The 57,671-nt window shown below is 69.4% G+C and carries 45 protein-coding genes and 1 riboswitch (2 of these 46 running past the window's edge); of the genes, 22 read left to right on the top strand and 23 right to left on the bottom strand.

Features of this window, described 5'->3' with window-relative positions:
- The 5 genes from NOCYR_RS20270 to ctaD form a co-directional block, all read right to left on the bottom strand.
- Positions 1–503, bottom strand: the 5' portion of a protein-coding gene (locus NOCYR_RS20270; protein WP_014352266.1) for an NUDIX hydrolase. The gene continues 307 nt to the left of window position 1, outside the view; only the first 503 of its 810 coding nucleotides appear in the window; it begins with the start codon at positions 501–503; its stop codon lies off the left edge, out of view.
- Positions 504–552: 49 nt separating this feature from the next.
- Positions 553–1,386: an ABC transporter ATP-binding protein gene (locus NOCYR_RS20275; RefSeq protein ID WP_014352267.1), complete on the bottom strand. Its 834-nt coding sequence runs from the start codon at positions 1,384–1,386 to the stop codon at positions 553–555.
- A 66-nt stretch (positions 1,387–1,452) separates the two neighbouring features.
- On the bottom strand, positions 1,453–2,253 hold the full coding sequence (locus NOCYR_RS20280; protein ID WP_014352268.1) for a peptidyl-tRNA hydrolase: 801 nt from the start codon (positions 2,251–2,253) through the stop codon (positions 1,453–1,455).
- A gap of 7 nt (positions 2,254–2,260) precedes the next feature.
- Entirely contained in the window at positions 2,261–3,478 is a 1,218-nt protein-coding gene (gene serB / locus NOCYR_RS20285) for a phosphoserine phosphatase SerB (RefSeq protein WP_014352269.1), read from the bottom strand.
- Between the two features lie 112 nt (positions 3,479–3,590).
- Complete coding sequence (gene ctaD, locus NOCYR_RS20290) at positions 3,591–5,333, bottom strand: cytochrome c oxidase subunit I (RefSeq protein ID WP_081505462.1); 1,743 nt, start codon at positions 5,331–5,333, stop codon at positions 3,591–3,593.
- A gap of 298 nt (positions 5,334–5,631) precedes the next feature.
- Between ctaD and NOCYR_RS20295 the strand changes: the two genes are divergently transcribed.
- The 10 genes from NOCYR_RS20295 to NOCYR_RS20340 all read left to right on the top strand — a co-directional run bounded on the left by NOCYR_RS20295 (position 5,632) and on the right by NOCYR_RS20340 (position 27,453).
- On the top strand, positions 5,632–6,435 hold the full coding sequence (locus NOCYR_RS20295) for a VOC family protein (RefSeq protein ID WP_014352271.1): 804 nt from the start codon (positions 5,632–5,634) through the stop codon (positions 6,433–6,435).
- Between the two features lie 54 nt (positions 6,436–6,489).
- Positions 6,490–7,551 carry an ABC transporter substrate-binding protein gene (locus NOCYR_RS20300; RefSeq protein ID WP_048833563.1) on the top strand — a complete coding sequence of 354 codons (1,062 nt, stop codon included), beginning with the start codon at positions 6,490–6,492 and terminating at the stop codon, positions 7,549–7,551.
- Positions 7,552–7,700: 149 nt separating this feature from the next.
- Complete coding sequence (locus NOCYR_RS20305; protein ID WP_014352273.1) at positions 7,701–8,159, top strand: AMP-binding protein; 459 nt, start codon at positions 7,701–7,703, stop codon at positions 8,157–8,159.
- Positions 8,160–8,365: 206 nt separating this feature from the next.
- Positions 8,366–21,505, top strand: coding sequence for a non-ribosomal peptide synthetase (locus tag NOCYR_RS20310; RefSeq protein WP_014352274.1), 13,140 nt, complete (start codon positions 8,366–8,368; stop codon positions 21,503–21,505).
- On the top strand, positions 21,502–22,503 hold the full coding sequence (locus NOCYR_RS20315) for a daunorubicin/doxorubicin resistance ABC transporter ATP-binding protein DrrA (protein WP_014352275.1): 1,002 nt from the start codon (positions 21,502–21,504) through the stop codon (positions 22,501–22,503). The genes NOCYR_RS20310 and NOCYR_RS20315 overlap by 4 nt, the downstream gene beginning before the upstream one ends.
- Positions 22,500–23,318, top strand: coding sequence for an ABC transporter permease (locus NOCYR_RS20320; RefSeq protein ID WP_014352276.1), 819 nt, complete (start codon positions 22,500–22,502; stop codon positions 23,316–23,318). Before NOCYR_RS20315 ends, NOCYR_RS20320 begins: the two co-directional genes overlap by 4 nt.
- Complete coding sequence (locus NOCYR_RS20325; protein ID WP_014352277.1) at positions 23,315–24,136, top strand: ABC transporter permease; 822 nt, start codon at positions 23,315–23,317, stop codon at positions 24,134–24,136. Before NOCYR_RS20320 ends, NOCYR_RS20325 begins: the two co-directional genes overlap by 4 nt.
- 151 nt (positions 24,137–24,287) lie before the next feature.
- Entirely contained in the window at positions 24,288–25,169 is an 882-nt protein-coding gene (locus NOCYR_RS20330) for a dioxygenase (protein ID WP_231856129.1), read from the top strand.
- A 285-nt stretch (positions 25,170–25,454) separates the two neighbouring features.
- On the top strand, positions 25,455–26,417 hold the full coding sequence (nrdF, locus tag NOCYR_RS20335) for a class 1b ribonucleoside-diphosphate reductase subunit beta (RefSeq protein WP_014352279.1): 963 nt from the start codon (positions 25,455–25,457) through the stop codon (positions 26,415–26,417).
- Positions 26,418–26,532: 115 nt separating this feature from the next.
- The gene (locus tag NOCYR_RS20340; protein WP_014352280.1) at positions 26,533–27,453 is read left to right on the top strand and encodes a hypothetical protein; all 921 of its coding nucleotides are present in this window, start codon (positions 26,533–26,535) and stop codon (positions 27,451–27,453) included.
- Positions 27,454–27,469: 16 nt separating this feature from the next.
- On the opposite strand, the gene mgtE is transcribed toward NOCYR_RS20340, so the two are convergent.
- From mgtE to NOCYR_RS20375, 7 genes are all read right to left on the bottom strand, one after another.
- Positions 27,470–28,834, bottom strand: coding sequence for a magnesium transporter (gene mgtE, locus NOCYR_RS20345; RefSeq protein ID WP_014352281.1), 1,365 nt, complete (start codon positions 28,832–28,834; stop codon positions 27,470–27,472).
- Between the two features lie 519 nt (positions 28,835–29,353).
- Complete coding sequence (gene eccCb, locus NOCYR_RS20350) at positions 29,354–33,676, bottom strand: type VII secretion protein EccCb (RefSeq protein ID WP_014352282.1); 4,323 nt, start codon at positions 33,674–33,676, stop codon at positions 29,354–29,356.
- Positions 33,669–34,025, bottom strand: coding sequence for a hypothetical protein (locus NOCYR_RS29770; RefSeq protein WP_014352283.1), 357 nt, complete (start codon positions 34,023–34,025; stop codon positions 33,669–33,671). Before NOCYR_RS29770 ends, eccCb begins: the two co-directional genes overlap by 8 nt.
- Positions 34,026–34,156: 131 nt before the next feature.
- Entirely contained in the window at positions 34,157–36,238 is a 2,082-nt protein-coding gene (nrdE, locus tag NOCYR_RS20360) for a class 1b ribonucleoside-diphosphate reductase subunit alpha (protein ID WP_231856130.1), read from the bottom strand.
- Between the two features lie 62 nt (positions 36,239–36,300).
- A complete protein-coding gene (gene nrdI / locus NOCYR_RS20365) occupies positions 36,301–36,777 on the bottom strand; it encodes a class Ib ribonucleoside-diphosphate reductase assembly flavoprotein NrdI (RefSeq protein WP_014352285.1) in 477 nt (158 codons plus the stop codon).
- 40 nt (positions 36,778–36,817) lie between these two features.
- Positions 36,818–37,048 (bottom strand): redoxin NrdH, encoded by a 231-nt coding sequence (locus NOCYR_RS20370; RefSeq protein WP_014352286.1) that lies wholly within the window; start codon positions 37,046–37,048, stop codon positions 36,818–36,820.
- A 490-nt stretch (positions 37,049–37,538) separates the two neighbouring features.
- On the bottom strand, positions 37,539–38,108 hold the full coding sequence (locus NOCYR_RS20375; protein WP_014352287.1) for an NAD(P)H-dependent oxidoreductase: 570 nt from the start codon (positions 38,106–38,108) through the stop codon (positions 37,539–37,541).
- A 199-nt stretch (positions 38,109–38,307) separates the two neighbouring features.
- Here NOCYR_RS20375 and NOCYR_RS20380 point away from each other — a divergent pair, with 199 nt between their 5' ends.
- Positions 38,308–38,928, top strand: coding sequence for a TetR/AcrR family transcriptional regulator (locus tag NOCYR_RS20380; RefSeq protein ID WP_048834336.1), 621 nt, complete (start codon positions 38,308–38,310; stop codon positions 38,926–38,928).
- A gap of 6 nt (positions 38,929–38,934) precedes the next feature.
- Positions 38,935–39,759 (top strand): ammonia-dependent NAD(+) synthetase, encoded by an 825-nt coding sequence (gene nadE / locus NOCYR_RS20385; protein ID WP_014352289.1) that lies wholly within the window; start codon positions 38,935–38,937, stop codon positions 39,757–39,759.
- Positions 39,760–39,798: 39 nt separating this feature from the next.
- On the opposite strand, the gene NOCYR_RS20390 is transcribed toward nadE, so the two are convergent.
- The 4 genes from NOCYR_RS20390 to moaA form a co-directional block, all read right to left on the bottom strand.
- Positions 39,799–41,196, bottom strand: a complete 1,398-nt coding sequence (locus NOCYR_RS20390; protein ID WP_014352290.1) for an RNA polymerase sigma factor — start codon at positions 41,194–41,196, stop codon at positions 39,799–39,801.
- A gap of 9 nt (positions 41,197–41,205) precedes the next feature.
- Positions 41,206–41,919 carry a YciI family protein gene (locus tag NOCYR_RS20395; RefSeq protein WP_014352291.1) on the bottom strand — a complete coding sequence of 238 codons (714 nt, stop codon included), beginning with the start codon at positions 41,917–41,919 and terminating at the stop codon, positions 41,206–41,208.
- A gap of 129 nt (positions 41,920–42,048) precedes the next feature.
- Complete coding sequence (locus NOCYR_RS20400) at positions 42,049–42,291, bottom strand: MoaD/ThiS family protein (RefSeq protein WP_014352292.1); 243 nt, start codon at positions 42,289–42,291, stop codon at positions 42,049–42,051.
- Positions 42,284–43,342 carry a GTP 3',8-cyclase MoaA gene (gene moaA, locus NOCYR_RS20405; RefSeq protein WP_014352293.1) on the bottom strand — a complete coding sequence of 353 codons (1,059 nt, stop codon included), beginning with the start codon at positions 43,340–43,342 and terminating at the stop codon, positions 42,284–42,286. The genes NOCYR_RS20400 and moaA overlap by 8 nt, the downstream gene beginning before the upstream one ends.
- Positions 43,343–43,472: 130 nt before the next feature.
- On the opposite strand from moaA, the gene glp reads away from it, so the two are divergent.
- The 4 genes from glp to NOCYR_RS20425 all read left to right on the top strand — a co-directional run bounded on the left by glp (position 43,473) and on the right by NOCYR_RS20425 (position 47,367).
- Positions 43,473–44,693 carry a gephyrin-like molybdotransferase Glp gene (gene glp, locus NOCYR_RS20410; RefSeq protein ID WP_014352294.1) on the top strand — a complete coding sequence of 407 codons (1,221 nt, stop codon included), beginning with the start codon at positions 43,473–43,475 and terminating at the stop codon, positions 44,691–44,693.
- A gap of 38 nt (positions 44,694–44,731) precedes the next feature.
- Positions 44,732–45,724, top strand: a complete 993-nt coding sequence (gene moaCB, locus NOCYR_RS20415) for a bifunctional molybdenum cofactor biosynthesis protein MoaC/MoaB (protein WP_228792824.1) — start codon at positions 44,732–44,734, stop codon at positions 45,722–45,724.
- Positions 45,711–46,142, top strand: a complete 432-nt coding sequence (locus tag NOCYR_RS20420; RefSeq protein WP_014352296.1) for a molybdenum cofactor biosynthesis protein MoaE — start codon at positions 45,711–45,713, stop codon at positions 46,140–46,142. Before moaCB ends, NOCYR_RS20420 begins: the two co-directional genes overlap by 14 nt.
- Positions 46,143–46,359: 217 nt before the next feature.
- On the top strand, positions 46,360–47,367 hold the full coding sequence (locus NOCYR_RS20425; RefSeq protein ID WP_014352297.1) for an AraC family transcriptional regulator ligand-binding domain-containing protein: 1,008 nt from the start codon (positions 46,360–46,362) through the stop codon (positions 47,365–47,367).
- A 49-nt stretch (positions 47,368–47,416) separates the two neighbouring features.
- On the opposite strand, the gene NOCYR_RS20430 is transcribed toward NOCYR_RS20425, so the two are convergent.
- The 4 genes from NOCYR_RS20430 to NOCYR_RS20445 form a co-directional block, all read right to left on the bottom strand.
- Positions 47,417–47,605 (bottom strand): hypothetical protein, encoded by a 189-nt coding sequence (locus NOCYR_RS20430; RefSeq protein WP_014352298.1) that lies wholly within the window; start codon positions 47,603–47,605, stop codon positions 47,417–47,419.
- A gap of 188 nt (positions 47,606–47,793) precedes the next feature.
- Positions 47,794–48,828 carry a CobW family GTP-binding protein gene (locus NOCYR_RS20435; RefSeq protein WP_014352299.1) on the bottom strand — a complete coding sequence of 345 codons (1,035 nt, stop codon included), beginning with the start codon at positions 48,826–48,828 and terminating at the stop codon, positions 47,794–47,796.
- Positions 48,829–48,885: 57 nt separating this feature from the next.
- Complete coding sequence (locus NOCYR_RS20440; RefSeq protein WP_014352300.1) at positions 48,886–50,184, bottom strand: N-acetylmuramoyl-L-alanine amidase; 1,299 nt, start codon at positions 50,182–50,184, stop codon at positions 48,886–48,888.
- Positions 50,185–50,364: 180 nt separating this feature from the next.
- Positions 50,365–50,871 (bottom strand): sigma-70 family RNA polymerase sigma factor, encoded by a 507-nt coding sequence (locus tag NOCYR_RS20445; RefSeq protein ID WP_014352301.1) that lies wholly within the window; start codon positions 50,869–50,871, stop codon positions 50,365–50,367.
- A 250-nt stretch (positions 50,872–51,121) separates the two neighbouring features.
- Here NOCYR_RS20445 and NOCYR_RS20450 point away from each other — a divergent pair, with 250 nt between their 5' ends.
- The 4 genes from NOCYR_RS20450 (at position 51,122) to NOCYR_RS20465 (ending at position 53,949) form a co-directional block, all read left to right on the top strand.
- Positions 51,122–51,508: a hypothetical protein gene (locus tag NOCYR_RS20450; protein WP_014352302.1), complete on the top strand. Its 387-nt coding sequence runs from the start codon at positions 51,122–51,124 to the stop codon at positions 51,506–51,508.
- 58 nt (positions 51,509–51,566) lie between these two features.
- Positions 51,567–52,316, top strand: a complete 750-nt coding sequence (locus tag NOCYR_RS20455; RefSeq protein ID WP_014352303.1) for an SDR family oxidoreductase — start codon at positions 51,567–51,569, stop codon at positions 52,314–52,316.
- A gap of 24 nt (positions 52,317–52,340) precedes the next feature.
- Complete coding sequence (locus NOCYR_RS20460; RefSeq protein WP_048834339.1) at positions 52,341–52,742, top strand: PaaI family thioesterase; 402 nt, start codon at positions 52,341–52,343, stop codon at positions 52,740–52,742.
- Between the two features lie 247 nt (positions 52,743–52,989).
- Positions 52,990–53,949, top strand: coding sequence for an SMP-30/gluconolactonase/LRE family protein (locus NOCYR_RS20465; protein ID WP_014352305.1), 960 nt, complete (start codon positions 52,990–52,992; stop codon positions 53,947–53,949).
- Positions 53,950–54,006: 57 nt separating this feature from the next.
- On the opposite strand, the gene NOCYR_RS20470 is transcribed toward NOCYR_RS20465, so the two are convergent.
- On the bottom strand, positions 54,007–54,471 hold the full coding sequence (locus NOCYR_RS20470; RefSeq protein ID WP_014352306.1) for a PaaI family thioesterase: 465 nt from the start codon (positions 54,469–54,471) through the stop codon (positions 54,007–54,009).
- A 139-nt stretch (positions 54,472–54,610) separates the two neighbouring features.
- Positions 54,611–54,680: riboswitch (guanidine-III (ykkC-III) riboswitch) on the top strand.
- Positions 54,681–54,696: 16 nt separating this feature from the next.
- On the opposite strand from NOCYR_RS20470, the gene NOCYR_RS20475 reads away from it, so the two are divergent.
- The gene (locus NOCYR_RS20475) at positions 54,697–55,011 is read left to right on the top strand and encodes a DMT family transporter (protein WP_014352307.1); all 315 of its coding nucleotides are present in this window, start codon (positions 54,697–54,699) and stop codon (positions 55,009–55,011) included.
- A gap of 6 nt (positions 55,012–55,017) precedes the next feature.
- On the opposite strand, the gene NOCYR_RS20480 is transcribed toward NOCYR_RS20475, so the two are convergent.
- On the bottom strand, positions 55,018–56,292 hold the full coding sequence (locus NOCYR_RS20480; protein ID WP_014352308.1) for an MFS transporter: 1,275 nt from the start codon (positions 56,290–56,292) through the stop codon (positions 55,018–55,020).
- Between the two features lie 379 nt (positions 56,293–56,671).
- Between NOCYR_RS20480 and NOCYR_RS20485 the strand changes: the two genes are divergently transcribed.
- On the top strand, positions 56,672–57,559 hold the full coding sequence (locus NOCYR_RS20485; RefSeq protein WP_014352309.1) for a bile acid:sodium symporter family protein: 888 nt from the start codon (positions 56,672–56,674) through the stop codon (positions 57,557–57,559).
- Here the strand turns inward: NOCYR_RS20485 and NOCYR_RS20490 are convergent.
- Positions 57,526–57,671 carry the final stretch of a non-ribosomal peptide synthetase gene (locus NOCYR_RS20490; RefSeq protein ID WP_014352310.1) on the bottom strand. Its footprint extends 5,824 nt past the window's final position, so 146 of the gene's 5,970 nt are visible here — the last part of the coding sequence; its start codon lies off the right edge, out of view; it ends in the stop codon at positions 57,526–57,528. The two genes, NOCYR_RS20485 and NOCYR_RS20490, sit on opposite strands and share 34 nt — an antisense overlap.

A 57,671-nucleotide genomic window follows, 5' to 3' on the forward strand; every position in this document is an offset into this window, starting at 1 on the left:
GGGAGCACGGCGACGAAGAAGCGGGTGTCGTAGCGGCGCTTCTCCACCTCGGGGGTGATCCAGTTGGCCCAGGGGCGCAGCAGGTCGGCGCGCAGCACCAGGTTCTCCCGCACCAGGAACTGCGCCAGCGACAGCTCACGACGCTCCAGCTCACCCCTGGCCTCGCGGTAGCCGGCGGTATCGGCGACGACTTGATCGGCGGCGGGTCCGGCCAGCAGCACCCCGCACTCTTCGAAGGTTTCCCGCACGGCCGCGCAGACCAGGGCCTGCGCACGCGGTTCGGTGGTGCGGAAGCGCTCGGCCCACCACGCCGGTTCCGGCCCGGCCCAAGCGATGTCGGCGGTCGCGTCGGAAGCGTCGACTCCGCCGCCGGGGAACACGGTCATCCCGGCGGCGAACGCCATGGCCCCGACCCGGCGCTGGAGGAACACCTCGGGCCCGGTGGCCCCGTCGCGCACCAGCATCACCGTCGAAGCGTCCTTGGGCAGCACCACGTCACTCATTCCTGCACCCTAACGCCCGCTTGGGGAGCGGCAGTCCGATGGCGTCGGATCAGCGCGAGCGGTGTTTCCCGAAGCGGCGCGCCCGGCGGGCGAAGTAGCGTCCGTCGACACGGTCGAGGGCAATGGATTGGCTGAAGGCTTCGCTGAGGTTCTCGGCGGTGAGGACGTCGCTGAGCAGGCCCTGGGCGACCACCGAGCCTTCGTTGAGCAACAGGCCGTGCGTGAATCCCGGCGGAATCTCCTCGACGTGGTGGGTGACCAGCACGATCGCGGGGGCGTCCGGGTCGGCGGCCAGATCGCCCAGGCGTTCCACCAGTTCCTCGCGGCCGCCGAGGTCGAGTCCGGCGGCGGGTTCGTCGAGTAGGAGTAGTTCGGGGTCGGTCATCAGCGCGCGGGCGATGAGGACGCGCTTGCGTTCGCCCTCGGACAGGGTGCCGTAGGTGCGGTCGGCGAGGTGTTCGGCGCCGAGGCTTTCCAGCATGTCGATCGCGCGGTCGGTGTCGACGTCGTCGTAGCGTTCGCGCCAGCGGCCCAGCACCGCGTAGCCGGCCGAGACCACCAGATCGCTGACCTTCTCCTCGCGCGGCACGCGGCCCGCTACCGCGGCCGAGGACAGGCCGATGCGCGGCCGCAGTTCGCTGACGTCGACCTTGCCGAGCACCTCGCCGAGCAGATGCGCGATGCCGGAGGTGGGATGGACTTCGGCGGCGGCCATCCGCAGCAGTGAGGTCTTGCCCGCGCCGTTGGGGCCGAGCACGACCCAGCGTTCGTCGAGCTCCACCTGCCAGGTGACCGGGCCGACGAGGGTGTGGCCCGAGCGGCGGATGGTGACGTCGGTGAAATCGATGAGCAGATCGGGATCCGGTTGCGGCACGCGCTCCATCTTGGCCCAAAACCCGGGCGCGCGTACGACCGGCCCGCGTACCGGCGGTGACAGATACCGGCGGATTCAGCGAGTGAGCAGGCCGGGCGTGGCGATCACCGTCATCGAACCCGGTGCCACCTCGGTGAACCCGGCGTCACGCACCGCGACGGCCGTGCCACCGGCCACCGCGCGGCTCAACTCGGCCCAGTGTTCGGGGTCCGATTCACGCACCGCACAGGCGAACTCACGCTCGGCCCAGGCGCGCGCGGCCGATTCCGGTAGCGCACCGGCGAGCAGCATGCTCGCGTGCCCCACCTGCGCCGCGGCCTTGCCGAGGGTCATCCCGAGCGCCGAATTGACCCACAGCACGGGCAGTTCGGGGTCCGGCGGTCCCGGATCGTCGTGCTCGAGGTCGGTGCCGCCGATCTGCAACTTCCGGATCCGCGGATCGATCTGCCCGACCGGCCCTGGTACCAAGGCGCGGGCCTGAGCGCCGCCCAACTCCACGGTGACGCCGTCGACCTCGTTCGCCGCGGCCCACTGCGCACCGCGCGCCCGCCGGGCGACCTTGCGGATCCGCGACCGTTTCCACGCCAGATACCGGTCCGCCCATTCCCCGCCCGGTCCGACGCGCGGGTCCAGGCACAAGGCCACCGCCGAGGCCGCCGCGGCCGCCAGCAGCGCGCTGCGCGCCGGCGGATCGGCCTTGGGCAGGTAGAGCACCATCTGCATGGCCTGCACCATGGCCGGATCGTCGGGGTCGCCTGCGCCGCCGTATCCGGTGGCGAGTTCGGCATGCCTGGCGGCGAAATCGCCGTCGGTCGGCCGGGGTTCGGCGGGTGCGGGATCCTCGATCGCCTCGACCGATTCCGGAGTGTTGGTCATGGCCGGCTCAGCCCAGCGGGACCCGGCGCAGCAGCCCGTCCTTGGCGTCGGCCGCCTCGACCTCGTCGCGGGTGACGCCCAGGATGAACAGCACCGCGTCCAGGTAGGGATGCGAGAGGGCGGCATCGGCGATCTCGCGCAGCGCGGGCTTGGCATTGAAGGCGACGCCGAGGCCCGCGGCATTGAGCATGTCGATGTCGTTGGCGCCGTCACCCACCGCGACGGTCTGCTCCATCGGCACCCCCGCCTCCGCGGCGAACTTACGCAGCGCGGTGGCCTTGGCTGCCCGGTCGACGATATCGCCGACGACCCGGCCGGTGAGCTTGCCGTCGACGATCTCGAGGGTGTTGGCCTGCACGAAGTCCAGTTCCAGATCGTGGGCCAGCGGCTCGATCACCTGACGGAAACCACCGGAGACCACACCGCAGCGGAAGCCGAGCCTGCGCAGTGTGCGGATGGTGGTGCGCGCGCCCGGGGTGAGTTCGATGCGCTCGGCGACCTCCTCGATCACCGATTCGTCGAGCCCCTCCAGTGTCGCCACCCGCTGCCGCAGCGATTCGCCGAAGTCGATCTCGCCGCGCATCGCCGATTCGGTGACCCGGCGCACCTCGTCCTCGACACCGGCGTGCGCGGCCAGCATCTCGATGACCTCGCCCTGGATCAGGGTGGAGTCGACGTCGAAGACGATGAGCCGCTTGGCCCGGCGCGCGAGTCCCGCCCGCTCCACCGCGACGTCGACCTCCTCGGCCACCGCCACGTCGGCCAGGGCGGTGCGCAGCCGGGAATCGGTGTCGTCGCCGGTGTCGGTGGCCGAGACCATCAGTTCCATGCCCGTCACCGGGTAGTCGGCGACTCCGCGAATGGCGTCGATATTGGCACCCAGCGCGGCAAGTTGACGGGAGACGGCGCTGAAGGCGCGCGCGGTCACCGGGGCGCCGAGGATCACCACGGCGTGGGTGGGCACCGGCGCGCGGGCGGGCTCGGCATCGATGTCGACGTCGACGTGCATGCCGACGGTGTTCATCGCCTCTTCGAGCTCGTCCTGCAGTTCTTCGGGATCGTTCGGGCAGGTCACCAGCACGCCCAGGGTCAGCCGGCCCCGGATGACGACCTGCTCCACGTCCAGCAGGCTGACCTGATGTCGCGACATCGCCGCGAGTAGCACCGAGGTCACACCGGGCCGGTCGGGCCCGGTGACGGTGACGAGAACTGTGGTGTCTGCCAACCCTGCGCTCCAGTCTGTGTGCGATGGGGCGGGGACCGCCCTCACCAAACGAGTGTGCACCCGCTGGTCACCCCAGCAGGTGCACACTCATCCGGAATGGTGTCTTCCGCCGTTACTTGGTCAGGGCCGCGCCTTCATGCACCTCGGTGGCATGCTTGCCCGAACCCCAGCCGACGTGGGCCTCGGCCCGCATCCGCTCGACCATGTGCGGGTAGTGCAGCTCGAAGGCCGGACGCTCGGACCGGATGCGCGGCAGCTCGTAGAAGTTGTGCCGCGGCGGCGGGCAGGTGGTGGCCCACTCCAGCGAGTTGCCGTAGCCCCACGGATCGTCCACGGTGACGACCTCGCCGTAACGGTAGCTCTTGAACACGTTCCACAGGAACGGCAGCATCGAGGCGCCGAGCACGAACGCGCCGATGGTGGAGACCGTGTTCAGCGTGGTGAAGCCGTCGCTGGGCAGGTAGTCGGCGTAACGACGCGGCATACCTTCCGCACCCAGCCAGTGCTGCACCAGGAAGGTGGTGTGGAAGCCGATGAAGGTGGTCCAGAAGTGCCACTTGGCCAGGCGCTCGTCCATCATCCGGCCGGTCATCTTCGGGAACCAGAAGTAGATGCCGGCGTAGGTGGCGAACACGATGGTGCCGAAGAGCACGTAGTGGAAGTGCGCGACCACGAAGTAGGAGTCGGTGACGTGGAAGTCCAGCGGCGGGCTGGCGAGGATGACACCGGACAGACCACCGAAGAGGAAGGTCACGATGAAGCCGATGGAGAACAACATCGGTGATTCGAAGGTCAGCTGGCCCTTCCACATGGTGCCGATCCAGTTGAAGAACTTCACACCGGTCGGGACCGCGATCAGGAAGGTCATGAACGAGAAGTAGGGCAGCAGCACCGCGCCGGTGGCGTACATGTGGTGCGCCCACACCGCGATGGACAGCGCGGCGATACCGAGGGTCGCGTAGACCAGGGTGGTGTAACCGAAGATCGGCTTACGGCTGAAGACCGGGAAGATCTCGGAGACGATGCCGAAGAACGGCAGCGCGATGATGTACACCTCGGGGTGGCCGAAGAACCAGAACAGGTGCTGGTAGAGCAGGATACCGCCGGTGGCCGGGTCGTAGATGTGGCCACCCAGGTGGCGGTCGTAGGCCAGGCCGAACAGGGCGGCGGTCAGCAGCGGGAAGGCCAGCAGCACCAGCACGCTGGTGACGGCGATGTTCCAGGTGAAGATCGGCATCCGGAACATGGTCATACCGGGCGCGCGCAGGCAGACGACGGTGGTCAGCATGTTGACACCACCGAGGATGGTGCCCAGACCGGAGACCGCGAGGCCCAGGATCCACAGGTCGGTGCCGACGCCCGGCGAGTGCAGGATGTCGGTCAGCGGGACGTAGGCCGTCCAGCCGAAGTCGGCGGCACCACCGGGGGTGATGAAGCCCGCGGTCGCCATGGTCGCGCCGAACGCATACAGCCAGTAGCTGAAGGCGTTCAAGCGCGGGAAGGCGACGTCGGGGGCGCCGATCTGCAGCGGCAGGATGATGTTGGCGAAGCCGAACACGATCGCCGTCGCGTAGAACAGCAGCATGATCGTGCCGTGCATGGTGAACAGCTGGTTGAACTGCTCGGGCGAGAGGAACTGCAGACCCGGGCGCGCCAGCTCACCACGCATCATCAGCGCCATCAGGCCACCGATGAGGAAGAAGACCATCGAGGTCGTCAGGTACATGACGCCGAGGACCTTCGGGTCGGTCGTGGTGACCATCTTGTAGATGAACGACCCCTTGGGACCGGTCCGCGCCGGAAAAGGCCGAGTCGCTTCTAATTGAGGGACTGGCTGGGGCTCTACGGCAGTCACTGATCCTCCTGAAGGTGCCTTTAGGTCGCTCCGCAGGCTCCACTGTCAGCATGTGTCCGGGGGCGCCCGGGCACACGACGGTTAGCTTGCGCTCTTCGAATCGTAAACCGTGCTGCCGCAGCGGACCGAGCGGGTCCTACTCTGTGTCGTATTCGCGGCCCGTCGCGGCACGTTTTCGCTGCCCCGGCCGGGTGTGGCGGTCCCGGCGGGACCGATGAGTTCCGCTGCCCGGCACCGTCTGTATCGGTGACACCGCCCTCGATCCGCCGAGGGCGGTGCAGTACCGAGGAGAGCGCAGATGGCACAGAACGCAGCGCACCGGACCGGCGATCCCTGCTGGGTCGACGTCTACAGTTCCGACCCCGACCGCACGATCGCCTTCTACGGAGAACTGTTCGGCTGGACCGCCGAACGCGACGACGCCTTCGGTGGCTACATCACCTTCCGCAAGGACGGCAAGGCCGTCGGCGGCGGGATGGGCCGCATGCCCGACGATCCCGACAGCCCGGACCAGTGGACGGTCTACCTGGCCGTCGACGACGCGGAGGCCACGGCGAAGGCGGCCACCGAGCACGGCGGGCAGATCGTCGTGCCGCCGATGCAGGTGGGCGACCTGGGTTCGATGGCGATTCTCGGTGATCCCGCGGGCGCGGGTGTCGGGGTCTGGCAGACCGGCACCTTCGCCGGGTTCGAGGCCGTCGGGCTGGTCGAGGGCGGAATGTGGCGCGAGCACCACGGCACACCGTCCTGGTTCGAATTGACCACTCGCGACTTCGCGGGCGCGATTGCCTTCTACAGCGCGGTGTTCGGCTGGGACGACCTGTTCCCGATCTCCGAATCACCGGAGTTCCGCTACAGCACGCTGCACTCCACCGAACCGATGCGCGGTGGTGTCATGGACGGGTCGAGTTTCCTGCCGGAAGGCTCGCCGGGCGGCTGGTCGGTGTACTTCGGCGCCGATGACGTGGACGCGACGATCGCGAAGGCGGTGCAACTGGGCGCCACGGTGACCGCACCCGCCGAGGACACCGCCTACGGCCGGCTGGCCACCATCGTCGACCCCAACGGCGCCCGCTTCAGCATCGGCGGCGACAAGGGCTGAGTACCGGCCGACCTCACCGGCGGATCGCGGGTGCGCGCCTGTACCCTCACCCGCATGCCGGTGAGCGCGATGGGCCTTGCACGCACCCGAATCCGCACGATCATGGGCGCCGTCGTCGTCGGCTGCGCCGCGCTGGCCGGCGCGGGTTGCGCGACGCCGGCCGATGATTCGGCCTCGATCATCCGCACCACGACCAATATCGCCGGTGCGGGCGTGGTGGGGCTGGAACGCGATACCGCGCACGCGTGCAGCCTGCCCACCGCGCCCGATCCGGCCGCCGGCGCCACCCGCACCATCACCCACCCGTTCGGCGTCACCGAGGTGCCCGCCGATCCGCAGCGCATCGTGGTGCTCAGCACCGCCGCGCTGGACGCGGTGTGCGCGGTGGGCCTGTGGGAGCGGGTGGTCGGCGCGGCCACGGTCGAGGGGCCGAGCCCGCAGCCCGGCTATCTGGGCACCGGCATCGCCGAGATTCCCGGTGTCGGCACGGTGGCGCACCCCGATCCGGCGTTGATCGCCGCGCTGAACCCCGATCTCATCATCGGTGACATGCCTACGCCGGGCGCCGATTTCGGTGCGCTGTCGGGGATCGCGCCGACGGTGCTGGTGGGCGTGACGGGTGGCTGGCAGGACCAGTTCACCACCATCGCCGCGAGCCTGGGTCGTTCCGGGGCGGCCGAGACGGCGCTGGCGAACTTCCGCACCGAGGCCGCCGACGCCGGAAACGCGGTGGCCGCCAACCTGACTCAGGCCTCCATCGTCCGCTTCACCGCCGACGGCACCCGGGTGCTCGGCAACGAGACCATGCCCGCGCAGGTGCTGGCCCTCACCGGCGCGCATCGCCCGACCGCCCAGCGCGGCGGCTCGTTCGACGTCGACGAATCCGATCTGCAGCCGGTGGAGGGCGATCTGATCTATGTCATGTTCGCCGGTCCGGAGGGCCGCGAGCACGGCGAAGCGGTGCTGCGCTCGGACGAGTGGAAGGCCCTCGGCGCGGCCACCGATCGGCGGGTGTTCGCCGTGGACGACGCCCTGTGGCACACCCAGGGCCTGACCGCTGCCCGCGCCGTGCTCACCGATCTGCGCAATACCCTCAACGCCTACGTCACCGACTGACCCCTCCGGGTGCACCCTGGGTGGGTAAACCGCCACCCTGAGAGGGTGCGGGCCCGCGCCTTGGGGTGCTGCCGCGCGGGGCTCGCGGCGGCGAGAGTGGAAGACACCGAACATCGCCTTCCATTTCGCCACCGAGGGGACTTCGCACCATGCACACTTCAGTCGAATCGCACACCGGCACCGTCACCGCGCTGCCGACGATCCGGCCCGCCGCGGTCGATCCGCAGGCGGTCGTGCTCTCCGCCGCGGATGTCTCCCTGTCCTATGCCGAGCTGGACAGCTGGTCGAATCGGCTGGCCCGGCTGCTGCTCGAGATCGGCGCCGGTCCGGGCATCCGGGTCGCGATCGCCGTGGACGAGCCGGTGGAGGCCGTGGTCGCCGAACGCGCCGTGGTCAAGATCGGTGCCATCCCGATGACGATGCGGACCGGCGAATCCACCGCCTTCGGCACCGGCATCGGCGTCACTACCAAGGACGAGCGCGCCCATCTCGACGACCGGATCACCTGGCTGGTGCTCGACGACCGGTCGACCCTGCGCCGCTACCTGGCCGGCTCCGATGAGCCGCTGACCGAGGCCGATTTCGCGGTCACCGCGCGCTCGGCCTGAGCTGCGCTTTCCCGCTCGCCGCGCGGCGCGGCCGGAGCCGGAAATTTCCGGCCGCGCAGTGTGGCCGATCCGCCCACGGCGCACCCCGCACCGGTTCACACTGGACTTGCCGTGTTGTTGCTGCGCGGCGAGTACTACCTACCACCGGGATAGCTCGGGGGCGACTGCCTCGGTCGGCTACAGCGCGGTCGGAACGTAGGACTTCCATGACACAGCTATCCTCCGCACCCACCGACTCCGCACCCGCACTTCCGGCGGGCGCGTTCCCGCTCTCGGCCGCGCAGCGCGGCATCTGGTTCGCCCAGCACGTCGCGGGCGATACCCCGATCTCGATCGCCCAGTACATCGAGCTGGCGGGGCCCATCGATCCGACGGCGCTCGCGGATGCCGCCCGCCGGGCCGGACGCGAATTCGGCACCGGCTACCTGCGGCTGATCGAGGTCGACGGACATCCGTTCCAACTCGTCGATCCCACGTTGGACGACAGCATCCTGGAGTTGGACCTGCGCGGCGAGCCGGACCCGGAGGCCGCCGCCCACACCTGGATGCGCGCCGAATACGCCACGCCGCTCGAGCTCACCCGGGACCGGCTGGTGCGGATGGCGCTGCTACGGCTCGGCACCGACCGCTGGTTCTGGTACTCGCGGATCCATCACATCGTGCTCGACGGCATGGGCGCGCTGGCCATGGTGCAGCGCACCGCCGAGCTGTACAACGCCGCCGTCGAGGGCAGGCAGGCACCGCCGGGTAAGGCCGAGGATCTGCGCCGCATCGTCGACGCCGATCTGGCCTACCGCAGCTCGGACCGGTTCGCCGCCGACCGGGACTACTGGCGCGACCATCTGGCCGGGATGGCCGATCCGGTGAATCTGGCCAGCCGCACCGCCGAGGTGGAGGCGCATCCGGCGCGGGTGGCGGGTGCCCTGCCGGAGGAGGCGGCGGCTCTGCTGGACGAGGTGGCCGAGGCGGCGGGGTCGGGAATGGCGCCGACGGTGGTGGCCGCGTTCGCCGCCTACCTATCGGCGATGACCGGCGCCGGCGAAGTGGTGCTGAGCCTGCCGGTGTCCGCGCGGATCACCGCCACGCTGCGGCGGTCCGGCGGGATGATCGCCAATGTGGTGCCGCTGCGGCTGCGGCTGTCGCCGGCCATGACGGTGGGTGCGGCGATTCTGGCCGCGCAGGGCGAGCTGACCGGTGCGTTGCGGCGGCAGCGGTACCGGCAGGAGGACATCGTCCGCGATCTCGGCTGGGCGATGGACGAGGCCGCCTCGTTCGGTCCGACGGTGAATCTGATGATGGCCGATACCCGGATCACCCTGGGTGCGGTCGTCGGCCGGCTGCACGTGCTGACCTCCGGGCTGATCGATGATCTGTTCGTCAACCTGTATCCGGGGGTCGGCGGGGAGAGCACCCACATCGACTTCCAGGCCAATGCCAACCTTTACAGCGACGCCGAACTAGCCGCCCATCACGAACGATTCCTGCTGTTCCTGCACCGATTCCTGGCCGCGGGCATCGACGCGCCGCTGGCCACCATCGAGCCGCTGACCTACGCCGAACGCGGCGAACTGGTGCCCGCCCACGGCCCGGCCGGCGGCGGCCAGCACACCCTGCCCGAACTCCTCGCCGCGGTGCGCGACCCGGAGGCCGTCGCTCTGGTGGGCGGTGCGGCGCGGATGAGCTACCGGGAGGTCGACGAGTACACCAATCGGCTGGCGCGGGTACTGATCGCGGCCGGTGCGGGTCCCGAACGCGCGGTGGCGACAGCGATTCCGCGGTCGGTGGAGTCGGTGCTGGCGATGTTCGCGATCGCCAAGACCGGTGCGGCGTTCGTGCCGGTCGACCCGACGTATCCGGCCGACCGGATCGAGCACATGATCGATGACAGTGGGGTGGTCGCGGGGGTGACGGTGGCGGATGCGCGCACGGCGCTACCGGACCATGTGGGCTTGCTGGTCCTCGACGACTTCGCCACCGCCGAGTCGGTGGCCGCGCAGGATCCGGCACCGATCACCGACGCCGACCGCCGCGCGCCCGTGCGTTTGGACCAGGTCGCCTACGTCATCTACACCTCCGGATCCACCGGGCTACCCAAAGGTGTGCTGGTCTCCCATCGCGGCCTCGCCGATCTAGCAGCGGGTTCCGGCGCGGGTTTCGGTGTGGACGCCGATGCCGTTGTCGCGCACGCTGTCTCGCCCAGTTTCGATATCTCCGTCGAGGAGATCCTCATCGCCTACACCGCCGGTGCGACGCTGGTGGTGGTGCCGCCCGCCGCGTTCGCCGGCGAAGAGCTGGCCGAGGTGCTGCGCACCTACGAGGTCACCCACCTGAACGTCACGCCGACGGTGGTGGGATCGCTGGATCCGGCGACGCTGCCTCGGCTGCGCACGGTAGTCGTCGGCGGTGACGCCTGCCCACCGGAGCTGGTGAGTGCATGGGCGGGGCGCGCGCTGATCAATGGGTACGGCCCCACCGAAACCACCGTCACCGCCACCCTCACCGCCCCGATGACGCCCGGCGCCCCGGTCACCATCGGCAGTCCGGCGCGGGCGGTCCGTGCGGTGGTGCTGGATGCGTGGCTGCGCCCGGTGGCGCCGGGCGCGGTCGGTGAGTTGTATCTGGCGGGGCCGGGTGTGGCGCGCGGCTATCACCGGCGGACCGGGCTGACGGCGAGCAGGTTCGTCGCCGACCCCTTCACCCCGGGTGAGCGGATGTATCGCACCGGCGATCTGGTGCGCTGGATCCCCGTGCACGGACGGCATGAGCTGGAATACCAGGGCCGCAGCGATTTCCAGGTCAAGATCCGCGGCTTTCGCGTCGAACTCGGCGAGATCGACGACGCCTTGCAGCAGCAGCCCGGCGTGGATTTCGCGCTGACCCTCGGCGCCGAAACACCCTCCGGTTCAACAGCTCTGGTCTCGTACGTGGTCGCGACCGGCGAGAACGTACATCCGGAGGCCCTGCGGGCGGCGGTGGGCCGGACCCTGCCTGCCTACATGGTGCCCGCGGTGATCGTGATGCTCGACCAGGTGCCGCTCACCCCGTTGGGCAAGGTGGACCGCAAGGCGCTGCCCGCACCGGATTTCACTGCGAGAACCACCATCGGGCGGGCGCCGTCGACCCCGGCCGAGCACACGCTCGCCGCTCTGTTCGCCGAGGTCCTCGGCCTGGACGCGGTGGGCGTCGACGACAGCTTCTTCGCCCTCGGCGGTGACAGCATCGTCTCCATTCAGCTGGTGTCGCGGGCCAAGGCGGCGGGCCTGGGCTTCAGCGCGCGTGATGTGTTCGAGCGCAAGACGGTGGCCGCATTGGCCGCCGTGGCGACCGCGGTGGAGTCGGTGCGGGTGCGGGAGCTGCCCGGCGGTGGCGTCGGGCCGGTGGATCTCACGCCGATCGTGTGGGCGATGGTGGAGCAGGGCCACACCTGGGGCCGGTTCGCGCAAGCGGTGCTGATCGGGCTGCCGTCCGGGTTCGGCCGGGCAGAGCTGGGGGTCGCGCTGCGCGCCCTGTTCGATCGCCACGATGTGCTGCGGTCGACGTTCCGGCAGGTGGATGGCGAGTGGGAATGGGTTGTCGCCGAACGTGGTTCGGTCGAGGTCGACGCGCTGATCGATGTCGTGGCGGCCGGGCCCGACCCGGATGCGACCTGCGAACGCACCCTCCAGGAGGCCGCCGACCGGCTCGATCCCGCGACCGGCGCGATGGCGCGTTTCGTCATCGTCGAATGCGGCGACGCCGACCCGTTGTGCTGGCTGGTGCTGCATCACCTGGTCACCGACGGCATCTCCTGGCGGATCCTGCTACCGGATCTGGCGATTGCCGCCGCCGGTGGCGAGCTCGCTCCCGTCGGCACCTCGTTCCGGCGCTGGGCGCGCGCCCAGATCGAGCAAGCACCCCGCCGTGTGTCCGAACTTCCGGTGTGGCAACGCATTCTGTCCACCGACGACCCCGCCCTCGGCGCCCGCCGGCTGGACCCGACCATCGACGTGGTCGCGACCATGGGCCGTCACCGCACGACGATTCCGGCCGATATCGCCGATCCGGCGGTGACCACGGTGCCCGACCGTTTCCACTGCGGCGCCGACGACGTCCTGCTCACCGCGCTGACCATGGCCGTGTGCCGCTGGCGATCCCGCACCGGCACGCTGATCACCCTCGAAGGGCACGGGCGGGCCGAGGAGATCCTGCCGGGCGCCGACGTCGCCCGCACGGTCGGCTGGTTCACCAGCGTGTACCCGGTGGCGATCGACCTGGCCGGGATCGATCTCGACGACGCGTTCGCCGGTGGCGACGCCGCGGGCACGGCGGTGAAGGCGACCAAAGAACAGCTGCGCGCCATCCCGGACAAGGGCGTCGGCTACGGCATGTTGCGCTACCTCGACGCCGATTCCGCTGCGGCCCTGGCGGATACACCGCAACCGCAGCTCGGCTTCAACTACCTCGGCCGGGCCGGCACCGCCGACTCCGGCGCGTGGCTACCGCGCCGCTTCACCGCCACCCAGGACGAGCGCGCACCGCTGCCCGCCGTGATCGATATCAACGCCGTGCTCACCGACAGCGGGCTGGAGGTGACCTGGGATTACGCCGGCCGTCTGCTCGACGCCGACGACGTCGGCGAGCTCGCCGGCCTGTGGACGGCGGCGCTGCGCGCCTTGGTCGGGCATGCCGCCACCCCGGATGCCGGTGGACGCTCGCCGTCGGATTTCGACCTCGTCACCGTGACCCAAGCCCAGATCGACGACTGGGAACGGCAATACCCCGATCTGGTGGACGTGTGGCCACTGTCGCCGTTGCAGTACGGGCTGCTCTTCCACGCCCGCTACGACTCCGATACCGCCGACGGCTACACCGTGCAGTCGCTACTCACCCTCGCCGGCGTGGTCGATGCGGCCCGGCTGCGCGCCGCGGCGCAGGCGCTGGTGGACCGGCACGAGAACCTGCGGGTGGCGTTCACCGAAACCGCGGACGGGCCACGTCAACTGGTGCTCGGGGCGGCCGAGGTCGGCTGGCAGGAGATCGATCTCGGCCACACCGCCGAGAGCGAACGCGACCGCGAGCTCCAGCGGCTGATCGCCCTCGACGCGAACACCCGATTCGATCTCACCCGCCCTCCCCTGCTGCGGTTCACCCTCATCCACACCGGCCCGGACACCTACCGGCTGCTGATGACCAACCACCACCTGGTGCTCGACGGCTGGTCGACGCCGCTGCTGGTGCGCGAACTGCTCACCGTCTACGTCACCGCCGGTGACACCGGCGCCCTCGCGCCCGCCCGCTCCTACCGCGAATTCCTGGCCTGGCTCGCCGGACAGGACCAGGACGCGTCGATCCGGGCGTGGTCGGAGTACCTGGCCGGCGTCGACACCCCGACGCGAGCCGTGGCGTCGCTGGCCGATATCGAATCCCCGGAGACCGCGGAGCTGTCCGTCGAGCTCGACGCGGCGACCCTCGCCCGGCTGGAGTCGGCGGCACGCGACTGCGGCGCCACCGTGAACACCCTGGTGCAGACGGCATGGGCGATGCTGCTGGCCATGCTCACCGGTCGCACCGATGTGGTGTTCGGCGGCACGGTGTCCGGGCGCCCGCCCGAACTCGCCGGCGTCGAGGACATGGTGGGGTTGTTCATCAACACGCTGCCGGTGCGGGTGCGGTTCGAGCCGGGCGAGCCGGTGGCGCAGCTGCTCGCGCGGATGCAGGCCGATCAGGCGCGGTTGCTCGATCATCAGCATGTCGGACTGGCCGCCATCCACCAGGCCGTCGGGCTGCCGGAGCTGTTCGACACCCTCGCGGTGTTCGAGTCGTATCCGATCGACCGGGAGGCGCTGTCGCAGGCCCTCGACATCGCCGGCATGCGGGTGCTCGACGTGACGGGCACCGACGCCACGCCATACCCGTTGAACCTGATGGTGATTCCACTGCGCGGGTTCGACGGGCGCGATTCGCTGCGGATCACCCTGAAATACCTCGCCGATCACATCGGCGCGAACGAGGCCGGACCCCTGCTGGATCGATTCGTGCGGCTGCTCACCCAGCTCGCCGACGATCCGCACCGCCCGGTCGCCCGGCTGCATTACTGCGACGACGCCGAACTGGCCGAACTCGCGCCGGTGCAGGGCCCGCCGTCGGCACCGCAGCGTCCGCTGCCCGATATCCTCGCCGACGGCGCCCGCATCGACAGCGCCGCGATCGCGGTGGACGCCGGCGAGCTCACCATGAGCTACGGCGACCTCGATGCCTGGTCCAACCGGTTCGCCCGCGTGCTGTTGCGCCGCGGCGTCGGCCGCGAGGTGTTCGTGGTGCTGGCGCTGACCCGTTCGCTGGAATCGGTGGTCGCGGTGTGGGCGCTGGCCAAGACCGGTGCGGCGTTCGTGCCGCTGGACCCGAGTCATCCGGTGGAGCGCATCGAACACATGCTCACCGATTCGAAGGCCCCCATCGGGGTGACGGTGACCGAGATCGGCGAGGCCCTGCCCGGCACCATCGACTGGCTGCTGCTCGACGACCTGCCCACCATGCGCCGCGCCATGACCGTCTCGGCCGCCCCGATCACCGACGCCGAGCGCGGCGGCCCGATCGACCTGGACCAGACGGCGTATCTGATCTACACCTCCGGCTCCACCGGCAAACCCAAGGCGGTCCTGGTGAGCCATCGCGGTATCGCGAATCTGGCTGCGGGCAAACGGGAATCGCTGGGTATCGACCCGGCGGCGGCGGTGTTGCAGGTGGCCTCGCCGAGCTTCGACGCGTCGGTGTCGGAGCTGGTGATGGCGCACAGCGCGGGCGCGCGGCTGGTGGTCTCGCCGCCGGAGGTCTACGGCGGCAGCGAACTCCAGCAGTTGCTGCGCGCCCGGGGCGTCACCCATGCGGTGATCACGCCGTCGGCGCTGGCCACCATGGAACCCGACGGGCTGTCACAGCTGCGGCTGCTGGCCGTCGCCGGGGAGGCCGCGACCGCGGAGCTGATCGCGCGGTGGGCGCCGGGGCGGCGCATGGTGAACGTCTACGGTCCCACCGAATTCAGTGTGTGGGCCACCGGTCCCGCCGAGCTCGTCCCGGAGGCGCCGATCACCATCGGCGGGCCGATCCGCGGGGCGTCGGCGCTGGTGCTCGACACCTGGTTGCGGCCGGTGCCGGTCGGGGTCGCGGGCGAGTTGTACCTGGCCGGACCGGCCCTGGCCCGCGGCTATTTCAACCGGTCTGCCTTGACCGCTGGGCGTTTCGTCGCGAACCCGTCGGGTGCGCCCGGTGAGCGGATGTACCGGACCGGCGACATGGTGCGCTGGGTGCGCGACGGCGATTCCCGGCTCACATTGGAGTACTTGGGCCGCAGCGATTTCCAGGTGAAGATCCGCGGCCTGCGCATCGAACTCGGTGAGATCGACGCGGTGCTGTCGGCGGCCGAGGAGGTCGAATACGCGGTCACCATCGGCCGCGCCGGACCGGCCGGGACGACGGTGCTGGTGTCGTATGTGCTCCCCGCCCCGGGGGCGGTGCTCGATCCCGAGCAGTTGCGGGCCCGGGTCGCCGCCGAACTGCCCGGTTACATGGTGCCCGGTTATGTCGTTGTGCTGGACGATATTCCGCTGACGCCGGTCGGCAAGCTGGATCGGGTCGCGCTGCCGGTGCCGGATTTCGCCGCGGCCCGGCGGCCCTATCTCGCCCCGCGCGGACCGGTGGAGCAGACCGTCGCCGCGGTGTTCGCCGAGGTGCTCGGCAGCGAACGGGTCGGCGCCGACGAGTCGTTCTTCGAACTCGGCGGCAATTCGCTCAGCGCGACCAGGGTGGTGGCGCGGGTGAATGCGGCGCTCGGCTCGACCGTCGCGCTGCGCGATCTGTTCGACGCGCCCACCGTCGCCCAGCTGTCGGCGCGGATCGTGCCCGCCACCGACGGTGCCCGCGGCCGGTTCGTGCTCGCGCCGCGGGTGCGACCGGACCGGGTGCCGCTCTCGCCTGCTCAGCAGCGCATGTGGGTGCTCAACCGGATGGACCCGGCATCGGCGGCCTACAACATCGCCGTCGCGCTGCGCCTGACCGGCGATCTCGACCGCACCGCCCTGCACCGCGCCCTCACCGATGTGGTGGAGCGGCACGAAAGCCTGCGCACCATCTACCCCGCCGACGCCGAGGGACCGCGCCAGGTGGTGATCGGCGCCGAGGTCGCCACGCCGGATCTCGAGGTCACCGACACCGACGACGGCGCCGCACTGCGCGTGCGCATCACCGAACTCACCGGCGTCGGATTCGACATCACCGAGCAGCCCCCGCTGCGGCTGGGCCTGTTCCGGCTCACCGGCACCGCCGAACCGGTGCATGTGCTGGTCCTGGTGGTGCATCACATCAGCGCCGACGGATTCTCCATGACGCCGCTGGCCACCGACCTGATGGCCGCCTATGCAAGGCATCGGTCCGTCCCGGTCGGCGGTGCGGCCGCGAGCGCGGGCGAATTCGAGCAAGCACCGCTGCCGGTGCAATACGCCGATTTCGCGCTGTGGCAGCGCGAGCTGCTCGGCGACGAATCCGATCCGGAATCGATGGCGGCCCAGCAGATCCGGTACTGGACCGACACCCTCGCCGGCGCCCCCGATGTGCTCGATCTGCCCGCCGACCGACCACGTCCGGCGGTGCAGTCGATGCGCAGCGCGGATGTGGATCTCACCATCGACGCCGCACTGCACCGGCGGCTCACCGAACTGGCCGCGGCGCAGGACGCCAGCCTGTTCATGGTGCTGCACGCGACGCTGGCGGCCGTGCTGGCCCGGCTCGGCAGCACCGACGACGTGGTGATCGGTACCCCCGTGGCCGGTCGCGGCGACGAGGCACTGGACCAGCTGGTCGGCATGTTCGTCAATACCCTGGCCTTGCGCACACCGGTGGATCTGCGGTCGGGCTTCGCCCGGTTCCTCGCCGCGGTGCGGGCGCGGGATCTGGATGCGTTCGCCGCCGCCGATGTGCCCTTCGAGCGGCTGGTGCAGGTGCTCGATCCGCCGCGCTCGACCGCGCACCACCCGATCTTCCAGGTGTCGCTGTCGTTGCAGAACTTCGTCGAACCGGTCCTCGAACTTCCCGGACTGCGGGTGCAAGTGCAGGACTTCCAGCGCGACAGCGCGCAATTCGATCTCATTCTCGATCTGCGCGAACGCTTCGGGCCGGACGGCCCCGGGGGCGTGCACGGGCTGCTGACCTACGCCACCGACCTGTTCGAACCCGAGACCGCGGCGACGCTGGCCCGGCGATGGGTCCGCCTGCTGCACGCCGTCGTCGCCGATTCCGACATCGCGCTCGCCGAGATCGATCTGCTCGACGACGCCGAACGCGCCGAACTGGTGCCGGTGCGCGGACCCGAGAGCGCCGGGACCACCACTCTCGCCGAGATCCTGGCGCAGTCGGCCCGGCGGTATCCGGATCGTCCCGCGATCATCGCGGACGGACAGGTCAGGACCTACCGCGAGCTCGATGCCGACGCCGACCGGCTCGCCGCACAGCTGGCCGAGGCCGGTGTGGGGCCAGAAACCGTTGTCGCCCTGGGTATGCCACGATCGGCCGCCCTGCTCACCGCCATCTGGGCGACCGCGAAGACCGGCGCGGCATTCCTCCCGGTGGACCCGAGACATCCGGTGGACCGGATCGAGCACATGCTCGGCGATTCCCGGGCCCGACTCGGCGTCACCGTGGCCGCCCACCGGGCCGCGCTGCCCGACAGCACACAGTGGTTGGTGCTGGACGGCCAGACCGCAACCCAGCCGGCGGCACCGACCACTCCGCATCCGGATCAGCCCGCGTGGTTGATCTACACCTCCGGGTCGACCGGTACACCGAAGGGCGTCACCGTCACCCATCGCGGGCTCGCCGATCTGGTTGCCGCCCAACGCGAACTGCTCGGGCTGAACGAGCAGGCCCGGGTCCTTCAGGTGGCGTCGCCGAGCTTCGACGCCTCGATCTTCGAGGCGCTGATGGCGTTCGGTGCGGGTGCGGCCGCCGTCATCGCGCCGCCGGAGGTCTACGGCGGCACCCCACTGGCCGAGCTGATCGCCACCGAGCAAGTCACCCATCTGGTGATCACGCCGTCGGCGCTGGCCACCGTCGACGCCGGCGCGGTATCGAGCGTGCGGATGCTGGCCGTGGCGGGCGAGGCGGTCGGCGCCGAACTGGTCGAGCGCTGGTGCGCCGGCCCGCATCGGCGGATGCTGAACCTGTACGGGCCCGCCGAATTCACCATCTGGGCGACCGCCTCGCAGCCGCTGCGGCCCAACGCCCCGGTCACCATCGGCACCCCGATTCGCGGGGCGGCGGTGCTGGTACTCGACGACCACCTGCGCCCGGTGCCGGTGGGTGTCGCGGGCGAGCTGTACCTGACCGGCCCCGCCCTCGCGCGCGGGTATCACGACCGGCCGGGCCTCACCGCCGCCCGCTTCGTCGCCGACCCGTTCGGTGCGCCCGGCTCCCGGCTCTACCGCACCGGCGACCTCGCCCGCTGGGTGCGCACGAATACCGGCAGGGTGGAGCTGGAGTACCTGGGCCGCACCGATTTCCAGATCAAGGTGCGCGGGCAACGCGTCGAGCTGGGCGAGATCGATGCCGTGCTCGGCCGCGCCGACGGCGTCGACTTCGCGGTCACCCTCGGCGTCGCGGGACCCACCGGTGCCACGGCGCTCGCGGCGTATCTGGTGCGCGCCCCTGGCACCGAGATCGATGTCGAGGCGGTGCGCGCGTTCGCCGCCGACATCCTGCCGTCGTACATGGTCCCCGCGGCCTTCGTGGTGCTCGACGAGATCCCGCGCACCGCCGTCGGCAAACTCGACCGCGACGCGCTGCCCGCACCGGATTTCGCCACCGAGCAGACCGCCTACCGCCCGCCGCGCACCCCCACCGAGCGGGCCCTGGCCGAAATCTTCGCCGAACTGCTGGGCCGCGAGCGGGTGGGCGCCGACGATTCGTTCTTCGCCCTCGGCGGTGACAGCATCCTGGCCATTCAGCTGGTGTCGCGGGCGAAACTGCGCGGGGTCAGCTGCACGCCGTTGCAGGTGTTCGAGCATCGCACCGTCGCGGCGTTGGCCGCTGCCGCCGACGCGGCGGGTCCCGCGGTGACGCTCGAGGAACTGCCCGGCGGCGGTGTCGGCGAGCTCCCGCTCACCCCGATCGTGCGGTACATGATCGAACGCGGCGGCGATTTCCGCAGATTCGCCCAGACCGCGGTGCTCGAACTGCCGCCGGGAATCGACCGCACCCGGCTGGTCGCGACCCTCACCGCCGTCGTCGACCGGCACGACATGCTGCGGTCACAGCTGCGCCGCGAGGGTACGGATTGGCAGTGGAGCGTCAGCGAGCCCGGCTCGGTCGATGTCGGGGCGCTGGTGCACCGGATCACCCACGACGCCGGCGCCGATCCGGTCGAACTGCACGAATTCGCGGTCACCGCACTGGATTCGGCGCTGCACCGGCTCGATCCGGCCGTCGGCGTGCTCGCCCAATTCCTCTGGCTGGACCCGGTGGGTGCGGCGGGCGCCAGGACCGAACCGGGCCGGCTGATCGTGGTGCTGCACCATCTCGCCGTCGACGCGGTGTCCTGGCGCATCCTGGTGCCCGACCTGATCGCGGCCTGGGCGCAGGTCAGCGCCGGTACCGTGCCGGTGCTCGCCGAGACCGGCACCTCGATGCGCCGCTGGTCGCACGCGCTGACCGAACAGGCGCACAGCGAGCACTTCGTCGCCGAACTCGACTACTGGCGCTCGGTGGTGGACGGGCCCGATCCGCTGATCGGCCCGCGCGCACTGGATCCGGCGATCGACCTGTCCGATACCCTGCGCATCGTCGAGGTGGACGTGTCCGCCGACGTCACCGCGGTGCTGCTCGCCGATCTGCCGCGGCTGTCCGGCGGCGGCGTCAACGACGGGCTGCTCACCGCGCTCGCTCTGGCCCTGGTGCGCCGGCGCGGGTCCGCCGAGACGTCCGCGCTGATCCGGCTGGAGGGCCACGGCCGGCAAGAGGACGTGGTGCCCGGCGCCGACCTGTCCCGCACGGTCGGCTGGTTCACCAGCCTGTACCCGGTGCGTCTGGCGCTCACCGGCATCGACCTCGACGAGGCGTACGCCGGCGGTCATGCGATGGGCGCGGCACTGCGAGCCGTCGAACGCACGCTGCGCGCGGTGCCGGACAAAGGCATCGGCTTCAGCATGCTGCGCTACCTGAATCCCGAGACCTCAGAGCAACTTCCGCGCGAACTGCCCGGGCAGGTCACCTTCAACTACCTCGGCCGCTACTCCACCGCCGATATCCCGGCCGGCCTGGAGGGGCTGGGCTGGCTGCCGACCGACGACCTCGGCGAGCTGCCCGCCCCCGAGCATCCGGATGTGCCGCTGATGGCCGCGCTCGCGGTGGATTCGGTGGTCATCGGTGATCGGTTGCACGCCAGTTTCGGCTATCCGCGCACCCTGCTCGACCGCGTCGAGGTCGAGGAACTGGCCGCGCTGTGGGTCGATGCGCTCAGCGCCCTCGCGACCTACGCGTGCTCACCGGAAGCCCAGCGCACCGAAGCCGCACCCGCGTCGCCCTCGCCGACCCCCGGACTCGGTCTCGATGTGCTGCTGCCGATCCGCCCCGACGGCAGCGAACCCGCCCTGTTCTGTGTCCATCCCTCCTCCGGAATGGCGTGGAGCTACCTGGGTTTGGCCGAACGGCTGCGGCCAGGCCGGCCGATCTACGGACTCCAGGCGCCCGACCTGTCCGGTCGCGAACCGTCGGCCCGCTCCATCGACGAATTCGCCGAATGCTACATCCGCGAGATCCGCACCGTTCAGCCCGAGGGCCCGTATCACCTGCTCGGCTGGTCCTTCGGCGGGCTCATCGCCCACAACATGGCGGCGAAACTGCGGGCCCAGGGCCTCGAGGTCGGCGTGGTCGCGCTGCTGGACGCCGATACCGCCGATATCGACGGCGACAGCATCGACCGGCTCACCCCCGGCGCGTTCGTCAACAGTTTCGGCGCCGTCTTCGGCATCGACAATGTGCCCGCCGACGCCAGCGCACACGAAGCGGCCGAGCTGATCCGCGAACGCTTCGGCGGCGTCTCGGTCATCGATGCCGCCACCATCGAACGAATGGCCGGCTCCTACAACGCCTCGGCGCGCACCCGCACCGGCTACCAACGTCCGCGCTACGACGGCGACATCGTCTACGTCAGCGCCACCGTCGACAGCTCCCCCATCTTCGGGCCCGAGGGCTGGCGGCCCTACGTGACCGGCACGATCACCAACCACGACGTCGATGTCACCCACGACGAACTGACCACACCGTACGCGTTGTCGATCATCGCGCAGGTGCTCGATACCCACCTGGGAGGCCCGCAATGAGTCCCGACCACGGCGTCCTCGTCGAGGGCCTGGAGAAATCGTTCGGCGCCGTCCACGCCCTGCGCGGCGTCGACTTCCACGCCGCGCCCGGCGAGGTCCTCGGCATCCTCGGCCCCAACGGGGCGGGCAAGACGACGACGGTGAACATCCTGTCGACGCTGATCCCACCCGATCGCGGCCGCGCGGTGGTCGCCGGCCACGATGTGGTCGCCGATCCGGCCGCGGTGCGCCGCTCCATCATGCTGACCGGCCAGTACGCGGCCCTGGACGACATGCTCAGCGGCTACGAGAACCTGGTCATGTTCGGCAGGCTGATGGGTTTGCGCAAACGCGCCGCCCGCGCCCGCGCTGACGAACTGATCGCCGCCTTCGACCTGGTCGCGGCGGCCGGACGCCGGGTGGGCACCTATTCCGGTGGGATGCGCCGCCGCATCGACATCGCCTGCGGGCTGGTGGTGCGGCCCGATGTGGTGTTCCTCGACGAACCGACCACCGGCCTGGATCCGCGCAGCAGGCAGGGGGTCTGGGATCTGGTCGCCGGCTTCCAGCGGGCCGGCATCACCACCCTGCTCACCACGCAATACCTGGAAGAAGCCGATGCGTTGAGCGACCGGATCATCGTCATCGATCACGGCGTGGTGATCGCGGCAGGCACCGCCGACGAGCTCAAGGCCCGCACCGGCGGCAGCTACTGCGAAGTCGTCCCGCTGGATCTCGGCGATCTGCCCGCCATCGCCGAAGCGCTCGGTTCGCTACTGCCCGAAGGCAATCGGGCCATGTTCACCACTGAATCCGACCGCATCGCCATCCCCGCCCCCGACGGCGCGAAAACCCTCGCCGAGGCGCTGCGCCGGTTGGACGCGGCCGGCGTCGAACTGGTCGACATCGCTTTGCGCCGGCCCTCGCTCGACGACGTCTTCCTCCAGCTCACCGGACACCTCGCCACCACCGAGACCGCCGACGAGCCGGAACCCGCCGCGGTCCAGGCGCTGTCATGACCACGGCCATTCCCCTGACGCACACCCGGGCCAGACCGGTCACCACCGCGCAATGGTGGGTGCTCACCGCCCGATTCATCGTGCCATCGGTGAAATCCGGTGAGGTGCTGTCCTCGGTACTCGCGCCCGCCGCGTTCACCGCGAGCTTCTATCTGCCGTTGAAGACGGTGATGATGTTCGCGGGCACCGGTTTCAGCAGCTACGCGCAGTTCATGATGCCGATCGTGATCCTGCAAGCCGCGGCGTTCACCGCCATCTCGGCGGCGTTCCGGTCGGCCACCGACGCCGTCGCCGGGCTCAACCGCCGCTTCGGGGCCATGCCGATCAATCCGTTCGTCCCGGTCGCGGCGCGCATGTCCGGCAATGTGTTCCGGCTGGTCATCGCGCTCACCACGGCGCTGGTGTGCGGGCATGTGATCGGGTTCCGGTTCCGGCTCGACGCCCTGCACACGCTGGGGTTCCTGTTGTTCGCGTTGCTCATCGGCATCGCGCTGACGCTGGCCGCCGACGTCATCGGGACGCTGTCGAAAAGCCCGGAAGCCATCACGCAGGCGCTGGTGCTGCCGCCGCTGATTCTCGGGATGCTCTCGACCGGGCTCGCACCGGCCGCCCAATTCCCGGAGTGGGTGCAGCCGTTCGTGCGCAACCAGCCGATCTCCCAGTTCGTCATCGCGTTGCGCGCCCTGGCCGGTGACACCCTCGGCAACGCCGGCGAGGTGACGTGGGCGCTGATGGGTCCGCCGCTGGCGTGGGCCTTCGGCATCCTGGCGGTCTGTGTGCCGGCGGCCGTGCGGCTGAGTGCGCGGAGGCAATGATGACCCTGCCCGTCACCGGATCCGCCGATCTGCGCGCCGCACCCGAATCCTCGGCCGCCGCCCTGATCCGGCACACCGTCATCCAGACCCAGCGGCTGCTGCTGCGCTGGGCCCGCAACCCCATCACGCTGCTGGAGACTCTGCTCATCCCCTGCCTGCTGCTGCTGATGCTCGACATCGTGGTCGGCGGGCAGATCCAGAAGTTCACCGGTCAGGACGCGCTCTACGGGTCGGTGCCGATGGTCGCCGTCGTCGGCGCGTTGTCGGGCGCGGTGGCCGGCGGGGTGCTGCTGGGGCGCGAACGCGATGCCGGGCTGCTCGCCCGGTTCTGGGTGCTGCCGGTGCATCGCGCGTCGGGTCTGGCCTCGCGCATCCTCGCCGAGGGGTGCCGGATCTTCGCAGGCACCGTCACCGTGGTCATCGTCGGCTATCTGCTCGGGTTCCGGTTCCAGCAGGGCCTCGGCGCGACGATCGCGTTCCTGCTCGTGCCCACCCTGTTCGGGCTGGCCTTCGCCACCGTCGTCACCGCCGTCGCGGTCTTCACCGCCAAAGCCACCCTGGTGGAAGGCATCACGATCCTCACCTCGCTGATGATGTTCTTCAGCACCGGATTCGTCCCGCTGGCCGCCTACCCGCAGTGGCTGCAACCGATCGTGCACAACCAGCCGATGTCGACCGCCGTGGACACCATGCGCGCCCTGGCCCAGGGCGGCGAACTGGCCCGGCCGCTCACCCTCACCCTGCTCTGGTCAGCCGCCGCGATCGTGCTGTTCGCGGTACCGGCCACCCTCGGGTACCGGCGCGCCAGCAGGCGGTAGCCGCCCCCGCTCACAGCCAACTCCCAGCTGATGTCCAGCCGAGCCGCAGCCGCCGTCCCTAGCGTCGAACCCGACACGCTGGATCGAGGGAAGGATTGTCGTGGGCAAACGACACGAACACGACCTGGTGCTCGCGCATGATCTGCGGGTGATGTCGCGGCGGCGCGCGCTGTGGATGTTCGGCGCCGCCGCGGGCGCCGGTGCGGCCGCGGTGGCCGCCGGATGCGCGACCGACAGCGCCACCGAGGCCGCGACGACGAGCACCGCGGCCACCTCCACCGCCACGCCCGCCGCCGCACCGGCCGAAACCGCGGGCCCCTACCCCGGCGACGGCTCCAACGGCCCCAATGTGCTGATCGAATCCGGCGTCGTCCGCTCCGACATCACCGGCAGTTTCGGCGCCTACACCGGCGTCGCCGACGGCGTGCCGCTCACCATCGACCTCACCCTGCACGATCTGGCGAAGGGCACTCTCGGGGCGGGGATGGCACTGTATCTGTGGCACTGCGACCGCGAAGGCCGCTACTCGCTCTACAGCGAGGGCGTCACCGAACAGAACTACCTGCGCGGCGTCCAGGTCGCCGGCACCGACGGCAAGATCAGCTTCACCTCGATCTTCCCCGCCTGCTACGACGGCCGCTGGCCGCACCTGCACTTCGAGGTCTACGACACCCTCGAATCCGCCGTCGCCGGCGACAACGCCCGCCTCACCTCCCAGATCGCCCTGCCCCAGGACGTCTGCGAAGCCGTCTACGCCCACGACTCCGGCTACTCCGCCAGCATCCCGAATCTGTCTGCGGTCTCCCTGGATTCGGACATGGTCTTCGGCGACGGCTGGGACGCCGAACTGGCCACCGTCACCGGCACCCCCGCCACCGGCCTCACCGCCACCCTCACCATCGGCGTAGCCGAGAAATCCGCCAACACCTCCCCCGACAACGGCGCCCCCGCCGGCCCACCCCCAGGCGGCGGCACCGGCGCCCGCCCACCGGGCCCCCCACCCGGCGGCAGCCGCCCCCAACCCGGCAACTGAGGCGGGCGGCACCCCGGCGAAGCATCCCCACCTGCGGGTCCGGCAAATCCTTCGCGATCGTGCGCGACGCACCCGGCACCGCTGCACGCCCCGAGCCGGCGATGGCGGACAATGGGGCACACGGCAGCGGCCGCCACTGCTCCCCACCACATCGGTGAGCAGGGCCGCTCGACACAAGGTGTTGTGTTGCCAGGAGTTGTCACCCCCAAGGAGTAGTGTTCTGGGTGTAGGGAATTCCGTGACAGCAGCGTGCTCGGATGTGCGCGGGAAAGGCGTGGAGGCAGGATGAAACTGATCGATCGGGTGTCGGCCATCAACTGGAATCGGGTGCCCGACGAGAAGGATGCCGAGGTCTGGGACCGGCTGACCGGCAACTTCTGGCTGCCGGAGAAGGTGCCGGTGTCCAACGACATCCCGTCGTGGAACACCCTGACCGCCGACGAGAAGCAACTCACGATGCGGGTCTTCACCGGCCTCACCCTGCTCGACACCATTCAGGGCACGGTCGGCGCGGTGAGCCTGATCCCCGATGCGCTCACCCCGCACGAGGAGGCGGTGCTCACCAACATCGCGTTCATGGAATCGGTGCACGCGAAGAGCTACAGCTCGATCTTCTCCACACTGTGCTCCACCCGCGAGATCGATGACGCCTTCCGCTGGTCGGAGGAGAACCGCAACCTCCAGCGCAAGGCCGAGATCGTGCTGGATTACTACCGCGGCGACGAACCGCTCAAGCGCAAGGTGGCCTCCACGCTGCTGGAGAGCTTCCTGTTCTACTCCGGTTTCTACCTGCCGATGCACTGGTCCTCGCGGGCCAAGCTCACCAACACCGCCGACATGATCCGGCTGATCATCCGCGACGAGGCGGTGCACGGCTACTACATCGGCTACAAGTACCAGAAGGGCCTCGAGCAGGTCACCCAGGCCGAGCGCGACGAGCTCAAGAACTACACCTTCGAGCTGCTGTTCGAGCTCTACGACAACGAGGTCGAATACACCCAGGACCTCTACGACGAGGTCGGCCTCACCGAAGACGTCAAGAAGTTCCTGCGCTACAACGCCAACAAGGCGCTGATGAACCTCGGCTACGAGGGCCTGTTCCCGAAGGACGAGACCGAAGTCAATCCCGCGATCCTGTCGGCGCTCTCGCCCAACGCCGATGAGAACCACGACTTCTTCTCCGGTTCCGGATCCAGCTACGTCATCGGCAAGGCCGTCAATACCGAAGACGAAGACTGGGAGTTCTAGCCCCGGCACTGTTCTCGAGCCCGGCGGCCACGATTCGATCGCGGCGTCGGGCTCGAGTTATTTTGTCCGGTGACCGGTCCGGCTCGTGGGTCGGCGGGCACCCGAGGGAGTTTCGTTGTTGCGTCGCCTGGCGATCATTGCCGCAGTTGTGGTGGGCGGCGTCGGCTGTCAGCAGCAGAGCGCCTCCGCCCCGGTCGACGAGATCTGGTTCACCCCGGCGGTGTCGGAGGCGGAGGTTTCCGAAGTGTTCCAGCGGATTCGCAATGTCGATCCCTGTGCGCTGGTGCCTCGTTCGGCGCTGGAAGAGCACGGCACCGTCGACGAGGTGCGGATCGGCGGGCAGACCATCAACGGCTGCCGCGCCCGGCTCGACGCCGGCGGATCGGCGGTCGAGGCCGTCTGGTCACTGGCCTGGGCGCCGGCCGGCAGCGCGGTGGATGAGACCCGGCGCGTCGGTGAGGCCAAGGTCGAGGTCTTGTCACCGGAGGATCTGGGCTCCACCGCGGAGCCGAAACAGTGCTGGGTGACCGCCGAATTCCCGTCGATGACGCAGATCGCGCTGACCGTCGAGGCGCCCTCGCCGGTCGACACCTGCGCGGTCGGCAACGCGCTGATCGACACCGCGATCGAACAGCTGCCGGCCAGCCCCGGCTACGGCACCTCACCGGATTCGGTACGCACCGTCCTCACCGGCGCCGACCCGTGCGAGGCGCTGCCGAAACTGGCCGCCACGCCGCTGCCGGTGCACGACTATCAGGTCGCCCAGATCTGCCGCTTCGGCACCCCCGACGCACCGACGGCCATCGAATACGGCTACCAGACCGTGGACGAGATCGAGCACGACGAGACCATCACCGTCGACAAGCGCACGGTCTATGTCGGCCGGGTCGGCGGCGGCCAATTCATCGGCTACACCTTCGCGGTGGGCCAGGAGCTGCCCGGCGGCGCGCTGCCCGTCATCACCGTGCTCGGCAAGAACCAGCCGGAGGTCGAGCGGGCCCGCGATCAGCTGATGACGATGTATCCGCTGCCCTGATCGCGGGCTCCCCGGTTCAGATCCCGAGCACCAGCTTCGCGGTGGTGAAGTAGATGATCAGGCCGGTCGCGTCCACCAGCGTGGTCACCATCGGCGCCGACACCACCGCCGGGTCGATGCGCAGGCGCTTGGCCAGCAGCGGCATGGTGCCGCCGATGGTGGCGGCCCAGCCGCAGATCACGATAAGCGTGACGCCGACCACCACCGCGATGCGCGGTCCGACGAAGAACGCGCCGATCACCACACCCGCCCCGGCCAGCATGGCGCCGAGCACCAGACCCACCCGGCATTCCCGCCAGATCACCTTCAGCAGGTCACTGCCACGCACTTCGCCGACCGCGAGGGCACGCACACACGCGGTCGCGGCCTGCGCGCCGGCATTGCCGCCCGCGCCGATCAGCAGCGGAATGAACAGGGCCAGCTGGGCGGCCTGCTCGAGGGTGCCCTCGAAGAAGTCGGTCACGCTGACGGTGAGGGTCGCCGCCAGCAGCAACAGCAGCAGCCACAGCGCCCGGTAGCGGGCGAGCTGGAAGACGCCCGCGGCCATGTAGTGGCCTTCCCACGGCGAGGAGCCGGACTGCTTGGCGACGTCCTCGGTGTCGGCTGCCTCGATCACTTCCACCGCGTCGTCGAAGGTCAGCAGCCCGACCAGGCGATCCTCGCTGTCGACCACCGGCAGGTTGAGGTCGTTGGTCTCGCGCATCAACCGCGCGGCCTTCTCCGCGGAGTCGGTGGCGCGCACGAACGCCGGTTCGGTAACGACCAGATCGGCCACCATTGTTTCCGGGCTGCTGAGTACCAGTTCCCGCAATTCCACGATGCCGCGCAACCGGCGCCCGGTGTCGACGACCGGCAGGGTGTAGACGGTTTCGGCGCCGGAGCCCTTGAGCTGCACGGTGCGCAGCGCTTCGGCGACGGTCAGATTCCCCGGCAGCGCAACGACTTCCGGCGTCATGTACCGGCCGACCGAGCCCTCCGGGTAGCCCAGCAGGGCGGCGGTCATCCGGCGTTCGCGCGGGCTCAGCCCGGCCAGCGCCTTCTTGGCCACCTTGGCCGGCGCTTCGCGCAGCATGCGGGCCCGGTCGTCGGGCGCCATGGCCTCGACCAGCTCGCGGAAACTCTGATCCCGCATGCCTTGCAGGATCTGCTGCTGGTCGACCGGCTCGAGTTCTTCGAACACCGCCAGCGCGAGATCTTTGTCCAACAGCCGGAACGCCACACCCGCGCCGACGGCGTCCATGCGGGCGATCTCGTCGGCGATGACGTGCGGTGGGTGGGTGTCGAGCCAGTGCAGTGCGGCGTCGACGCGATGGCGTTCGACGACATCCTGCAAGGATTCCGACAGCGTGGGGCGCTCGTGGATCAGTTCGGTCTGCGACATGGCAAAGTCCTCGGCACAGCAGTGAGTTGGCGAGTGAATCGGAGAATCGACTTCACACCGCGGGCGCTCACGCCAGTCGCTACCGCCGGAAGAACGTGCTACCGGGAATGCGAAGGCGCGGCGCCGCGCGGCCTTCGACTGGGAGGTTCGCTGCGCATCGCAACACCACCTCCTCCGAAATCGCCGCCGCGTCACACCGCAGGCCGGACCCCTCTACCGGCGAACGGTCGCCCACCGGCTCTCATGCAAACGCATTCCCGTGCAGGATACATCCCATCAGTCCCACCCGCCCATCGACACGTCCCCCACCCGGCGTTTCGCCTCCCGGGCGTGTCGGTGATCTCCCATACGCGCCGCCCAGCCATCGTTCGGTTTCACACCGCGCTGGTCTGTCGGAATGTTGTTCGGGCTCGAATTGCGGCGGCTGACGGGGCCGCACGGCGCCTATGGGATCTGGTCAGAGCATGGCTGCTCGGTGTGCTCGCGGTGGCCGGGACACCCGGGTGAGGCGGCCCGGCCTCACAACTGCGGTAGATAGCTGATCTGCACCAGTTCCGGGGGGCGGGAGCGGGTGACGTAGGTGCCGCGGCCTGGGGGTTGGGGGGTGGGGCGGATGTTGGCGAGGAGGGTGCCCTCTTCGGGGGAACCGCTGAGGACCACGCCGTCGACGCCGAGGTCGCGCAGGCGGCCGAGGACGGGGTCGTGCAGGGCGAGGGTGGCGCCGGCGCCGGCGCGGGCGATGATCACGTGCAGGCCGATGTCGTGGCCGTGGGCGAGGTATTCGGCCAAGGGGGCGAGGGGGTTGCCGGTGGCGGCGGCGCAGACGCGTTCGTAGTCGTCGACGATGACGAACAGTTCCGGGCCCTGCCACCAGCTGCGTTCCCGCAGTTGCTGCGGGGAGATCTCCGGGCCCGCGCTGCGGTTGTCGATGAACTGCACGACCGAATCGACCGCCTCGGTGATCGCTTGCGGTGACGGCGCGTAGCGCGCGACCTGCGGCAGACCGGCCGAGAGGTCGAGCAGGCGGCGCGCCGGGTCGATGATGACGATGGCCGCCTCGTCCTCGGTGGCCGAGCGCCCGATCCCGTCGAGGATGTTGCCCAGCAGCGTGGTCTTCCCGGATTCGGCCTCACCGAACACCATCAGATGCGGTTGCTTCGCGAAATCCAGCACCAGCGGGGAAAGATCACTGGCCCGCAGCCCCACCACCACCTGCCGAGCGCTCTGCTCGATACCCTCGGCCTCCGCGATCGCCAGCACGTTCTCGCGGGCCACGCGCATCGGCAGCGCCCGCACCTCCGGTGCCCGCCGGCCCGGATACCGTTGTGCCAGCATGCGCGCCGAGGACAGCAGATCACCGCCCGACCCGCCCAACTGGGCCGGTGCCGCCAGCCGCGGCACGGCGATCATCATGGCCTTGATCGCCGCCCCGGCACGGATCACACCGCGTCCAGGAATGCTCGGAACCCGGGCGGCATCGTTCTTGTTGAACTCCGATTCGCTCGGATCGTCCAGGCGCAGTTCGAGTTTGGTGCCGAACCGTTCCCGGAAGGGCGGGCGCAGATGTGCCCAGCGCACCGCCGAGATGATGACGTGCACGCCGTAGCCGAGCCCGTCGGCGGTCAGGTCGATGAGTTGTTGTTCCAGGCCCTCGTCGTGGCGGCGGGCGTAGCCCCAGTCGTCGACGACGAGGAACACATCGCCGAAGTCCTCGGCCCGCACCGGATCCGACGCCATATCCCGCCGCCGGCGAAACTCCGCCATCGAACCGATGCCCAGTTCGGCGAAGCGGTATCGCCGGGCGGTGAGCACGGCCATCACCTCGGCGACGGTGCGCCGGATCCGGTCCGGCTCATGGCGTCCCACCACCGCACCCACGTGCGGAATCTGCTCCAGATCACCCAGCGTCCCACCGGTGTCGAGCACGTAGAACTGCACCTGTTCGGGAGTGTGGGTGGCCGCGGCGGACAGCACGATCGTCGCCAGCGCCGTCGATTTCCCGGCCCGCGTCCCGCCGACCACCGCGACGTTGCCGCCCTCACCGCCCAGCGACAGCACCAACGCCCGCTGCGCCTGCTCGAACGGATCGTCGACCACCCCGACCGGCAGTTCCAGCCTGCCGAATCCGCCGGGCGCCCATCGGTGGTCGCTGAGCAACTCCTGCACCGTCGCGGGTTCCGCCAGCGGTGGCAGCCAGATCCGGCGGGCCGGCTCACCGGCGGCCCGTACCTGCGCGACCAGCGAGTCCAGCAGTGTCCGCTGCACACCGCGCGTCTCGGGCTCCTGGTCGTGCCGCCGCTCCGGGCGGGCGAGGTAGGCCGTTTTGAACCGGATGGGCGCGGCGGCATCGGCTTTCAGGTAGGCGAAACCGGGCGTGCTCGGCAGTTCGTAGGCGTCGGGCACACCCAGCACCATCCGCGATTCGGCCGCGGAGAACATGCGCAGCCCGATCCGGAACGATAGATACGCCTCGAACGGCCCGAGCCGATAGCCTTCGAGCCGCGCCGACGACAACAGCAGATGCAGCCCGAGCGCCCGGCCACGGCGCGCGATCGCGACCAAGGTGTCGCCGAAATCCGGTTTCTGCGCGAGCAATTCGGTGAACTCGTCGATCACCAGCACCAGCGCGGGCAGCGGCGCGAGATCGCGACCACGGCGGCGCGCGGATTCGTAGGCGGCGATATCGGCGAAGTTGTGCCTGCGCAACATCTGCCTGCGGCGTTCGATCTCCCCCGCCAGCGTCGCCATCAGCCGATCCACCAGCGGCAACTCCGCGGCGAGCGCGTTGACCACCGCCGACACGTGCGGCAGCGGCCCGAGCCCGTCGAAGGTCTCGCTGCCGCGGAAGTCGACGAGCAGGAAGTTCACCGCCTCCGGCGGATGGGTGACGGCCAGCCCCAGCACGATGTCCTTGAGCAGCATCGACTTACCGGACCCGGCGGCGCCGACCACCAGCCCGTACTGCCCCATCCCCGATTCGCCGACCTGCTTCAGATCCAGCTCCACCGTCTCCCCCAGGTGGGTGACGCCGATCGGGATGCGCAGCCGCTCGTGTTTGGAACGATGCTGCCAGGCCACCTCGAGGTCGAGCCGGTCGTCGGCGCCGATCCCGAACAGGTCGGCGAAATCGACATTGCCGTCGAAGGACGGGCGCCGGGTCTCGCCGTCGGCCGGACGGGCCGGCCAGGCCGCCGCCACCCGGCTCACCAGTTCGGCGGCGCCGTCGGCCAGATCGGGCAGCACCATCTTGTCCGGTGGCAGCTCCCGCAGGTCGGGCATGGCGATGCGGAACGGACGCCCCCGATAGAGGGCCCAGCCGGGTCCGTCGGGCAGCCGCGCGGCCCGTTCGGCATGGATGCGCGATTCGTGCGGGCGATGCAACCGCAGCTCGATATGCGACGGCAGCAGATCGGCCAGCCAGTCCGGCGCCTCACTCCAGTCGCGCACGGTCGCCACCACATGCACGCCGTATTCCGGGCCGGCACTGGCCACTTGCCGCAGGATCGCCGCGAAATCCGGGATCTGCTCGCAGAAATCGCCCCACCGGTCCAGCAGCAGGAAGATGTCGGCGGCGGGCCCGCCGACCAGCACCGACCGCGCCGCGCGCAGACTGGCCGGTGAGTCGATGTTGTTGGCGCGGTACATCTTCTTGCGGGACCGGATCTCGGCGACGATGGTTTGCAGCAGCGACAGCACCTCTTCGGGTTCGTCGTCGCCCGCTACCCCGGCGATATGCGGCAGCGCCCCCATCGAGCCGAGCCGGTTGCTCGATTCCAGGACATAGATCTGCGCTTCATCGGGTGCGTGGGTGAGCGCCAGCGATCCGGTGAGCGTGCGCAGCAGCGTGCTCTTACCCGCGCCCGCGCGGCCGACCACGAGCAAGTTGCCATCCGGGCCCGCGAGATCGAGCCAGACCGTCTCCCCCGCCGCGCCGTCGGTCCGGCGCTCCTGCCCGACCGGCACCTTCAATCGCCCGGTGCCCCACCAGGCTTCGGCGCGCAGCCCGAGCGTGGCGTCCTGTTCGAGCCGTCCGAGCAGCCCACCGAGCTGCACCCGATCGCCCACCTCGACCGCGCCCGGATGCCTGCGCCGCACCTTGGCGATATACACCTCGTCCTTGAGCAGGCCGTAGTGATTCGGGGTCTGTCTGCTGGTGCGGCTGCGCACTTCGGCGAGGGTGTAGGTCCACAGGTCGTGGGCACTGATGCGGCCGCTGCCGTTGTCGGCCAGGCCGGTGCCGATGCCCTTGACCATGGCGGCGGTGAAGATCGACAGCGGCGCGGATTGATCGGCGCCGCCGCGCCCGTCCTCGGCGGTTTCCACCGCGCTGGTGGCGGTGAGCACGCAGATGCCCTCGCCGGCGGCGAGTTCCTGGCCGACGTCGTCGATGGTCGGGGTCGACTTCATCACATCGGCGCCGAGAAAGGCGCCGCTGTAACAACAGTCGAGCAGGATGACCTTGGCCGCGGCCGCGGAATCCTTGATCAGTTCCCGGATGAAGGTGGCCGAGATGCCGGTGCTCGACAGCAGTTGCGGATCGGTATTACTGGTGGCCAGGTAGAGATTCTGCCGGGTGCGCAGGCCGTGGCCGGAGAAGTAGAGCAGCACCACGTCGTCGGGTCCGGCGCCGCGGAACAGCCGTTCGATACTGCGCTCGATTTCGGCCTTGGATTCGTTGATCAGCAGGTCGGTGGGCCGGAACCCGCCGATTTCCGGGTCGCGCAACAACTCCCGCAGTTGCTCGGCATCGGAGACCGGCGCGTAGAGCCGTGACAGCCCGTCGAAGTGATAGGTGTCGTTGGCGATGAACAGCGCGATGCGTTGTCCGCCGGGGCTAGTCATTGCCGAGCAGGTCCAGCAGCCGATCGATCTGGTCGGCCGAAGCGCCGGTGAGGGTGAGCTCGTCGTCACCCTTCTTGATGGTGATCGAGCGCGCACCGGCCCGGTCGATGAACTTGGCGACGATATCGCGCACCAGCAGGGCGGCGGTGGCGAGCGCCCCGCCGGAGACGGCGAGCTGGCCGATCTGTTCGACCACACCGGATTTCGCGCCCTCGGGAGCTGACGCGGCCACCGCGCGCACCCGCACACCGCGAATCTCCTCGAGGTCGGCCCGCAGCTCACCGGTGACCTGATCGAGCCAATCCGGCCCACGGCGCCCGCCATCGATCACGAATACGACATCACCCATGGCCGCCACCCCTCGTGGTCACACACTCCCGATGCCACCACAATAGCCCCGGCCACCGACACCCCGCCCAAAAGAAGTGGCGCGGACCGGCATTCACCGGCCCACGCCAACTTCTCGGTGCGCGAAAGTGCCTACAACATGCAGCTGACGCAACCCTCCACCTCGGTGCCTTCCAGCGCCATCTGCCGCAGGCGGATGTAGTACAGAGTCTTGATGCCCTTGCGCCAGGCGTAGATCTGGGCGCGGTTGAGATCACGCGTCGTGGCGGTGTCCTTGAAGAACAGCGTCAGCGACAGGCCCTGGTCCACGTGCTGGGTGGCCGCGGCGTAGGTGTCGATGATCTTCTCGTAGCCGATTTCGTAGGCGTCCTCGTAGTACTCGAGGTTGTCGTTGGTCATGTAGGGCGCCGGGTAATAGACGCGCCCGATCTTGCCTTCCTTGCGGATCTCGATCTTCGACGCCACCGGGTGGATCGAGCTGGTGGAGTGGTTGATGTAGGAGATCGAGCCGGTGGGCGGCACGGCCTGCAGGTTCTGGTTGTAGATGCCGTGCTCCATGACCGAGGCCTTCAGCTCACGCCAGTCGTCCTGGGTGGGGATGTGCACGCCGGCGTCGGCGAACAGCTGACGCACCCGATCGGTCTTGGGCTCCCACACCTGGTCGGTGTACTTGTCGAAGTACTCGCCGCTGGCGTACTTCGATTCCGGGAAGCCGCCGAAGTAGCTGCCGCGCTCGATGGCGATCCGGTTCGACGCCCGGATCGCGTGGTAGACCACGGTGTAGAAGTAGATGTTGGTGAAGTCGATGCCTTCTTCGGACCCGTAGTGGATGCGCTCGCGCGCCAGGAAACCGTGCAGGTTCATCTGCCCGAGACCGATCGCGTGCGACTGGTTGTTGCCCTGCTCGATGGAGGGCACCGAGTAGATGTGGGTCTGGTCCGACACCGCCGTCAACGCGCGGATCGCGGTCTCGATGGTCTTGGCGAAGTCCGGCGAGTCCATCGTCTTGGCGATATTGAGCGAGCCGAGGTTGCAGGAGATGTCCTTGCCGACCTTCGAGTAGGACAGATCGTCGTTGAACTCCGACGGGGTGGAGACCTGCAGGATCTCCGAGCACAGGTTGGAGTGGGTGATCTTGCCGGCGATCGGGTTGGCCCGGTTCACCGTGTCCTCGAACATGATGTACGGGTAGCCGGATTCGAACTGCAGCTCGGCGATGGTCTGGAAGAACTCGCGCGCCTTGATCTTCGACTTGCGGATGCGCTTGTCGTCGACCATCTCGTAGTACTTCTCGGTGACGTCGATATCGGCGAACGGCTTGCCGTAGATGCGCTCCACGTCGTATGGCGAGAACAGGTACATGTCCTCGTTCTTCTTCGCCAGTTCGAAGGTGATGTCGGGGATCACCACACCGAGCGAGAGGGTCTTGATGCGGATCTTCTCGTCCGCGTTCTCCCGCTTGGTGTCGAGGAAGCGGTAGATGTCGGGGTGGTGCGCGTGCAGGTACACCGCGCCCGCGCCCTGCCGCGCGCCGAGCTGGTTGGCGTAGGAGAAGGAGTCCTCGAGCAGCTTCATGATCGGGATGACGCCGGAGGACTGGTTCTCGATCTTCTTGATCGGCGCGCCGTGCTCACGGATATTGCTGAGCAGCAACGCCACACCGCCGCCGCGCTTGGACAGCTGCAGGGCGGAGTTGATGGAGCGCCCGATGGACTCCATGTTGTCCTCGATGCGCAGCAGGAAGCACGAGACCGGCTCGCCGCGCTGCTTCTTGCCCGAGTTGAGGAAGGTGGGGGTGGCCGGCTGGAAGCGGCCGTCGATGATCTCCTCGACCAGTTCGCGGGCCAGCTGCTCGTCGCCGTCGGCCAGGGTCAGCGCGACCATGCATACGCGGTCCTCGAAACGCTCCAGGTAGCGCTTACCGTCGAAGGTCTTGAGCGTGTAGGAGGTGTAGTACTTGAACGCGCCGAGGAAGGTCGGGAACCGGAACTTCTTGGCGTAGGCCTGCTGGAACAGTCTCTTGATGAACTCGCGGCTGTACTTGTCCAGTACCTCGCGCTCGTAGTAGTTCTCCTCGATCAGATAGTCCAGCTTCTCGTCCAGGTTGTGGAAGAAGACGGTGTTCTGATTGACGTGCTGGAGGAAGTACTGGTGAGCCGCCTCGCGGTCCTTGTCGAACTGGATCTCGCCGTTCGGGCCGTACAGGTTCAGCATCGCGTTGAGGGCGTGGTAGTCGAGAACCTCGCCGCCCTCCGCGCCCCGGATCGGGGCCTGCTCTAGGCGGGCCGTCTTACCGGTCGGTGCTGTCGTTGTTGCTGCCAAAACAATCCCAATCCCTCTCGGACGCGCTCGACGTCCTCCGCGGTTCCCATGAGTTCGAAGCGATACAGGTACGGCACCCCGCATTTGCGCGAGATCACCTCGCCCGCATAGCAGAAGGTCTCGCCGAAGTTCGTGTTGCCGGCCGCGATGACCCCGCGCAGCAGGGCACGGTTGTGCGGATCGTTGAGGAACTTGGCGACCTGCCGCGGTACGAAGTCCTTATCGGACCGGTTCCCCCCGAGAACGTGCCGACCGCCCCCGTAGGTGGGGACGATCAGCACGTAGGGTTCGTCGACGCGCAGCGAATCGGCGGTGTGCAGTGGTATGCGAGTCGCCGGGAGACCCAGCTTCTCGACGAAACGATGTGTGTTCTCCGACGCGCTGGAGAAGTAGACCAGCGCGTTGCCCGAGGAGTCGGACGACTCGGCCATGGCCACCTCCCTCTCACATCGGAAGGACGGATGCGTCGGATCAGGCCGCGACGGCCAGCGACTTGATGCGGTCGGGCCGGAAACCGGACCAGTGCTCCTCGCCCGCGACGACCACGGGGGCCTGCAGGTAGCCCAGCGCCATGACGTAGTCACGCGCCTCGGCGTTCTCGGAGATGTCGATGACTTCGTAGTCCACCCCGGCCTTGTCGAGGGCCTTGTAGGTGGCATTGCACTGGACGCAAGCGGGCTTGGTGTACACGGTGATGGTCATTGATGATGTCCCTCTCTCCTATGCCTGATCCACAGCCGGTGATCCGTATGCAGTGCCTGTGACAGCAAGATCCTTCGTTGCTGCGCAAACTCCTGGATCTGGCCCGAAATCCCCTGCTCGGGCCGGTCCTCACTGGGTCGGGCTAGGTACTCTCGCTTGCCCCGCTCCAGTACCGAAGACACTACACCTAGTGGCCGACACTTTGGAACAACACGACATGTTGCGAGTCACAAGAATGAAATTTCGTCGCCGTAAGTCCCTGGACAGTCGATTCGCAAGCCGACACGACCGTGGCGCAGATCACAATTCGGCACTCCGGCGTTTCCCCAGCAAACACTCCCATCACGCCGGTCACAAGCGTCTCGGACGCCTCCTGCGCCTATCTCGCCCCATCGTCACCACCGGGCGAATGAGGACTCCCGGGCCGGAAAACGGCGGTGCCGCCCGCATCCGGTGAGGGATGCGGACGGCACCGTCGGCGGTCGAGCGATCAGGCCGATACGAGCTCATCTCGCGCCGCGCCGACCAGCTCGGTGATGGTGGCCGACAGTTCGGTCAGCGCCTCGGCGTCCTCGCGCGGATGCGCCGAACCGAACCGCTCGCCGATGGTGGCGAAGTGCAGATGCGCCGTCTCCACGACGCGCCCGCCCGCGATCCCGACCGACTTGACCGTGTCGCCGTGCGCCCAGCGCGCCGCGTTGGGACTGATGGAGGCGCTCACCACGGCGACCGGCTTGTCCTTGATGGCGCCGGCGCCGTAGGGCCGCGACAGCCAGTCGATCGCGTTCTTCAGCACGGCGGACAGGGTGCCGTTGTACTCCGGGGTCACCAGCAGCAGGCCGTCGGCCTCGGCCGCGGCGGCGCGCAGGGCCTGCGCGGCGGCAGGCACCGAACCCTCGACGTCGAGGTCCTCGTTGTAGAAGGGGATCTCGGCGAGGCCCTGGTGGATCGCGATCTCGACGCCGTCGGGTGCGATCTGCACCGCGGCCTCGGCGAGCTGGCGGTTGATCGAGCCGGCGCGGAGGCTGCCGACGAGGGTGAGGATGCGGGTCTGGCTCATGGCTTTCTCCTGGTCTACTGGTAGCGACTGCCGATGTAAGCTATGGGTTGATAACCGGACCACGGTCCGAATAATTCCTACCGGAGTAGGCGTGCCACCAGTGAGCTACAACACCTCTGTGCCCGAACCCCTCACACCCGGTACTCCCCTGCCCGCCGACCGCCCCGGCGTCCCGGCCCGCGCCGGCGAGGCCCGGCCGCTGCTCAGCATCGGCGCGCCGTTACCCGGCACCGCCGAACCCACCGAGCGCGCCGACGCCGCCCGCAACCGTCAGCTGCTGCTCGACGCGGCCCAGCAGCTGGTGCGTGAACACGGCGTGGACGGGCTCACCATGGACGCGGTGGCCAAGCGCGCCGGTGTCGGCAAGGGGACCGTGTTCCGCCGCTTCGGCAACCGGACCGGACTGATGCTGGCCCTGCTCGACCACTCCGAACGCAAATTCCAGGAGGCGTTCATGTTCGGGCCGCCGCCGCTGGGCCCGGGCGCTTCGGCCGTCGAGCGGCTGGTGGAGTTCGGGCGGGCGCGGCTGCTCGATATCGAGGTCGAGGGCGAACTGCACCGGGCCGCGGAGATGGGCCCGCCCGGCGCACGCTACAGCGGACTGCCCTACAACCTGCTCAAAACCCATGTCGCGATGCTGCTGCGGGAAGCCGCCACCCCCGGCGACATCCCGCTGCTGGCCGATTCGCTGCTCGCCGCGTTGAGCGCGGCGCTGGTGCTGCACCAGATCCGGGCCCAGGGCTACACCAGGGACCAAATCGGCGATCACTGGGAAGGTCTCGTTCGGCGTGTGGCAGGGCCGGTGCCGCCAGTAGAGTGAGCGGCTATGGGGAACCTGCGTGCACAGATCATCGCCGAGCTCGGCGTCCAGCCGTCCATCGAGCCGAAGACCGAGGTCCGGCGCCGGATCGAATTCCTCAAGGATTACCTGCGCGCCACACCGGCCACCGGGTACGTCCTCGGCATCAGCGGTGGCCAGGACAGCGCCCTGGCCGGGCGGCTGTGCCAGCTGGCCACCGAGGAACTGCTGGCCGAGGGCGTCGAGGCCACCTTCATCGCGGTGCGCCTGCCCTACGGCGTGCAGTCCGATGAGGCCGACGCGCGGATCGCGATGAACTTCGTCGCGCCGCAGCGCTCGGTGGTGGTCAATGTCCGCCCCGGCGCCAATGCCGTTGCCGCCGAGGTCGCCTCGGGACTGCAGGTGCCCAAGCTGCGCGATTTCGTGCGCGGCAATATCAAGGCCAGGGAGCGGATGGTGATCCAGTACGCCATCGCCGGACAGGAGAACCTACTGGTGGTCGGCACCGATCACGCGGCCGAAGCGGTCACCGGGTTCTTCACCAAGTTCGGTGACGGCGGCGTCGACCTGACCCCGCTCACCGGCCTGACCAAGCGCCAGGGCGCGGCGCTGTTGCAGGAACTCGGCGCCCCGGCCTCGATCTGGTCCAAGGTGCCGACCGCCGACCTGGAAGACGATCGCCCCGCCCTGCCCGACGAGGAAGCACTCGGCCTGCGCTACAGCGAGATCGACGACTACCTCGAGGGCAAAGAGGTCAGCGCGGAGGTGGCCGCGCGGGTGGAAGACATCTACCTGAAGACGCGGCACAAGCGCACGGTTCCGGTCACCCCGCTCGACGACTGGTGGCGCTGAGCCGGGCAGGCAGTACCTGAGCGGCCTCGCCGGGCCTGGTCAATCACCGCCCGGTTCACTCGCGGATTCGGCTGCGCTGCCGGACCCCTGGTTCGGCTGCTCGGGGTTCACCGGCCGCGCCGCATCGGTCCGCGCCACATCGGTCCGCGCCACATCGGTCCGCGCCACATCGGTCCGCGCCACATCGGTCCGCGCCGCATCGGTTTGCGCGGCGATCACCTCGTCGAGGCGGCGCCGCAGGAACCGGGCGGCCGGATCGTTGCCGACCCGTTCCAGGGCTTCGCGATAGTACTGCGCCGCTTCGCGATTCCGGCCGGCCCGGCGTAACAGGTCCGCGCGGGTGGCCGGCACCAGATGGCTGCCCGCGAGCCGACGATGGCCGGCCACCTCGTCCAGGGCCCCGAGCCCGGCCTCGGGGCCGTCCCGGAAACCGAGGGCGACGGCGCGATTCACCGCGACCGTGGGTGTCCAGGCCTGGGCCGCGAGGTCGTCGTAGGCGGAAACGATGGCCGCCCAATCGGTCTGTGCCCAGCTCGGGGCCACGGCATGGGCGGCGGCGATACGGGCCTGCGCGAGATACTTTCCGCCGCCACCGTCCTCGGCCGCCGACACCAGACAGGACAGCCCGGCGCGGATCTTGGCCCGGTCCCAGCCGCGCCGATCCTGCTCGTCGAGCGGGACCAGATCGCCGTCGGCGGTGCGGCGTTGCGTGCGGCGGCTGTCGGTGAGCAGCATCAGCGCCAGCAGCGCCCTGGCCTGTGGTTCGCGCGGCATCAGCTCGCACAGCAGCGTGCCGAGCCGGATCGCCTCATCACACAGCTCGTCGCGTACGGCGTCCGGCCCCGAGGTGGCGAAGTAGCCTTCGGTGAATACCAGGTAGATACAGGCGAGGACCGCGGGCATGCGTTCGGGCAGCAGCGGGGGCGGCGGGACGCGCAACGGGATGCCCGCATCGCGGATCCTGGCCTTGGCCCGGCTGAGCCGTTGCGCGACCGTGGGTTCCGGTTGCAGGAAGGCCCGCGCGATCTCGGCGGTACGCAGTCCGCAGACCAGCCGCAATGTCAGCGCGACCCGCGACTCCGGGGCGAGCGCGGGATGGCAGCAGGTGAAGATCATCCGCAGTTGATCGTCGGCGATCGACGTCACGTCCGGCTCCTCGTTCTCGGGTGCGAGGCGGGCGGCGGCGAATTCCTTGTCCGCACGCGAGGAATCCCGGCGGAGGCGGTCGAGGGCGCGGTGCCGGGCGGCGGTGGTGATCCAGGCGCCGGGGTTCTCGGGCACGCCGCGCTGCGGCCAGGTGCGCAGGGCGTCGGCGAACGCTTCCTGCACCGCGTCCTCGGCCAGGCCGATATCACCGGTCAGCCGTACCAGGGTGGCCACCGCCCGGCCGAATTCGGCGCGGTAGACGCGGTCGAATCCGGCCGGATCGGTGGTCATGGACTGCCGCTACTGGCCGAGGTCGACGATCTGGCGCAGCTCGGTGCGGCCCTTGGCGCCCAACGGGATCTGCGCGGCGATCTCCGTGGCCGCCCGCCGATCGGGCGCCGCGAACAGGTAGAGCCCGTCGACCACCTCGGCCGTTTCGCCGAACGGGCCGTCGGTGATGGACAGTTCACCGTCGCGCATGCGCAAGGTGGTCGCCGACGACGGCGGCCGCAGCGCACCCCCGCCGCGGATCGCGGCACCGGCCTTCTCGGCGAAGCGCTGATGTTCGGCGAGCGCGGCCTCCCATTCCGGGGTGTCCGGCGCGATCACCGCGTCGGCGCGATCCCACAGCAGCGCCATCCACCAGTCGGCCCCGGGCTCTTCGTGCGGAGTCCACTGCACCAGCGGACGCAACTCGATCGCTCCCGACTCGACCGCCGGGAGCTGGCGGGCCAGCCCGATGATCTCGTCCAGATCGGCCGCCTCGAAGACGTAGAACCCGCCGACCACCTCCGCGCCCTCGGCGAACGGGCCGTCGGTGATCAGCGTGCTGTCACCGTCACGGGTGACGTTGACCGCCGCACTGGACGGATACAGCGCAGCGCCGCCCGCGATGGCGCCGGTGACCCGCTCCTCGAATTCCGCGTAGAGCCGGACCTCCGCGTCGAACTCCGCGCTGTCCGGTTGGGCTTGCGGTTCGTCCTCGCGTCCGACGAGCAATGCCAGGTAGTGCATGGCGTCATCCTTCCTCGATTCGGAGGAGCCCGATACCCCTCTCATCAGCACGACGGATGAGGATCGCGATTCTCGACAGCACTGCCGGAATCACTTCGGATCAGGTCGCCGACGGACGGGGCACCGAGGTCAGCCGCCGGCGAACGGGGGCAGCACGTCGACGCGTGCGCTCAAGGCCACGGCGGCGTCGCGGGTGAGCTCGTCGTCGACGAGGTAGGCGCAGACGTCGAGCATCTTGTCCAGGTCGGGGCCGTAGGTGCGGGCCAGCGCGGTGCGCAGGTCACCGACGGTGGCACCGGCGGGTAGGTCGAGCGTTTCGGTGTCCTTGCCGACGGCGTCGGCGATGGCGGCGAAATAGCGGACCTCAACCACCGATGGCTCCCATCGTCCGTTCGGGTGGGACGAAATCGGCCGCGTCGATGCCGTGGCCCGCCCACTTGTTCCACATCGCGCCCCGCCACAGCTGCGCGATCTCGGCGTCGTCCGCGCCAGCGCGCAGCACCGCGCGCAGATCGAACTCCTGATCGCTGAACAGGCACGAGCGCAGCATGCCGTCGGCGGTGAGCCGGGTGCGGTCGCAGGTGTCGCAGAACTTCCTGGTCACCGAGGCGATGATGCCGACGGTCGCGGGGCCGCCATCGACCAGCCAGCTCTCCGCGGGAGCCGACGGATCCGATCGTCCGGCGGCGGTGAGTTCGAAGCGTGTGCCGAGCACGTCGAGCAGTTCGGCGGCGGTCACCATATTCTTGCGCGCCCACTCGTGGTCGGCGTCCAGCGGCATTTCCTCGATGAACCGCAGCTCACAGCCCTCGTCCAGGCACCAGCGCAGCAGATCGGGGGCACCGTCGAGGGTCTGGCGCATCAGCACCGCGTTGACCTTCATCGGCGCCAGACCGGCATCGCGGGCGGCCCGGATCCCGGCGAGCACCGAATCGAGCCGGTCGCGGCGGGTGAGGGTGGCGAAGCCGAAGCGGTCGACGGTGTCGAGGGAGACATTGACCCGGCCCAGCCCGGCCCGGGCCAGCGCGGCGGCCCGATGTTCCAGGCCGACGCCATTGGTGGTCATGGCCAGCGGCGTCTCGGGGACCTGCGCGTGACAGCCGGCGATGATCTGCTCCAGATCGCGGCGCATGAGCGGCTCGCCGCCGGTGAAGCGGACCTCGCGCACGCCCAGCTCACGCACCGCGAGGGTGACCAACCGCACGATCTCGGCGGCGGTCAGCAATTCCTCGCGAGGAATGGCGGGCAGGCCCTCTTCGGGCATGCAGTAGGTGCAGCGCAGCGAGCATTTCTCGGTGATGGAGACGCGCAGATCGCGCGCGACGCGGCCGAATCGGTCCACCAGCAGGGGTGTTTCGGGGCGGCCGTCGAGCGAGGGACGCCCGGACCGCACGGCGGGGATGCCCATCTCGACCAGCGTCACCCCTCCATTATGACCCGTCGGCGGCCGGACACCACGGCGCCGTCGCCGTCGGCGCCCCTCACAAACCCGGGGCCGGGCAGGTGAGGCGATGGCCGCGACCAGGGCCGCGACCTGCGATTAGGCTGATCGCATGACAACCCGGTCCGCCACCGTCGCCGTTCGGTCCGTCGACGACTACCGCGACAGCATCGAGGCGCTGCTGCGGCCGCTCGCGGCGCGACCGGTCGAGACCGTCGCGGTGTCGGCCGCCCTCGGCAGGCAGTTGGCCGATACCGTGCGCGCGCCCGTCGACCTGCCGGTGTTCCGCAATTCCGCGATGGACGGGTACGCGGTGCGCGCCGCCGACGTGGCCGTCACCCCGGTGACGTTGCCGCTGTCGGGGGTGATCGCGGCCGGCGATCCGGGTCGGGAACCGCTGGCGCCGGGCACCGCCCGCAAGGTGATGACGGGCGCGCCGCTGCCGCCGGGCGCCGATTGCGTGGTCCCGGTGGAGGACGCTCGCGGCGAGGCGGGTGGCGTCGTCGTCGAGCGGGGCCGCAGCCGAGGCGAATTCGTCCGCGAACCGGGTACCGATGTGCGCGCCGGTGACGAACTGGTCGCCGCGGGCACCTTGCTGGCGCCCCGCCATATCGCGGCGCTGGCCGCGGTCGGACTGCCGGCGGTGCGGGTGTTCGAGCCGATCCGGGCAGCGGTCATCACCAGCGGCGACGAGCTGGTGCCCGCCGGAACCGCGCTGGGCCCGGGGCAGATCTACGACTCGAACGGCATCGCACTGGCCGCCGCGCTCACCGCGAACGGCGTCACCGTCACCGCTGTCGAGCACAGCGGTGACCAGCCCGCGCAATTCCGCCGGACCCTGTCGGCCGCAACGCGTTCGGCGGACGTCGTGTTCACTACCGGCGGGGTGTCCAAGGGCGATTTCGAGGTGGTCAAGGATGTGCTGGAACCGATGGGCGGGCAGTTCGGCCCGGTCGCGGTGCAGCCCGGCGGCCCGCAGGGGCTGACGGTCGTCGACGGCGTTCCGGTGCTCAGCTTCCCCGGTAATCCGGTCAGCGCGATGGTCTCGTTCGAGGTGTTCGCGCGGCCGATGCTGCGCAGGCTGGCCGGGCTGGGCGAGGTCGAGGTGTTCGAGCTGCCGCTGCTGAGCGCCATCCGCTCACCGCAGGGCCGCCGCCAGTTCCTGCGCGGGCGGCTGGCCCACACCGCGGGTGGGCCGCGCGCGGTGGAGGTGGTGTCCGGGCCGGGTTCGCATCTGGTGGCGAGCATGGCCGCGGCCGATGTGCTCATCGATGTGCCCGCCGAGGTCGGTGAGCTGCCGGTCGGCGCGCCTGTGCGAGTGTGGTCGCTGTGAACGAGTTGTCGCATGTGGACGCCGAGGGCCGCGCCCATATGGTTGATGTCAGCGCCAAGGCCGAGACCACCCGGGTCGCGGCCGCGGCGGGCGAGCTGCGCACCACCCCGGAGGTGGTGAGGTTGGTGCGCGCCGACGATATGCCCAAGGCCGATGTGCTCTCCACCGCGCGGATCGCGGGCATCGCCGGCGCGAAGAAAACCTCCGAACTGATCCCGCTGTGCCACCAGCTGTCGCTGTCGTCGGTCAAGGTGGCGTTCGGCTTCACCGAGGACTCGATCACCATCGAGGCCACCGCGAAGACCAAGGGGCCCACCGGCGTCGAGATGGAGGCGCTGACCGCCGTCGCGGTCGCCGGGCTGACCTTGCACGACATGGTGAAGGCGGTCGATCCGGCGGCGGTGCTGACCGGCGTCCGGCTGCTCACCAAAGACGGTGGCAAGCGCGGGCATTGGCAGCGTCCGGAGACCGGCCCCGTGGATACGCCTGCGGCTCAGGTGGATGCGGGCCAGGCTGCCGCTCCCGCCGAATCGGACAGGCCGGCCCGGCCGGGGAAATCGGCCGTCGTTCTCGTAGCCTCGACCGGCGCGGCCGCCGGAACCCGCACCGACACCACCGGTCCCGCGCTCACCGAATGGCTGCGCGGGCTGGGGTTCTCGGTGGGCGAACCGCTGGTCTACGCCGACACCGATATCGCGGCCGGCCTGGCCGAGGCGCTGCGCGAGGCGCCCGAACTCGTCGTCACCACCGGCGGCACCGGCGCCTCCCCCACCGACGCCACCCCGGAAGCCACGCTGGCCGTGCTGGATCGGGAGTTGCCCGGCGTCGCCGAGGCCATCCGGCAGCGCGGTACCGCGAAGTTCCCGCTCGCGGCGCTGAGCCGCGGGGTCGCGGGTCTGGCCGGGCGGACGGTGATCGTGAATCTGCCGGGCTCGCCCGGCGGCGTGAAGGACGGAATCGCGGTGCTCGAGCCGTTGCTCGACCATCTGCTCGCGCAGGTAGCAGGAGGCGGTGACCATGACAACGGGTGATCTGGTGCGGCTGGCCGAGATCAGCGATCGGCCACTGGATCCGGCGGTGGTCGACGCCGCCGTGGCCGGCCCCGAGCACGGCGCGGTCGTGGTGTTCACCGGAGTGGTGCGCAACCACGATGGCGGGCAGGCGGTCTCGGCGCTGGAGTATTCGGCCCATCCGGACGCGCAACGGTTTCTGCGACGCTGCTGCGCCGAGCAGGCCGAGTCCGCCGGATTGCCGGTGGCTGCGGTGCATCGGGTGGGCAGCCTGACCATCGGCGATCTCGCCATCGTCGTCGCCGTCGCCGCCCCGCATCGGGCCGAGGCCTTCACCGCCTGTGCCGAACTGGTGGACCGGATCAAGCACGAGGTGCCGATCTGGAAGCGCCAGATGTTCGCCGACGGTCTGTCGGAATGGGTCAACGCCTGCGGCTGAACTGGGCGTTTCCGCCGGTCGACGGATCAGTGGAGGTGGCCGGTGTTGTCGTCGCGGCGACATGGTGGCGTACTCGCGAGATGTCGCACACCGGACAGATTTTCCATGTTTACGCGGGAATTCCATCGGGTAAACTCGCGCGTCTTTTACGTGACGAGTCATGGGATGTCCGTATACGGTGGCGGTCAGGTGCTGAAGATCTCCCGCAGGAGAGGGCATGCGTACTGACCAGATCACGTTGCATCGGTTCGTCATCGGCGAGCTCACCGCGGCCGGATTGGACCGGGACAAGCTGATCCGGGACATCGGACTTCCCGCATGGGCACTGGCCAGCCCGGAGGCGTACGTGCCGAGTGAGATCTTCGCCCGCCTGTGGGAAGTCGCCGAACACGAACTCGGCGATCCCGCCGTGCCGCTGCGGGTGGCGAGCCGCTACAGCATGGGTTGCCTGGGGCTCTACGACTACCTGTTCTCCACCGCGCCCGACCTCGGCTCCGGACTGCGCACGCTCGGCCCGTATGTCACCGCGGTGACGACCAATCACCGCTGGGGACTGGTCGCCGAGAACGACGACGAGGTGACGCTGTCGATCGAGATGGTCGACACCAACGGCCACAGCCGCGACCGGATCCATCTGTGGGGACTGGCGGCCGTGGTCGCGCGCAGCCGGCTGGTGATCTCCGCGCCGGTGGTCCCGGTGCGGGTGCGGCTGCGGCAGGCGCCGCCGAAATCGCTGGACGCCTACGTCGAACTCTTCGGCACCACCGACATCGAATTCCACTCGTCGATGGACGCGGTCACCTTCCGCGCCGCCGATATGAATCTGCCGCTCGCCTCGACCGATCCCACCCTGGCGACGGTGCTCAAGCCGCTGGCCGATGCCTTGCCACCGCCGCCGCCGCTGGCCACGACCTGGGCCGATCAGGTGGCCACGGCCCTGGCCAAGGCCCTGGAGGTGGGCGAGGTGTCGCTGGAAGCGGTAGCGCGCCGGATGGCGACGAGCCCGCGGACGTTGCAGCGCAGGCTGATGGAGGCTGGAACGACGTGGCGGCAAGAGGTGGATCGGGCACGCGCCGCGCGGCTCGCCGAGGCGACGGCGACCGGCCCGATCACACGGGCCCGGCAGGCGCAGTTGCTCGGCTATACCGATCCGGGTTCGATTCGGCGGGCGGCGCGGCGCTGGTCGATCACCGGCACGCATCGCCGCTGCGAGCAGTTGGACTGAACATCGCCGGCCCGACCCGAGGCCGGCGACGTCCGGTCGGTGGTGGGTGCTATTTCAGGAACTGGGCGGCGATGCGCCAGAAGGTGCGGCCCTCGAGGGAGCGGAAATCCCAGCTCCGGGCGGCCGCGTGGGATGCGGTGACGATCGCGGGTACGTCGAAATCGTAGCGGGTAGCCGTTCCTTTGGCTTCCAGCGCGGCGATCACATAGGCAGTGGCAGTCTCCCTGGTCGCATACATGACACTCTCCCCTCGTCAAGCGAACTTCGAACCTGCCCGCAGTGCACCGGGGGCCCACGAGGCGACACGCCTAGTGCGGCGACACGACGAACATGTTTACGAGTTTTGTGCGACGGGTACGGCCGCGCCAGCGCCATTTACGCCACATTGGTGATAAACGCGCCAATTTCGGATTCGGTGAGGCGCGTTCAGTGCGGCACGTGCCGCCAGATCGGCAGCATCGCCTGCTCGTCGAGCAACTGCTCGCCGGTGTGCACGGTCTCGTTCAGCCGTTTCAGCGCCAGTTCGGCATCCAGGCCCGACCCGATGAGGACCAGCCGGGTGGTCCGATCCTCGCCGCGCCGCCATGCGGCCGGCTCGCACACGAGATGCCTTCCTACCATGTGCAGCACGAATTTGCGATGTTCCCCGGCGACGGCGAACGCGGCGAAGCCCTTGGCGCGGAACAATCCCGGCGGCGGATCCTCCAGGAAGCCGACCAGCTGCCTCGGGTCGAGATCGCGGGAACTGGTGAACGACACGGTGACGTACTCGTCATGCAGGTGACGATGACCGTCGCTGGGATCGTGATGGTGTTCGGCGAGCAGTTCGTCGAAACTCAATTGCTGTGCCACCCGCGGTGCTTCGCGTAGTGGTTCGTCGAACAGCAGTCCGGGCTCGATGCGGCCGTGGCTGGTCGCGTACACCGGGGCCGGGTCGATGAGGGCGGCGATCTCCTCGCGCAGCGCCGCGAGCCGGGCCGGCTCGACCCGGTCGGCCTTGTTGACCACCACCAGATCGGCCAGCCGCAGATGGTCGGCCAATTCCGGATGACGTTGCCGATGGTCCGGAAACTGTTCGGCGTCGACCACTTCCACCAGCCCGCCGTACCGGATGCGCGGATTCTCGCTGCCGGCCACCATGCGGATCAGGTTGCGCGGTTCGGCCAGGCCGCTGGCCTCCACCACGATGACGTCGATGCGGGCGCTGGGCTGGGCGAGCCGATCGAAGAGCTCATCCAATTCGCTGACGTCGACCGCACAGCACACACAGCCGTTGCCGAGCGAGACCATGGCATCGACCTGACCCGCCACCAGCATCGCGTCGATATTGATCGCGCCGAAGTCGTTGACGACGACCCCGATCCGGGTGCCGCGATTGTCGCGGAGCAGGTGGTTGAGCAATGTCGTCTTGCCGGACCCGAGGAACCCGGCGACGATCACGACAGGAATCGACTGGGCCACCCGGACACCCTACTGGCAGCCGCCGACATCGGCTCCCCACGGCCGGGCGGGTGCGGGTCAGTCGGTCGGCGAGAACAGCGCGGCGGCCAGCGTGTAGGCCAGGTTGATCAGTTCGGCGGTGATCGCGGTGTCGTCCATGCCGAGGGCCTTGGCCAGCGGCATCAGAAGTTCCATCACCGTGCCGACGATGCCGTCCTCGGAATCCTGTGCCTTGCCGCTGTCCGGCGAGGTGCTGCTCGACCCGCTCGGCGACTTCGTCGTACTCGGCGCCGTCTTCGGGGTGGTAGGTGCGGCCTGCGTCTGCGGTGCGTTCGAGCCCGGTGCGGTCCGGGAGTTGTTCACACCCGGCCGTTGCGCCGGAGCCGCCGGGGCCGCCGTGGTGGTGGTCAGCGCCGGGGTGCTGGTCTGCTCGGGAGTCGGCGAACCGGCCGGTGCCGGCTCCGGCCCGCCGGTCGTCGTGGGGGCGGCGGCGGTGGTGGTCGGCGCCGTCGTCGCCTGATCCTGCGGCGCGGGCGCTGCCGCGGGAGTATCGACGCCGGTACCGGGTGCCGCGGCAGGCGTATCGGCCGACGGCGGCGCGCCGAGCAGGAAGCTCACCAATCCGGTGGTGATCGCGATGGCGTGCTTCAACTGTCCGTCACCGGATTCCAGCAGCGCGGCGTCCTCCGGGTTGGCGCCATTGCCCATTTCGATGAACACATCGGGCACGGTCGTCAGCGCGGGCCCGGCCACGTCGGCGCGGGTCTGCAAACCGTCGACGACACCGGCGTAGTTCGCCGACGGGAACCCCGACGACAGGTACGCATCGCGCATCGCCTTCGACGCGGCGAGGCCCTGAGTGGACTGGACCTGATCGGCCTTGGCATCGGGGATCGGCAGCTGCGGCACGATGACGTGGAAGCCGCGATACTGCGCGGGCGCACCGTCGGCGTGAATGCTGACCGCGACGGCCGCACCGGATTCATTGGCGGCCCTGGCCCGCTCGTCGATGCACCCGCCCCAGCCGCTGTCGTCCTGGCGGCTGAGCACCACCCGGGCGCCGAGGCTTTCCAGCGAGGTCTTCACCAGCTGGGCCACATTCCAGTTGATGGTGTGCTCGGCGACGCCGTTGAGCGTGGTCATGCCGGTGGTCTGGCAGTCCTTGGTGCCGCCGCGGCCGTCGCTGACCTGCCGCGCCAGATTCTCGGTGTGGTTGGGGCCCTGATGGCCGGGATCGAGGAAGACGATCTTGCCCGCCAGCTTGGTGGCCATCTCCGGCGATATCGGTTCCGCGGTCGCGGTGACGGCGGATGGGGTCAGCGCCAGCGCCGTGCTGACGACGGCGCAGAGACCAGCCTTGACGAAGTTCGGCTTCATATGCGGTCGGCGCTCCGGGACGGAGCGCCCCTCCCTTCCCACTAGCTTCCCACTAGCAACACCAAACCCAGTGGTTCACTCTGGTCACAGCAGCAACCGCAGCGCAACCCCCGTTATGGAAGTGTGATCTGAGTCACGGATGTTTCCCGCGCAGACCAGGGGAAGGAGCGTCGGCGCAGGTCAGGCCGCTCGCGGCAGCTGCCGCAGGGTCCGCAGCGCATAGTGGACACGGGTCTTGACCGTGCCAACCGGGACGCCGAATTCGGCTGCGACTTCCTGATAGGCGCGGTCGCGCAGGATCACTTCGACCACCGCGGCGCGCTGCGAATCGGGCAGACGCGCCAGCAGATCGTCCACCAGCAAACCGTCCACCAGGCCGTCGGCGAAGTCCGGATGGGAATAGCGGACGTCGCTGAGTTCGGAGACCTCTTCCCAGCCGGTGTCGCCGGGTCTGCTCGCCCGTGCCCGCGCCATATCGATCAACACATTGCGTTCGATGGCCAGCAGCCAGGTCCGCAGACTGCCCTTGCGTTCGTCGAAGCGGGCACAGGAACGCCAGGCCCGCAGCAGCGTCTCCTGGACCGCCTGCTCGGCCAGGCCCTGATCGCCGAGCGCGTGCATGGCCCGCCAATGCAGTAGCGCGCGGTCCTCGGCCAGCACCGAGGCCAGACCGTCGTCGGTGCACAAGCGGGCGCACCGCGACCCACACGCGGATCCGGAAACCATTCGAGCCGAGCGACAACCTGTCATGTAAGAGATATCGCGCGCCGGCACGTCAGTGACATCACTCACACCGATGAGATTTGTGCGAATCGATGAGAATTCCTCGTTTCGCCCGAATCAGACGCATCGGTCTGGTAGATCTGCCGGGGAGATTCGGGGATCTCAGTCCGGCCGCCCCCGTGCGGCACTATGCGGGATTCGAGGAGACATCGTCATGCGTGCAGGCACGCTGGTCATCGCCGGGGCCATCGCCTCGGTCACCACATTGCTCGGCGGTGGGACCGCTGCCGCCGCCCCGGCCACCGAGATGCCGCACGACGGCGTCTATATCGTCGGCGTCGATATCAGCCCCGGACTGTGGGAGGCCCCCGGAACGCCCGACCCCGCGCACGGCTGCGATTGGCGGCGGCTGTGGAAGGTCGAGGGCGACAACACCGATATGCGCTACGTCCGGGCCAACAACTACACCCGCGAGCGCCCGGTCCGGGTCCTGATCGAGGCGCACGATGTGGCCTTCCGGACGGTCAACTGCGGGCCGTGGCGCCAGCTGCCCACCCCGCCGAACAGCGGATCCGCCGGCGCCCTGCCGACCAGCGGCTGACCGCACGGCCCCTCCCGGCGCGCTATCGAGCACCGTTCAACAGCGTTAGGGTCGGACCATGACGAGGACCAAGATTCTGATCACCGGCGCGAGTGCCGGGCTCGGCGCGGAAATGGCACGCCAGTTCGCCGCCAAAGGCCGCGATCTCGCCCTGTGCGCACGGCGCCTGGACGCGCTCGAGACACTGCGCGACGAACTGACCTCCGCCCATCCGGGCATCACCGTCGCGGTGCGCGCGCTCGACGTCGACGACCACGCCGCGATCCCCCACGTCTTCGCCGAACTGCGCGACGAACTCGGCGGGCTCGACCGGGTGATCGTCAACGCAGGGATCGGCAAGGGCGCGAAGATCGGCACCGGGCGCGCCGACGCCAATCTGGCCACCGCGACGACCGATTTCGTCAGTGCGCTGGCGCAGGCCGAGGCGGCGCTCGAGATCTTCCGGGACCAGAACTCCGGCCATCTGGTGCTGGTCTCCTCGATGAGCGCGGTCCGGGGATTCCCGGGCAAGCGGGCCGCGTATTCGGCGAGCAAGGCCGGGTTGGCGGCATTGGGCGACGGGCTGGCCACCGAGCTGCGCAAATCACCGATCGCGGTGACCACCCTGCTGCCCGGCTTCATCGCCACCGAGATGGTCTCCCAGGCCGGCGACACCCGGATGATCGCCCCGCTGGACAAGGGCGTCGCCGCGATGGTCTCGGCGATCGAGGCCGAGCGGGTCCGCGCGTGTGTGCCCGGATGGCCTTGGCAGCTGTTCGATCTCGTGCTCCCCCGGCTGCCGCGCGCTGTGATCGCCAAGATCGGCTGATCGGTTTCGGGCAGACTCGTGGTCATGATCGATTCCGAGGGCACCAAGCTGTTCCATCAGACCATGCCGTTCACCGAACGGCTCGGCGTCGAAGTGCTCGAACACGGTCCCGGGCTGGTCCGCAGCAGGCTGGCCTGGGACGAATCGCTGTGCACGCTGGGCGGGGCGATGCACGGCGGCGTGCTCATGTCGCTGGCCGATGCCACCGCCGCGGTGTGCGCGTTCCTCAATCTGCCCGAGGGCGCGAGCGGCACGACCACCGTGGAGTCCAAGTCGAACTTCCTGCGCGCGATCCGGTCCGGCCACGCGGTCGCCTCCAGCACGGCGCTGCACCCGGGTCGCCGGTTCATCGTGGTGGAGACCGAAATCCGCGACGACGCCGGCAAACTCGTCGCCAAGGTGACCCAGACCCAGGCGGTCCTCTGATCCGCGCCGCGTCCCCTTAAGTCGCCCTTAAGCCCCTCTCGAGCAGGCCACGGCATCGTCATCGGTGCCGGCCGGACCTGCTCCGAGAGGGGGGAGCAGGTCCGGCCGGTGCGCAAATCCGCACGGCGGCAACCTTTCCGCGAACTCCGCGTTCCCCCGTCCGGGCATCCCGACGGGTTGCGGGGGACTCGCCCGGCATCCTACGATCCCGCTCGGCCCACCGAACACCAGCAGAGACGGGATTGTCTTGCCGAACGCGCATCCGGGACACCGCAGTCCGCGCCGTCGCTTCACCGGCCGCCGCTTCCTCGGCGCACCCGCCGCCGCATTGCTCGCGGTCGCTGCCGGTTTCCTGGCCCCGGCCCCCGCCCTGGCCGACCCGGCCGCCTGCCCGCCCGCCGCGGTGTCCACCGCGACGGCCGCCCGGGTCCCGCTGCTGGACTGGTCGGAGAATGTCGGCTTCGACGCCGAAGGCAACCTCTGGGTTTCGCGGACCTTCCGCAATGTCGTGGAGCGTTACGACCGGGCCGGCAATCTCACCGCCACCGTGCCGGTCACCTTCCCCGGTGCCGTGCGGCCGGGCCCCGACGGGCTGATGTATGTCAACTTCGGCAATATCACCACCAGCACGATCATGAAGACCGGCGGCGTGGTCCGCTTCGATCCGACCGCCGCGAATCCGGTGCCGGAGGTCTACGTCGACAACATCGGCATGGCCAATGGCGCCGCCTTCGACGACGACGGCTACCTCTACGTCACCGACACCGGCGGCGGCATCATCCGGGTGCGCCGCGACGGCAGCATCGACCGCGAATGGACCACTGCCGCGCCGCAGGACTTCGGCCTCAACGGCATCGTCGTGCACGGCGACGCGCTGTATGTGACGTTGCAGTCGAGCCCGACCGCCCGCCTGCTGCGGGTCCCGATCGCCGATCCGGCGCATCCGAGCGTGCTGACCGAGCTGTCGCCGAAGTCGAATCCGCCTGCGCTGCCCGACGACCTGACCATGGCCCCCGACGGCATGCTCTATGTGAGCACCGCGACCGGCCGGTTGGCCCGCGTCGACGCCGCCACCGGCGCCACCTGCACGGTGGCCACCACCCAGCCGATCACCGCGCTCGCGGTGTCCCCCGGCCCGGACGGCACCGTGTTCGCGGGCACCGAGAGCGGGGACGTGCTGCGTATCGAGTTGAACCAGGGCAACTGACGCTGATCGGCAGGTGCGCCGGTCGCCCGGTGCAACCTGCCGATCGTTGTGCTTCGGTTACTTGCCGTGTGCCCGGAGCTGGTAGAGCCCTTCGGTTTCCGCGACCACCACGCCGTCGGCATCGGTGACCACGGCGGTGAGGGTGAAATCGGATTTGCCCGCCGCGGTGGCCTCGGCGACGATGCGCTCGATCTCCGCCTCGGGCAGCGTCGCCTCGGCCCGCACATCGGTCTTTACCGGCTTGCGGAAATAGATGTGCAGATCCTTGACCAGCGGATAGAACTCCGAGTTGTCGAAGGTGGCGATCGCGATCGCGCCACCGAGGATCTCGGCGACGGTGAACAGCACGCCCGCGTACATCACCCCGAAGTGGTTGCCGTTGCCCTCGACGGGCACCGTGGTGGCCGCGTAACCGCGCCGCACCTCGGCCGCCTGCACGCCCATGGTGTGCGCGATCGGGATGGTGTGCTCCATCGCCGCGTTGACGATCTCGGCGAAGGGAGGGGTGTCGGCGTCGCCCATGCGCAACAGTCCTTTCGACAGACTCGAACATCCGGGGCTCACGTCCGGATCAGCTGAGTGCCTCGGACAGGTCCGATATTGGCACTGCGCCAATACTGGCACGGCGAAGCCGCCCGCGGTAGGTGGTTATCATGGTGAATCGAGGCCGCCACTCCCGCGGCCGACCGGACGATCGAAACCGTACCCGGGCAGCGACAAGACGGTATTCCCGAAAGGAACACCGCCATGGCATGGGCAGTACTGATCGTTTCCGGCGTTCTCGAAGCCGTCTGGGCCACCGCGCTCGGCAAATCCGAGGGCTTCACCCGGCTCGCTCCCTCCGCGGTCTTCGCCGTCGCCCTCACCTTGTCGATGGTCGGGCTCGCCTACGCGATGCGCACCTTGCCGGTGGGCACCTCGTACGCGGTGTGGGTCGGCATCGGCGCCGCCCTCACCGTCGTGTACGCGATGGCCACCGGCACGGAGAGCATCTCGGTGGTCAAGATCGGCCTGCTGGTGCTGATCGTCGGTGCGGTGGTGGGCCTGAAGCTGGCCCACTGACCCGGATCAGGCGACTGCCGTCTTCACCGTCACCGGGATCTCGTCGGTGCTGGCGTCGGGCACCTCGGTACCGCGGATCGAGGTGCCTGCCGTCTCGCGCAGGAACGCCCAGGCGACTAGGCCGATCAGCGTGGCGCCGATCATGTAGTACGCCGGGAACAGCGACCAGCCGGTCGACTCGATGACCGCCTCGTTGACCAGCGGGGCGGTACCGCCGAACACGGCGGTCGAGACGTTGTAGCCGAGCGCGAATCCGGCGTAGCGGACATGGGTCGGGAAGATGGCGGGGAAGGTCGCGCTGATGGTGGCCAGCTGCGGGATGTAGAACAGCCCGAGCACCACGAAGCCCAGCACGGCCCAGCCGGTGCCCACGCCCATCAGCCAGTACATCGGCACCGCCAGCACCGTCAGGCCGACCAGCGAGAACAGCCACAGCGGACGCCGGCCGACCCGGTCGGACAGGCCGCCGAAGAACGGGATGCAGACCATCATCACCAGCTGGCCGATCAGCATCATCGTGGTGGTGGTCGACTCGTCGAGGCCGATCGTCTTCTGGAGGTAGGTCGGCTGGTAGGTGAGCAGGGTGTAGTTGACCACGTTCAGCGCGACGACCAGCCCGGCCAGGGTGAGCAGCTCGCGCGGGTAGGAGCCGATCAGCTCGCGCAGCCCGGTCGGCGGGTGCGGGTTCTCGGCGACTTCGGTGAAGACCGGGGACTCGTCGAGCTTGGCCCGCAGGTACCAGCCGATCAGGCCGAGCGGAATCGCCAGCAGGAACGGGATGCGCCAGCCCCAGTCGTGCATGGCGTCGGAGCCGATGGCCAGCTGGCAGGCCAGCACCACGGCCGAGCCGCCGACGAACCCACCCAGCGTGCCGAACTCCAGGAAGCTGCCGAGGAAGCCGCGTTTGCGGTCGTTGGCGCATTCGGCCAGATAGGTGGCGGCGCCGCCGTACTCACCGCCGGTGGAGAAGCCCTGGATCACCCGCAGCACGATCAGCAGGATCGGCGCGAGCACGCCGACCTGGCCGTGTGTGGGCAGCAGGCCGATCAGGCCGGTGGCGGCGGCCATCAGCAGAATGGTGGTGGCCAGCACGGCCTTGCGGCCGATGCGGTCACCGAGCGGGCCCCACACCATGCCGCCCAGCGGGCGCAGCACGAAGGAGATGGCAAAGCCGAGCATGGTGCCCAGCGTCCCGAGGTCTCCGGGGAAGAACGCGTCGGTGAGGTAGGTGGCCGTCGCGGCGTAGACGCCGTAGTCGAACCACTCGGTGGCATTGCCCATCGCCGATGCGGCGACCGATCTCTTGATTCGCCCGGCTTCCGGTGTTCGGTCCGTCACGAGCACGTCCTCTCCGGCCGCCGAACCACCCCTCTGGTTCGACCGGCACTGATTCGCTCAGCCCATCGGCGGCAGTGGTAGCCGAGGGCTCGACACGAAGAACTTCGTTACCCGCTTCTGCTGGGCAGTAAACACCCCGCAACCGGGATGCGGTGCGCGAACCGCCGTACCGACCTGCGGGTCTTTCCGGAAAAGTGACCTCCGCCACAGTAGCGTGAAATGGGGTGCGTCACAGCCGTTCACCGGTCCTGGGGACGGCGCGGGCCGTCGTCGTATGACACGATCGGCGAGCGGCAGGCAGGCCGGTTTCGGAAGGACGCGCATGGGCTCAACTGTTTTCGCGGTCGCGCTGCCGATCGCCCTCGGCATCATCATGTTCGGCCTCGGGCTCACCTTGACCGTGGGCGATTTCGCCCGGGTGCTGCGGTATCCGAAGGCCGCGATCGTGGCGTTGACCTGTCAGCTGGTGGTGCTGCCGGTCATCTGTTTCGGCCTGGTGCGGCTGTTCGGGCTCGACGGCGCGCTCGCGGTGGGCATGATGCTGCTGGCCGCCTCCCCCGGTGGCTCATCGGCCAATCTGTTCAGCCATATCGCCGGCGGCAATGTGGCGTTGAATGTGACCCTCACCGCGATCAATTCGGTGCTGGCGGTGTTCACCCTCCCGGTCGTGGTGGGGCTGTCGTACGCGGTCTTCCTCGACGACGCGGCCGGTCTCGGGCTGCAACCGGCCAAGTTCGTGCAGGTGTTCGCCATCGTGCTGGTGCCGGTCGCGCTGGGCATGTGGGTGCGGCACCGGTGGACCGAGTGGGCGTTGCGCAGGCAGCGCACGGTCAAGATCGGCTCGGGCGTGGTGCTGGTGCTGGTGGTCAGTGCCGCGCTGCTGTCGGAATTCGGCTCCTTCACCGAGCATGTGGGCGAGCTCGGCGCGATCGCGCTGCTGCTGTGCACGATCGGCCTCGGCATCGGCTATGGCGTGCCGCGGCTGTTCGGGGTGCGCCACGGCGACGCGATCGCCGCCAGTATGGAAATCGGCATCCACAATGCGGCACTGGCCATCGCCGTCGCGGCGACGGTGCTGAACAACGAGACCATGGCAGTGCCCGCCGCGGTGTACGGCTTCCTGATGAACATCCCGGCGGGCATCGCGACCGTGGCGTTCGCGCGCTCGCGCAAGGATCAGGCCGAGGTACTGGCTCCCTCGGCGTCCTGAGGCTCGGGCAGGACGCCGTCGGCGCGGAAGGCGGCCAGATAGCGGTCGATGACGTCGGCGGTGATCGACGGGCAGGTGATGCCGCCCGGGTCGAGCGCACGGCGCGCGGCAC

The sequence above is a fragment of the Nocardia cyriacigeorgica GUH-2 genome (genome assembly GCF_000284035.1).
Classification (GTDB): Bacteria; Actinomycetota; Actinomycetes; order Mycobacteriales; family Mycobacteriaceae; genus Nocardia; species Nocardia cyriacigeorgica_B.

Coding starts and splice junctions, on each gene's coding strand:
- NOCYR_RS20395 (WP_014352291.1), bottom strand. CDS start 41,919: ATGCACTACCTGGCATTGCTCGTCGGACGCGAGGACGAACCGCAAGCC.
- NOCYR_RS20420 (WP_014352296.1), top strand. CDS start 45,711: ATGACAACGGGTGATCTGGTGCGGCTGGCCGAGATCAGCGATCGGCCA.
- NOCYR_RS20320 (WP_014352276.1), top strand. CDS start 22,500: ATGACCACGGCCATTCCCCTGACGCACACCCGGGCCAGACCGGTCACC.
- nrdE (WP_231856130.1), bottom strand. CDS start 36,238: ATGCTGAACCTGTACGGCCCGAACGGCGAGATCCAGTTCGACAAGGAC.
- NOCYR_RS20430 (WP_014352298.1), bottom strand. CDS start 47,605: ATGTATGCGACCAGGGAGACTGCCACTGCCTATGTGATCGCCGCGCTG.
- glp (WP_014352294.1), top strand. CDS start 43,473: ATGACAACCCGGTCCGCCACCGTCGCCGTTCGGTCCGTCGACGACTAC.
- NOCYR_RS20375 (WP_014352287.1), bottom strand. CDS start 38,108: ATGAGCCAGACCCGCATCCTCACCCTCGTCGGCAGCCTCCGCGCCGGC.
- NOCYR_RS20330 (WP_231856129.1), top strand. CDS start 24,288: ATGTCGCGGCGGCGCGCGCTGTGGATGTTCGGCGCCGCCGCGGGCGCC.
- nadE (WP_014352289.1), top strand. CDS start 38,935: ATGGGGAACCTGCGTGCACAGATCATCGCCGAGCTCGGCGTCCAGCCG.
- NOCYR_RS20480 (WP_014352308.1), bottom strand. CDS start 56,292: ATGGGCAATGCCACCGAGTGGTTCGACTACGGCGTCTACGCCGCGACG.
- NOCYR_RS20275 (WP_014352267.1), bottom strand. CDS start 1,386: ATGGAGCGCGTGCCGCAACCGGATCCCGATCTGCTCATCGATTTCACC.
- NOCYR_RS20390 (WP_014352290.1), bottom strand. CDS start 41,196: ATGACCACCGATCCGGCCGGATTCGACCGCGTCTACCGCGCCGAATTC.
- mgtE (WP_014352281.1), bottom strand. CDS start 28,834: ATGTCGCAGACCGAACTGATCCACGAGCGCCCCACGCTGTCGGAATCC.
- NOCYR_RS20475 (WP_014352307.1), top strand. CDS start 54,697: ATGGCATGGGCAGTACTGATCGTTTCCGGCGTTCTCGAAGCCGTCTGG.
- NOCYR_RS20450 (WP_014352302.1), top strand. CDS start 51,122: ATGCGTGCAGGCACGCTGGTCATCGCCGGGGCCATCGCCTCGGTCACC.
- NOCYR_RS20440 (WP_014352300.1), bottom strand. CDS start 50,184: ATGAAGCCGAACTTCGTCAAGGCTGGTCTCTGCGCCGTCGTCAGCACG.
- eccCb (WP_014352282.1), bottom strand. CDS start 33,676: ATGACTAGCCCCGGCGGACAACGCATCGCGCTGTTCATCGCCAACGAC.
- moaCB (WP_228792824.1), top strand. CDS start 44,732: ATGGTTGATGTCAGCGCCAAGGCCGAGACCACCCGGGTCGCGGCCGCG.
- NOCYR_RS20280 (WP_014352268.1), bottom strand. CDS start 2,253: ATGACCAACACTCCGGAATCGGTCGAGGCGATCGAGGATCCCGCACCC.
- NOCYR_RS20315 (WP_014352275.1), top strand. CDS start 21,502: ATGAGTCCCGACCACGGCGTCCTCGTCGAGGGCCTGGAGAAATCGTTC.
- nrdF (WP_014352279.1), top strand. CDS start 25,455: ATGAAACTGATCGATCGGGTGTCGGCCATCAACTGGAATCGGGTGCCC.
- NOCYR_RS29770 (WP_014352283.1), bottom strand. CDS start 34,025: ATGGGTGATGTCGTATTCGTGATCGATGGCGGGCGCCGTGGGCCGGAT.
- nrdI (WP_014352285.1), bottom strand. CDS start 36,777: ATGGCCGAGTCGTCCGACTCCTCGGGCAACGCGCTGGTCTACTTCTCC.
- NOCYR_RS20455 (WP_014352303.1), top strand. CDS start 51,567: ATGACGAGGACCAAGATTCTGATCACCGGCGCGAGTGCCGGGCTCGGC.
- NOCYR_RS20370 (WP_014352286.1), bottom strand. CDS start 37,048: ATGACCATCACCGTGTACACCAAGCCCGCTTGCGTCCAGTGCAATGCC.
- NOCYR_RS20295 (WP_014352271.1), top strand. CDS start 5,632: ATGGCACAGAACGCAGCGCACCGGACCGGCGATCCCTGCTGGGTCGAC.
- NOCYR_RS20485 (WP_014352309.1), top strand. CDS start 56,672: ATGGGCTCAACTGTTTTCGCGGTCGCGCTGCCGATCGCCCTCGGCATC.
- NOCYR_RS20325 (WP_014352277.1), top strand. CDS start 23,315: ATGATGACCCTGCCCGTCACCGGATCCGCCGATCTGCGCGCCGCACCC.
- NOCYR_RS20470 (WP_014352306.1), bottom strand. CDS start 54,471: ATGGGCGACGCCGACACCCCTCCCTTCGCCGAGATCGTCAACGCGGCG.
- NOCYR_RS20310 (WP_014352274.1), top strand. CDS start 8,366: ATGACACAGCTATCCTCCGCACCCACCGACTCCGCACCCGCACTTCCG.
- NOCYR_RS20460 (WP_048834339.1), top strand. CDS start 52,341: ATGATCGATTCCGAGGGCACCAAGCTGTTCCATCAGACCATGCCGTTC.
- NOCYR_RS20425 (WP_014352297.1), top strand. CDS start 46,360: ATGCGTACTGACCAGATCACGTTGCATCGGTTCGTCATCGGCGAGCTC.
- NOCYR_RS20305 (WP_014352273.1), top strand. CDS start 7,701: ATGCACACTTCAGTCGAATCGCACACCGGCACCGTCACCGCGCTGCCG.
- NOCYR_RS20300 (WP_048833563.1), top strand. CDS start 6,490: ATGCCGGTGAGCGCGATGGGCCTTGCACGCACCCGAATCCGCACGATC.